At 69.9% G+C, this 57671-nt stretch carries 52 protein-coding genes and 1 tRNA gene (1 of these 53 running past the window's edge); 10 read left to right on the forward strand and 43 right to left on the reverse strand.

All coding sequences use genetic code 11. The features are described 5' to 3' along the window. Positions 1 to 120: 120 nt before the first annotated feature. Positions 121 to 1317, reverse strand: coding sequence for an ArsR/SmtB family transcription factor (locus ACWICD_RS13085; protein ID WP_454140422.1), 1197 nt, complete (start codon positions 1315 to 1317; stop codon positions 121 to 123). A 9-nt stretch (positions 1318 to 1326) separates the two neighbouring features. Between ACWICD_RS13085 and ACWICD_RS13090 the strand changes: the two genes are divergently transcribed. After that, the gene (locus ACWICD_RS13090; protein WP_454140450.1) at positions 1327 to 2211 is read left to right on the forward strand and encodes an isocitrate lyase/PEP mutase family protein; all 885 of its coding nucleotides are present in this window, start codon (positions 1327 to 1329) and stop codon (positions 2209 to 2211) included. 22 nt (positions 2212 to 2233) lie between these two features. Here the strand turns inward: ACWICD_RS13090 and era are convergent, their stop codons facing one another. The 11 genes from era to lepA form a co-directional block, all read right to left on the reverse strand. Next, the gene (gene era, locus ACWICD_RS13095) at positions 2234 to 3142 is read right to left on the reverse strand and encodes a GTPase Era (protein ID WP_376128888.1); all 909 of its coding nucleotides are present in this window, start codon (positions 3140 to 3142) and stop codon (positions 2234 to 2236) included. After that, the gene (locus tag ACWICD_RS13100; protein WP_454140423.1) at positions 3139 to 4512 is read right to left on the reverse strand and encodes a hemolysin family protein; all 1374 of its coding nucleotides are present in this window, start codon (positions 4510 to 4512) and stop codon (positions 3139 to 3141) included. The genes era and ACWICD_RS13100 overlap by 4 nt, the downstream gene beginning before the upstream one ends. Then, complete coding sequence (gene ybeY / locus ACWICD_RS13105; protein ID WP_376128892.1) at positions 4509 to 4976, reverse strand: rRNA maturation RNase YbeY; 468 nt, start codon at positions 4974 to 4976, stop codon at positions 4509 to 4511. The genes ACWICD_RS13100 and ybeY overlap by 4 nt, the downstream gene beginning before the upstream one ends. Next, positions 4973 to 6001, reverse strand: coding sequence for a PhoH family protein (locus tag ACWICD_RS13110; RefSeq protein WP_376128973.1), 1029 nt, complete (start codon positions 5999 to 6001; stop codon positions 4973 to 4975). Before ACWICD_RS13110 ends, ybeY begins: the two co-directional genes overlap by 4 nt. A gap of 52 nt (positions 6002 to 6053) precedes the next feature. Continuing rightward, positions 6054 to 6401: a histidine triad nucleotide-binding protein gene (locus ACWICD_RS13115; protein WP_376128894.1), complete on the reverse strand. Its 348-nt coding sequence runs from the start codon at positions 6399 to 6401 to the stop codon at positions 6054 to 6056. Positions 6402 to 6424: 23 nt separating this feature from the next. Next, complete coding sequence (locus ACWICD_RS13120; RefSeq protein WP_376128896.1) at positions 6425 to 7192, reverse strand: 16S rRNA (uracil(1498)-N(3))-methyltransferase; 768 nt, start codon at positions 7190 to 7192, stop codon at positions 6425 to 6427. Between the two features lie 3 nt (positions 7193 to 7195). Then, entirely contained in the window at positions 7196 to 8305 is a 1110-nt protein-coding gene (gene dnaJ, locus ACWICD_RS13125) for a molecular chaperone DnaJ (RefSeq protein ID WP_376128898.1), read from the reverse strand. A 53-nt stretch (positions 8306 to 8358) separates the two neighbouring features. After that, complete coding sequence (gene hrcA / locus ACWICD_RS13130) at positions 8359 to 9399, reverse strand: heat-inducible transcriptional repressor HrcA (RefSeq protein ID WP_376128899.1); 1041 nt, start codon at positions 9397 to 9399, stop codon at positions 8359 to 8361. A gap of 80 nt (positions 9400 to 9479) precedes the next feature. After that, positions 9480 to 10697 carry a radical SAM family heme chaperone HemW gene (hemW, locus tag ACWICD_RS13135; RefSeq protein ID WP_454140424.1) on the reverse strand — a complete coding sequence of 406 codons (1218 nt, stop codon included), beginning with the start codon at positions 10695 to 10697 and terminating at the stop codon, positions 9480 to 9482. 2 nt (positions 10698 to 10699) lie between these two features. Continuing rightward, entirely contained in the window at positions 10700 to 11350 is a 651-nt protein-coding gene (locus ACWICD_RS13140; protein ID WP_376128903.1) for a DUF1990 family protein, read from the reverse strand. 9 nt (positions 11351 to 11359) lie between these two features. Then, on the reverse strand, positions 11360 to 13225 hold the full coding sequence (gene lepA, locus ACWICD_RS13145; RefSeq protein WP_376128905.1) for a translation elongation factor 4: 1866 nt from the start codon (positions 13223 to 13225) through the stop codon (positions 11360 to 11362). 45 nt (positions 13226 to 13270) lie between these two features. Between lepA and ACWICD_RS13150 the strand changes: the two genes are divergently transcribed. Both ACWICD_RS13150 and rpsT read left to right on the forward strand, forming a co-directional pair. Further along, a complete protein-coding gene (locus ACWICD_RS13150) occupies positions 13271 to 14011 on the forward strand; it encodes an alpha/beta hydrolase (RefSeq protein ID WP_376128907.1) in 741 nt (246 codons plus the stop codon). 114 nt (positions 14012 to 14125) lie between these two features. Then, complete coding sequence (gene rpsT, locus ACWICD_RS13155; RefSeq protein WP_376128908.1) at positions 14126 to 14386, forward strand: 30S ribosomal protein S20; 261 nt, start codon at positions 14126 to 14128, stop codon at positions 14384 to 14386. 83 nt (positions 14387 to 14469) lie between these two features. On the opposite strand, the gene holA is transcribed toward rpsT, so the two are convergent. From holA to pabB, 6 genes are all read right to left on the reverse strand, one after another. Further along, positions 14470 to 15516, reverse strand: a complete 1047-nt coding sequence (gene holA / locus ACWICD_RS13160) for a DNA polymerase III subunit delta (RefSeq protein WP_376128910.1) — start codon at positions 15514 to 15516, stop codon at positions 14470 to 14472. A gap of 32 nt (positions 15517 to 15548) precedes the next feature. Beyond that, positions 15549 to 17903 (reverse strand): ComEC/Rec2 family competence protein, encoded by a 2355-nt coding sequence (locus tag ACWICD_RS13165; protein ID WP_454140425.1) that lies wholly within the window; start codon positions 17901 to 17903, stop codon positions 15549 to 15551. 96 nt (positions 17904 to 17999) lie between these two features. Beyond that, entirely contained in the window at positions 18000 to 18539 is a 540-nt protein-coding gene (locus tag ACWICD_RS13170; protein ID WP_376128913.1) for a YaeQ family protein, read from the reverse strand. Between the two features lie 18 nt (positions 18540 to 18557). Then, positions 18558 to 19151 carry a helix-hairpin-helix domain-containing protein gene (locus tag ACWICD_RS13175; RefSeq protein ID WP_376128915.1) on the reverse strand — a complete coding sequence of 198 codons (594 nt, stop codon included), beginning with the start codon at positions 19149 to 19151 and terminating at the stop codon, positions 18558 to 18560. 92 nt (positions 19152 to 19243) lie between these two features. Then, a complete protein-coding gene (gene leuS / locus ACWICD_RS13180; protein ID WP_454140426.1) occupies positions 19244 to 21823 on the reverse strand; it encodes a leucine--tRNA ligase in 2580 nt (859 codons plus the stop codon). A 71-nt stretch (positions 21824 to 21894) separates the two neighbouring features. Next, positions 21895 to 23196, reverse strand: coding sequence for an aminodeoxychorismate synthase component I (pabB, locus tag ACWICD_RS13185; protein ID WP_454140427.1), 1302 nt, complete (start codon positions 23194 to 23196; stop codon positions 21895 to 21897). 41 nt (positions 23197 to 23237) lie between these two features. Here pabB and ACWICD_RS13190 point away from each other — a divergent pair, with 41 nt between their 5' ends. The 4 genes from ACWICD_RS13190 to ACWICD_RS13205 are packed head-to-tail and all read left to right on the forward strand — an operon-like array spanning position 23238 to position 26618. Further along, positions 23238 to 23936 carry a DedA family protein gene (locus ACWICD_RS13190; protein ID WP_454140428.1) on the forward strand — a complete coding sequence of 233 codons (699 nt, stop codon included), beginning with the start codon at positions 23238 to 23240 and terminating at the stop codon, positions 23934 to 23936. A gap of 4 nt (positions 23937 to 23940) precedes the next feature. Then, on the forward strand, positions 23941 to 24990 hold the full coding sequence (locus ACWICD_RS13195) for an App1 family protein (protein ID WP_376128923.1): 1050 nt from the start codon (positions 23941 to 23943) through the stop codon (positions 24988 to 24990). A 9-nt stretch (positions 24991 to 24999) separates the two neighbouring features. After that, positions 25000 to 25719, forward strand: a complete 720-nt coding sequence (locus ACWICD_RS13200; RefSeq protein WP_376128924.1) for an SOS response-associated peptidase — start codon at positions 25000 to 25002, stop codon at positions 25717 to 25719. 23 nt (positions 25720 to 25742) lie between these two features. After that, positions 25743 to 26618, forward strand: coding sequence for a 3-methyladenine DNA glycosylase (locus tag ACWICD_RS13205; RefSeq protein ID WP_376128926.1), 876 nt, complete (start codon positions 25743 to 25745; stop codon positions 26616 to 26618). Here ACWICD_RS13205 and ACWICD_RS13210 read toward each other — a convergent pair whose 3' ends face one another. The 16 genes from ACWICD_RS13210 to rplU all read right to left on the reverse strand — a co-directional run bounded on the left by ACWICD_RS13210 (position 26619) and on the right by rplU (position 41980). Continuing rightward, complete coding sequence (locus ACWICD_RS13210) at positions 26619 to 27806, reverse strand: glycoside hydrolase family 3 N-terminal domain-containing protein (protein ID WP_454140429.1); 1188 nt, start codon at positions 27804 to 27806, stop codon at positions 26619 to 26621. A 42-nt stretch (positions 27807 to 27848) separates the two neighbouring features. Beyond that, entirely contained in the window at positions 27849 to 28970 is a 1122-nt protein-coding gene (locus ACWICD_RS13215; RefSeq protein ID WP_376128930.1) for a PQQ-dependent sugar dehydrogenase, read from the reverse strand. Positions 28971 to 29068: 98 nt separating this feature from the next. Further along, complete coding sequence (locus tag ACWICD_RS13220; RefSeq protein WP_454140430.1) at positions 29069 to 31390, reverse strand: Xaa-Pro dipeptidyl-peptidase; 2322 nt, start codon at positions 31388 to 31390, stop codon at positions 29069 to 29071. A 46-nt stretch (positions 31391 to 31436) separates the two neighbouring features. Further along, complete coding sequence (locus tag ACWICD_RS13225; protein ID WP_454140431.1) at positions 31437 to 32570, reverse strand: hypothetical protein; 1134 nt, start codon at positions 32568 to 32570, stop codon at positions 31437 to 31439. A gap of 216 nt (positions 32571 to 32786) precedes the next feature. Then, a complete protein-coding gene (locus ACWICD_RS13230; protein ID WP_376128936.1) occupies positions 32787 to 34004 on the reverse strand; it encodes a PucR family transcriptional regulator in 1218 nt (405 codons plus the stop codon). Between the two features lie 105 nt (positions 34005 to 34109). Continuing rightward, complete coding sequence (locus ACWICD_RS13235) at positions 34110 to 34952, reverse strand: universal stress protein (protein ID WP_454140432.1); 843 nt, start codon at positions 34950 to 34952, stop codon at positions 34110 to 34112. Positions 34953 to 35046: 94 nt separating this feature from the next. Further along, positions 35047 to 35119 (reverse strand) — tRNA-Ala (locus ACWICD_RS13240). Between the two features lie 69 nt (positions 35120 to 35188). After that, on the reverse strand, positions 35189 to 35566 hold the full coding sequence (gene rsfS / locus ACWICD_RS13245; RefSeq protein WP_376128953.1) for a ribosome silencing factor: 378 nt from the start codon (positions 35564 to 35566) through the stop codon (positions 35189 to 35191). After that, positions 35566 to 36792 (reverse strand): hypothetical protein, encoded by a 1227-nt coding sequence (locus ACWICD_RS13250; protein WP_454140433.1) that lies wholly within the window; start codon positions 36790 to 36792, stop codon positions 35566 to 35568. Before ACWICD_RS13250 ends, rsfS begins: the two co-directional genes overlap by 1 nt. Then, positions 36789 to 37385: a nicotinate-nucleotide adenylyltransferase gene (nadD, locus tag ACWICD_RS13255; protein WP_376128956.1), complete on the reverse strand. Its 597-nt coding sequence runs from the start codon at positions 37383 to 37385 to the stop codon at positions 36789 to 36791. The genes ACWICD_RS13250 and nadD overlap by 4 nt, the downstream gene beginning before the upstream one ends. A gap of 12 nt (positions 37386 to 37397) precedes the next feature. Then, complete coding sequence (locus tag ACWICD_RS13260; protein WP_376128958.1) at positions 37398 to 37625, reverse strand: hypothetical protein; 228 nt, start codon at positions 37623 to 37625, stop codon at positions 37398 to 37400. 61 nt (positions 37626 to 37686) lie between these two features. Beyond that, positions 37687 to 38946 carry a glutamate-5-semialdehyde dehydrogenase gene (locus ACWICD_RS13265; RefSeq protein ID WP_376128960.1) on the reverse strand — a complete coding sequence of 420 codons (1260 nt, stop codon included), beginning with the start codon at positions 38944 to 38946 and terminating at the stop codon, positions 37687 to 37689. Positions 38947 to 38950: 4 nt separating this feature from the next. Then, entirely contained in the window at positions 38951 to 39781 is an 831-nt protein-coding gene (proB, locus tag ACWICD_RS13270) for a glutamate 5-kinase (RefSeq protein WP_454140434.1), read from the reverse strand. After that, positions 39778 to 41286, reverse strand: coding sequence for a GTPase ObgE (gene obgE / locus ACWICD_RS13275; protein ID WP_454140435.1), 1509 nt, complete (start codon positions 41284 to 41286; stop codon positions 39778 to 39780). Before obgE ends, proB begins: the two co-directional genes overlap by 4 nt. A gap of 101 nt (positions 41287 to 41387) precedes the next feature. After that, positions 41388 to 41651 carry a 50S ribosomal protein L27 gene (rpmA, locus tag ACWICD_RS13280; RefSeq protein WP_376128966.1) on the reverse strand — a complete coding sequence of 88 codons (264 nt, stop codon included), beginning with the start codon at positions 41649 to 41651 and terminating at the stop codon, positions 41388 to 41390. Positions 41652 to 41671: 20 nt separating this feature from the next. Continuing rightward, positions 41672 to 41980, reverse strand: coding sequence for a 50S ribosomal protein L21 (rplU, locus tag ACWICD_RS13285; RefSeq protein ID WP_376128968.1), 309 nt, complete (start codon positions 41978 to 41980; stop codon positions 41672 to 41674). A 199-nt stretch (positions 41981 to 42179) separates the two neighbouring features. Between rplU and ACWICD_RS13290 the strand changes: the two genes are divergently transcribed. Further along, complete coding sequence (locus tag ACWICD_RS13290; RefSeq protein ID WP_454140436.1) at positions 42180 to 42452, forward strand: DUF4031 domain-containing protein; 273 nt, start codon at positions 42180 to 42182, stop codon at positions 42450 to 42452. Positions 42453 to 42460: 8 nt separating this feature from the next. Here ACWICD_RS13290 and ACWICD_RS13295 read toward each other — a convergent pair whose 3' ends face one another. Beyond that, positions 42461 to 44809 (reverse strand): Rne/Rng family ribonuclease, encoded by a 2349-nt coding sequence (locus tag ACWICD_RS13295; RefSeq protein WP_454140437.1) that lies wholly within the window; start codon positions 44807 to 44809, stop codon positions 42461 to 42463. A 287-nt stretch (positions 44810 to 45096) separates the two neighbouring features. On the opposite strand from ACWICD_RS13295, the gene ACWICD_RS13300 reads away from it, so the two are divergent. Continuing rightward, positions 45097 to 45717: a vitamin K epoxide reductase family protein gene (locus ACWICD_RS13300; RefSeq protein WP_376127476.1), complete on the forward strand. Its 621-nt coding sequence runs from the start codon at positions 45097 to 45099 to the stop codon at positions 45715 to 45717. Between the two features lie 236 nt (positions 45718 to 45953). Here the strand turns inward: ACWICD_RS13300 and ndk are convergent, their stop codons facing one another. From ndk to ACWICD_RS13340, 8 genes are all read right to left on the reverse strand, one after another. Next, positions 45954 to 46367: a nucleoside-diphosphate kinase gene (gene ndk, locus ACWICD_RS13305; RefSeq protein ID WP_376127478.1), complete on the reverse strand. Its 414-nt coding sequence runs from the start codon at positions 46365 to 46367 to the stop codon at positions 45954 to 45956. A gap of 20 nt (positions 46368 to 46387) precedes the next feature. Further along, complete coding sequence (locus ACWICD_RS13310; protein WP_454140438.1) at positions 46388 to 46789, reverse strand: DUF4233 domain-containing protein; 402 nt, start codon at positions 46787 to 46789, stop codon at positions 46388 to 46390. Continuing rightward, positions 46786 to 48138: a bifunctional folylpolyglutamate synthase/dihydrofolate synthase gene (locus ACWICD_RS13315; RefSeq protein ID WP_376127481.1), complete on the reverse strand. Its 1353-nt coding sequence runs from the start codon at positions 48136 to 48138 to the stop codon at positions 46786 to 46788. Before ACWICD_RS13315 ends, ACWICD_RS13310 begins: the two co-directional genes overlap by 4 nt. Then, on the reverse strand, positions 48135 to 51713 hold the full coding sequence (ileS, locus tag ACWICD_RS13320; protein WP_454140439.1) for an isoleucine--tRNA ligase: 3579 nt from the start codon (positions 51711 to 51713) through the stop codon (positions 48135 to 48137). Before ileS ends, ACWICD_RS13315 begins: the two co-directional genes overlap by 4 nt. Before the next feature lie 188 nt (positions 51714 to 51901). Then, complete coding sequence (locus ACWICD_RS13325) at positions 51902 to 53449, reverse strand: dipeptide ABC transporter ATP-binding protein (RefSeq protein WP_454140440.1); 1548 nt, start codon at positions 53447 to 53449, stop codon at positions 51902 to 51904. Further along, complete coding sequence (locus ACWICD_RS13330; protein WP_454140441.1) at positions 53446 to 54258, reverse strand: ABC transporter permease; 813 nt, start codon at positions 54256 to 54258, stop codon at positions 53446 to 53448. Before ACWICD_RS13330 ends, ACWICD_RS13325 begins: the two co-directional genes overlap by 4 nt. After that, positions 54255 to 55223, reverse strand: a complete 969-nt coding sequence (locus ACWICD_RS13335) for an ABC transporter permease (protein WP_454140442.1) — start codon at positions 55221 to 55223, stop codon at positions 54255 to 54257. The genes ACWICD_RS13330 and ACWICD_RS13335 overlap by 4 nt, the downstream gene beginning before the upstream one ends. Then, a complete protein-coding gene (locus ACWICD_RS13340) occupies positions 55220 to 56845 on the reverse strand; it encodes an ABC transporter substrate-binding protein (RefSeq protein ID WP_454140443.1) in 1626 nt (541 codons plus the stop codon). The genes ACWICD_RS13335 and ACWICD_RS13340 overlap by 4 nt, the downstream gene beginning before the upstream one ends. Before the next feature lie 163 nt (positions 56846 to 57008). On the opposite strand from ACWICD_RS13340, the gene valS reads away from it, so the two are divergent. Beyond that, on the forward strand, positions 57009 to 57671 hold the 5' end (the start) of the coding sequence (valS, locus tag ACWICD_RS13345; protein ID WP_454140444.1) for a valine--tRNA ligase. 1914 nt of this gene lie beyond the right edge of the window; the window shows 663 of its 2577 coding nt (coding positions 1–663); the start codon lies at positions 57009 to 57011; the stop codon falls past the right edge of the window.

Genomic DNA, 57671 nt, shown 5'->3' on the forward strand with positions numbered 1-57671 from the left:
CCCGATACGACAAGCACGCCATCGTCTACCGCGCCGCGGTCCTCATCCAAGCCGTCATCGCCTGGACCCGACAATTATCAGACACGCCCTAGGCGTGTCTCCCATCCGCGGGATACGCGCCTAAATGTTGTCGGCCGTCCTGCTGTTCACGCGTCGGAGAACGTCGTAGTCGATGTCGAGAAGTTGTTGGAGCGCGGCACCACCCGTGGGCGTGACCACGATCGCGCGGCTGGACTGCGACTTCCGTACCCAATGTCGCTCGAGAAAGACGCTGGCGATGTGTGCGCCGACAGCGCCGCCGAGGTGAACGCGACGCTCCGTCCAGTCCAGGCAGGCGCGAGTAGCCGTCCGCCGGGCCGGCTCGTAAGGGGCGTGCAGCGTGTCATGGAACCACGCCGCCCCGTGGGGGGTGAGGTCGAGCGATTCCTCGGTCAGAATCCCCCGTTCGACCATCCCGTCCGTGATCCCGATGCCCAGCGCCCCCGCCAGGTGGTCGTAGCAGGTGCGTGCGTGGGCGAGCGCAGCGTTGATGGATGCTTGTCGCAGGCTGCGTATCGGTTCGGGGGGCCGGTGGCCGAGTGCGGCGACGGCCTCCAACGCGCCAGCCACGTTCGCGCCCGCGAGCTGAACATAGCGATGCCGGCCTTGGCGGCGTTCGGCGAGAAGACCCGAGCCGACCAGACGGTTCAGATGCTCGGTCGCCGTCGAGGCGGCCACGGACGCCTGCTGCGCCAATTCGCGCGCGGTCCATGCTCTGCCGTCCATGAGCGCAACGAGCATGCGAGCGCGCGTCGTGTCGGCCATCGCGGCAGCGACGGACGCGAGATTCTCCGCGGTCACGTGGTCGAGTATGCACCGGTCATCGTGCGGCGTCCACCGAACTGATCTGCCTTCACAATGGCACGCATGGGAATTCTCGATGATCCGCGATACACCGTCCCTCGTGTCCCGCACGCATCCGCAGGGATCGCCTGGCTCCGCGCGCATGTCGCGCGCTTCTCTGAGGGCGCGGACCACGAACGAAGGCGCCAGCTGGCTGTCCGCCTCCTCGATGAGATCGATCCAGGTTCGCTCCGTCGGCCAGGTCATCCGGTGTCCACGCTCGCTGAGGCGCTGGGCCTCCCGCGAGAGGTCGCTGCTGATGTCGAGGTTGTAGCGGCCAGCTATCAGCCGCACGATGGCGAAACCCCAGGTGCCGATGCCGCGGTTGCCCGCCTCGTCGTGGCTGCCGGGGGTCAATGGGATGAGGAAACGGCGACGCGAATCGGTCTGCTGGTTCAAGCCTGCGGCGCGACGCGATCGCTGATCGCGGGCCACGAACCTCCTGTGCCTTCCACGCGCCGGATCTCGCCCTCCGGCGAGGAAGTCGTCGAGAGCCTCGACGGTCGGCCGTTCGGTGCCGGGCGACACTCATGCCCCGGCGAGGCTCATGCCGTCGCGATCGCGGAGGGGGCTTCGTCGTTTCGAGGGCTGCATCACGCGCGGGAGCCTCTCGTGCTCCCCAACGCGTGGGATTTCGCTTCGGCTGCGGCCCTTGTCGAACAGGGGTTCTCGGCAGTGGGGACGACGAGTCTGGGCGTCGCCGCGTCTCGCGGGCTTCCAGACGCCGCCGGTGCGACACTCGACGAAACGCTCGCGCTGGCGAGGTCGCTCGTTTGCCTGCGGGTGCCGATCACCGTCGACATCGAGGCGGGCTTCGGCGCGGATCCCACTGCGCTGGCCGCAGAGCTCACGACAATCGGCGTGGCCGGCGTCAACATCGAGGACGGTCGCGGCACAGGCCTGGAATCCGTCGAACGCCAGCGCGCACTCATCGCCGCGTTCAAGAGCGCAGCGCCGGAACTGTTCGTCAACGCCCGCACCGACACTTACTGGCTTGGAGCGCAGACAGAGGAGACGATCCGGAGGGCCCGCGAGTATGTCGACGCGGGCGCAGACGGGATCTTCGTGCCCGGGCTCAGGGATCCGCACGAAATCGAGAAGCTGGTCTCCGTGCTCGGCGATTCACCGCTCAATGTCTTGGCCGAGCTCCCCCTCCCGCAGCTTCACGAGCTCGGTGTTCGACGTATCAGCACCGGCTCCCGGCTGTTCCGCACCGCGATCACGCAGGCTGTCCGCTCTGCCGTGGCCTATCGCGATGGCCTCCCCGCGCCGGATGCGATGTCGTACGACGACGTCGAAGCAGCCCGCGTTCGAGCGGTGCGACGATGACCCGCGCGAACCCGGATGCTGCCTAGAACCCCAGTCGGCCGAGCTGCTTCGGGTCGCGCTGCCACTCCTTCGCGACCCTCACGTGCAGCTTGAGGAAGACGTTCGTGCCGACGAGCGGTTCGATCTGCGCGCGGGCACGCGCACCCACGTCGCGCAGGCGCGATCCTCGGTGACCGATGATGATCGCCTTCTGACTGTCGCGTTCGACGATGACGTTCGCGTGGATGTCGGTCATCGACCCGGTCTCGCGCTGCGACATCTCCTCGATCGTCACGGCGATGGAGTGCGGCAATTCGTCGCGGACGCCCTCGAGAGCGGCCTCGCGGATGATCTCCGCGACGCGGTCCTCGAGCGACTCGTCGGTCACGACATCGTCCGGATACAACGGCGGGCCTTCGGGCATGAGCGAGAGAAGCTCGCCGGTCAGCACATCGAGCTGTTCGTGCGTGAGCGCTGACAGCGGAATGACCGCCGCCCAGTCCTCGCGCAGCTGATCGACCTCGATGAGACGCGCTGTGATCTGCTCACGGGTCGCGGCATCCGTCTTGGTGACGATCGCGACCTTCTTCGCCCGCGCATAGCCTGACAGCGATTCGGCGATGCGCCGGTCACCGGGGCCGACCTTCTCGGTCGCCGGGACGCAGAATCCGATGACGTCGACGTCGCCGAGCACCGTCTCGACGAGGTCGTTGAGACGCTGCCCCAGAAGCGTGCGGGGCTTGTGGATGCCGGGGGTGTCGACGATCACGAGCTGGCCGTCGGGACGATTGAGGATGCCGCGGATCGCGCGGCGCGTCGTCTGGGGCTTGTCGCTCGTGATCGCGACCTTCTCGCCGACGAGGGCGTTGGTGAGCGTCGACTTGCCGACGTTCGGGCGGCCGACGAACGTCACGAACCCGGAACGGTGAACCGTGGTCTCGGGATCGGTCATGGTGTCTCCTCGTTCTGGGGTCTGCGGGGCTCACCCGTGCGCGCTGCCCGGACTTCGCCGGTCCGCGGCAGGCGAAGCTCTCCGGTCCGGGGGCTGCGGCCCGCGTCGACGGGCGTCTCACCGCGTTCGACGAAGACGGTCGAGATCCCCCGACCGCGGCCGCGCGAAGCGCCGCCGGTGAGCACGAGGCCGGCGTACTCCGCCGCCGCGCCGGGATGGGGAATGCGCCCGAGCGCTTTGCCGAGCAGTCCGCCGATCGAATCCACGTCCTCGTCTTCGAGTTCCATGCCGAACAGGTCGCCCACTTCGTCGAGACCGAGACGCGCGCTGACGCGGTAGCGCCCGGGTTCGATCTCGCTGACCTCGTCGGCGCGCGGGTCGTACTCGTCGGCGATGTCGCCCACGAGCTCCTCGATGAGGTCTTCGAGCGTCACGAGCCCGGACACGCCGCCGTATTCGTCGATCACGAGACAGGCATGCACGGCTTCGCGCTTCATCTGCTGCAGGAGCGACTCGGCCTTCATCGACTCGGGCACGAACACGGCCGGGCGTGCGACGCGCGTGACCGGCGCGTCCGCCCATGCAGCCTCGTCGCGGAACGCGAACTGCACGAGGTCCTTCAGATAGAGCATGCCGACGAGGTCGTCGGCTTCGTCATCGACGATCGGGATGCGCGAGATGCCCTTCTCGAGGAAGGTCCTCATGGCGTCGCGGGCCGTGGCCGCGGCATCCACCGTCACCATGTCGGTGCGCGGCACCATGACCGTTCGCACGATCGTGTCGGTGAAGTCGAAGACCGAGTGGATGAGCTCGCGGTCGTCTTCTTCGATGAGCTCGTTCTCGGTCGCTTCGTCGATGATGCTGAGCAGCTGCTCCTCGGACGCGAACGACGCACTGCGCCGGACTCCCGGGGTGACACGCGTGCCGAGCGCCACGAGACCGTGCGCGAGCGGACCGAGGATGAGCCGCACGCCGCGGATCACGGGAGCCGCCGAACGCAGCAGGCGCGTCGCGTGCTGCCGACCCCACGCGCGGGGACTCGCGCCCACCACGACGAACGAGATGCCGGTCATGAGCACGACGGCGGCGAGCATCGCCCACCAGATGTCCTCGAACAGGATCGTGAGGGCCACCGTGACGAGGACGGCAGCGCCCGTCTCGGCGAGGATGCGGATGAAGACCACGGCGGTCGCGTGGGCTTCGGGGTCGGTGGCGATCCGCTGCAGCGACGACGCATTGCGTCCGCCGACCTCACCCATCTCGGCGAGGTCCGCTCGCGATGTGACGGCGAGGGCCGCATCGATCGCAGCCATGAGGCTGCCGAATGCGATGAGCAGAACGGCAGCGAGAAGTAGCAGGCCGGCGATCATGCGCGTCGTCGGCGCTCGGCCGACTGGAAGCTGGTGATGAGCTCCTTCTGAAGGGTGAACATCTCACGCTCCTCGGCGGGCTCCGCGTGGTCGAAGCCGAGCAGATGCAGAAGTCCGTGGGTGGTCAGCATGACCAGTTCGTCCATCGTCGAGTGGCGCGCCGCCGCCGCCTGGGTCTCGGCCACCTGCGGGCACAGCACGATGTCGCCGAGCAGCCCCGGGGGCGTCGGGGCGTCATCCGTGCCGGGGCGCAGTTCGTCCATGGGAAAGCTCAGTACGTCGGTCGGCCCGGGCTCATCCATCCACTGCACGTGCAGCGACTCCATCGCGCCCTCATCGACGAGCAGGATGGCCACGTCGGCGTCGGGACTCACGTGCAGGTGAGCGAGGTTGTGCTCCATGAGCCGCAGCAGCACCGTCTCGTCGGCGGGCATGCCGGATTCGTTGCCGATCTCGATCGTCATGAGCGTCCTCGCTTGGGGAATCGGTCGCGGGGCCCCGTGGGGCGCTGTGCGGCGCGTCGCTCGGCGCGATTGGCCAGTTCGGACGCCTCGTCGCGTTCGCGACGGCCCGCCAGCCGCCGCTCGTCGTACTCGGTGTACGCGTCGACGATGCGCCCCACCAGCGTGTGGCGCACGACGTCGGCGCTGGTCAGCTGCGCGAAGTGGATGTCGTCGATGTCCCCCAGGACGCGCGTGACGAGGCGAAGCCCCGACGCGCCCTCGGGCAGGTCGATCTGGGTGATGTCGCCCGTGACGACCATGCGGGTTCCGAACCCCAGGCGCGTGAGGAACATCTTCATCTGCTCGGGGGTCGTGTTCTGCGCTTCGTCGAGGACGACGAACGAGTCGTTCAGGGTTCTGCCTCGCATGTAGGCGAGCGGCGCGACCTCGATCGTGCCGCTGGCCATGAGCTTGGGCACGAGCTCGGGATCCATCATCTCGTTGAGCGCGTCGTACAGCGGTCGCAGGTAGGGGTCGATCTTGTCGGTGAGCGTTCCGGGCAGGAAGCCGAGACGCTCCCCCGCTTCGATCGCCGGACGGCTCAGGATGATGCGGCTGACCTCTTTGCGCTGGAGCGCCTGGACGGCCTTGGCCATCGCGAGGTAGGTCTTTCCCGTACCGGCAGGGCCGATGCCGAACACGATCGTGTTCTCGTCCATCGCGTCGACATACGCCTTCTGCCCGAGCGTCTTGGGCCTGATGACCTTGCCGCGCGACGAGAGGATCGCTTCGCCGAGCACTTCGGACGGACGGGGTCCGCCCTCGGTGCGCAGGATGCGGCTCGACGACGAGACGTCAGCGGGTTCGAGACCTTGCCCTGCCCTGGTCATCTCGATCAGCTCGTCGACGAGCGCGCGCGCGGCCGTGACGACGTCGGGTGCTCCCGTGAGCGTGATCTCGTTCCCGCGCACGAGCACGTCGACGTCGGGGTGTTCGGCCTCGACGACGCGCAGGAGGCGGTCCTGCGGGCCGAGCAGCTGCACCATCGCGACGCCGTCGACGTACACGCGTTCGACGGTCGCGCCGTCGGGGATGTCGTCAACCACCGAGGCTCTTCTCCGACAGGCCGCCGCCGAGGACGTGCGCGTGCACGTGGAAGACCGTCTGTCCCGCATTCGGACCCGTGTTGAAGATGAGCCGGAAGTCGCCGTCGGCGTGCTCGGCGGCGAGGGAGTTGGCGAGACCGACGAGCTCGGCGAGCAGCTCGGGATCGCCCGCGGCGAGCTCGACGACGTTGCGGTACTCCTCGGTCTTTGGGATCACGAGAAGGTGCACCGGGGCCTGCGGCGCGATGTCACGGATCGCGAAGGCATTCTCGGTCTCGGCGATGATCTCGGAGGGGATCTCGCCGCGGAGGATCCGCGCGAAGATCGACGATTCGCTCATTCGGACAGTCTAAGCGGCACGCGTCACCAGCGGCCGAGGGCCGCACTCACGGCGGCGAGAGCCGCGGGGCCTGCCGTCGAGGTTCGCAGCACGGTGTTGCCGAGCCGCACGGCGCGCGCACCGGCCTCGCGCAGCGCGTCGAGCTCGTCGGGGGCGATACCGCCCTCCGGGCCCACGACGAGCAGCACGTCCGCACCGCCGTGCCACGGCTCGCCCGATGCATCCGCTCCCGTCGGCGGGCCGAGGATCTCGGTGAGGCGGTCCGTTGCGGACGGCTCGAGCACGAGCATGACGGATGCCGCGGCGCGGCCGGCAAGCTGCTTCGTGGTCGTGAGCGGCTCGATCTCGGGAACCCACGCACGATGCGCCTGCTTCGCCGCTTCGCGCACGATCGTGGCCCAGCGTGCGCGCCCCTTCTCGGCCTTTGCCTCCGCCCACCGGGACACGCTGCGCGCAGCCTGCCACGGCACGATGGCGTCGACGCCCAGCTCGGTCGCGGCCTGCACGGCGAGCTCGTCGCGGCCCCCCTTCGCGAGGGCCTGCACGAGCACGACGCGCGGCACGGGCGGCGGCATGTCGCGGCGCGCGTCCACGCGCATGACCACTTCGCGCGGCGTCACCGAGACGCACTCGCCGGTGAGCCACGCCCCGCGACCGTCGCCGACCGTGACCTCTTCGCCGACGCGCACGCGTCGCACGGTCGCGGCATGGTGGGCTTCCGCGCCGGTCAGGGCGACCTCGTCACCCGCCTGCGCGTCGGTGGCCTCGTCGAGCAGAAAGTGCAGCGGCATCCGTCATCCGTTCCGGAAACGGTCCCGCAGCTTCGAGAAGAGGCCCTGGTGGAACTCGGTGAGCTTGGGACCGGGCGCCTTCGTGCGCTTCGCGAAGTCCTCGATGAGCGCGCGCTCCTTGCCGTCCAGGCGCGTGGGGGTGACGACGTGCACGCCCACCCGCAGGTCACCGCGCTGCGTGCTGCGCAGCGGCGTGATCCCGCGGCCCTTGATCGTCAGCACATCGCCGGCCTGCACGCCCGGTCGGATCTCGAGCTCGACCGGACCGTCGAGCGACTCGATCGTCGTCGTGGTGCCGAGGATCGCGTCGGGCATCGACACGTCGAGCGTCGCGAGCAGATCGTCGCCGTCCCGGCTGAAGACGGCGTGCGGCGTGACGTTCACCTCGACGTACAGATCGCCGTTCGGGCCGCCGGCCGGTCCGACCTCGCCGGAACCGGGCAGCTGCAGGCGCAGTCCCGTCTCGACACCCGCCGGGATGTCGAGAGACACCGTCCGACGAGAGCGCACGCGACCCTGGCCCTGACACGTCGCGCAGGGGTAGGGAATCGTCGTGCCGTAGCCCTGGCACACGTTGCACGGCTGCATCGTGACGACGTTGCCGAGCAGACTCCGCACCTGTCGCTCCACGTTGCCCCTGCCATGGCAGATGTCGCAGGTGACGGGCGATGTCCCGGGCTGGCAGCACGAGCCCTCGCACGTCTCGCACAGGACGGCGGTGTCCACTTCGATGTCGCGGTGGACGCCGAAGACGACGTCCTGCAGGTCGAGCGTGACGCGCACGAGCGCGTCTTGACCGCGCTCCCGCCGGGAACGCGGTCGTCCGCTGCGCCCGCCGCCCGCCGCGCCGAAGAACGTCTCGAAGATGTCGCCGAACCCGCCGAAGCCGCCTGCGCCGCCGAGCGGGGAATCGCCGCCCATGTCGTAGCGCGCCCGCTGATCCGCATCGCTCAGCACGTCATAGGCGTGCGTCACCTCTTTGAAGCGCTCCGACGCGTCGTCCCCCGGATTGACATCGGGGTGCAGTTCGCGAGCGAGGCGGCGGTACGCCTTCTTGATCTCGTCGGGGGTCGCGTCGCGTCCGACGCCGAGGACCTCGTAGTGGTCAGCCACTGTCGCCTTCCGTCCGCGGATTCGCCGCGGGGTCGTGTCATGCCGTCACCGCGTCAGCGGGCGGCTTCGTCTTCTTCGAGCAGCCGCGTGAGGTAGCGGGCGACCGCCCGCACCGCGGCGAGGTTGTTGGAGTAGTCCATACGCGTCGGGCCGAGCAGCCCCACGCGCGCGCGCGAACCCGTCGCGTCGTAGTCGCTTGCGAGCACCGAGGCCTCGGTGAGGCCGAAGGCCTCGTTCTCGCGCCCGATGCTCGCCGCGAGGCCGTGCTCGTCGGCGACCATCTCGCTCATGAGGGTGAGCAGCGTCACCTGCTCTTCGATGGCCTGCAGCAGCGGATAGATGCTGCCGCGGAAGTCCGCCTCACGACGGGCGAGATTGGCCGAACCGGCCATCACGAGCCGATCCTGCCGGAACTCTTCGAGTTCTTCCGCGACGGTGCGGGCGATCGCACTGATCGCCACGTCGCGCGACGAGGTGCTCGCCGCGCGCACGGCGGCGTCATCGGCGATGCGCTGCAGCCCGTCGCGGACAGGACGCCCCACGACGAGGGTCGCGATCTCGGCGCGGATGCCGCCGAGCTCGGCCTCGTCGTAGTCGTCGCCCACGAACGCCAGACGCTGCGAGACGCGGCCGGTGTCGGTCACCACGACGACGAGCATGCGCCCGCCGCCGATCTGCACGAGCTCGACGTGCGTGAGCTTGGCTCGCGCGAACGACGGGTACTGCACGATCGCGACCTGGCCGGTCAGCTTCGTCAGCGCCCGCACCGTGCGGGAGAGCACGTCGTCGAGGTCGCCCGAGCCGTCGAGGAACGACGAGATCGCCGAGCGCTGCGCCGTGCTGAGCGGACGCAGCTCGGCGAGGTGGTCGACGAAGACGCGGTATCCCTTGTCGGTCGGCACACGGCCCGATGACGTGTGCGGAGCGGCGATGAGCTCTTCGTCTTCGAGCTGGGCCATGTCGTTGCGGATCGTCGCGGCCGACACGCCGAAGGCGTGCCGCTCGACGATCGACTTGCTGCCGACGGGCTCGTGGGTGTCGACGTAGTCCTGCACGATCGCCCGCAGCACCTGCAGACCTCGTTCGCTGACCACGGGCGGCTCCTTCGAAATATCGTTGCTGGCACTCACCGCAAGAGAGTGCCAATTCTAGCGGATGCCCGCACGACAGTCCGTCATGAGGTGAGGGCTCGCACGACCGCGTCGGCGAGAAGGCGACCGCGCAGGGTGAGCACGATCCGCCCCGCGATCGCGGCGGCACCCTCGACGAGTCCGTCGGCGATGAGACCGGCCACGGCGCCGCGCGTCGCAGGCGGAAGCTCGGCCGCCGGCATCCCCTCTCGGATGCGCGTGCGCAGCAGCACGCTCTCGAGCGCCCGGGCGGTGGCATCCGGTGTCTCGCGCCCGGCGGCGGGTGACTGACCCGACGCGAGCCGCTGCGCGTAGGCGGCGGGGTGCTTGACGTTCCAGAAGCGCGTCCCGGCGATGTGGCTGTGCGCTCCGGGACCGAAGCCCCACCAGTCGGTGCCCGTCCAGTAGGCGAGGTTGTGGCGCGACCGGTCGGCGACCGTGCGCGACCAGTTCGAGATCTCGTACCAGCCGAACCCGGCGTCGGCGAGCACGCGGTCCGCGAGCTCGTACATGTCGGCCTGCAGGTCGTCGTCGGGTGCCGGCACCTCGCCGCGCCGGATCTGCCGCGCGAGCTTCGTGCCGTCTTCGATGATGAGGGCATACGCCGAGACGTGGTCGGGCTCGAGGGCCGTCACCGCATCGAGCGAGCGCTGCCAGTCTTCGAGCGACTCCCCCGGTGCACCGTAGATGACATCGAGGCTCACCCCGAGTCCCGCGCGACGAGCCGCCGTCACGGCCGTCGCGACGTTGCGCGGTTCGTGCGTGCGATCCAGGGCCGCGAGCACGTGCGGCACGGCGGACTGCATGCCGATCGACAGACGCGTGACACCGGATGCCGCCAGATCGGCGGCCACCGCATCGGTGACGGTGTCGGGGTTGCCCTCGACGGTGACCTCGACGTCGTGCGCGAGGCCGAAGCCGTCGCGCACGCCGGACAGCATGCGTCCGAGGTCGCCGGGCGGCAGCAGCGTCGGTGTGCCCCCGCCGAAGAAGACCGTGGCGGCGGGACGGATGTCGCCCCGCTCGGCGAGCACTTCGCGGGCCAGGGCCACTTCGCGCAGCAGGGTGACGGCGTATTCGTCCTGTCGCGTGCCGCGCAGCTCGGTCGCCGTGTAGGTGTTGAAGTCGCAGTATCCGCAGCGCACGATGCAGAACGGCACATGCAGGTAGACCCCGAACGGGGTGACCGGATCGACCAGTACGCCGTCGGGAAGACGCCCGTCTGGCGGAGCAGGGTCGCCGAGCGGAAGTGCAGCGCCCATCGTCAGGCGGGCGTCGTGTACAGCGGCGAGATGGCACGCAGGTAGCGCGTGAACAGCTCGCGGCGGCGACGTCGAGTCAGGCCGGGCAGCAGGCGGTAGAGCAGCGCTGCGGGCGCGTCGAACGCGCGAACCGTGAACCAGACCTCGTCGTTGTCGCGCCAGTCGAGCATGAACGACTCCTCGCCGCTCACGACCGATCCGCCGACCGTGCCCAGCGCGAAGCCGATGCGGCGCGGCTCCTCGACGACGAAGATGACACGCAGCTCGGCATCGCCGTTCAGGCCCCCGGCACGCCCGTGCAGTCGCACGGTCGTGCCGCTGGAGACGTACGGCGTGCCGTCGGCGTCGAAGCGCTGCTCGGCATCGGTGCGGCTCGGCGCGACCGGGTTGCCGTCGGCGTCGAATCCGACGCCCGAGTACATCGGTCCGGCTGCCGGGCGCACGTCGGTCAGCGCGAAACCCGCGCCGCGCTGGGCGCCCCACGAGAGCAGCGCTTCGCCGGCGCTGCGAAAGCGCTCCTCACCGCTCCCGATCCGCCAGGACTCCTCGGCGGGGATGCTGCGCTCGGGCGGGTAGCCCATGAGGTCGGCGGCCTGCGTCGCCCCGACGGCGGCGTAGTCGACGGTTCCGTCTCGGAAGGTTCCGCGGCGCATGCAGGCCTCCTACTTCGAGCTCTTGCCGTCGGTGTCGCCGGAGAGCGCGGCGATGAACGCCTCCTGCGGGACTTCGACGCGGCCCACCATCTTCATGCGCTTCTTGCCTTCCTTCTGCTTCTCGAGCAGTTTGCGCTTGCGGCTGATATCACCGCCGTAGCACTTCGCCAGCACGTCCTTGCGGATCGCGCGGATGTTCTCACGCGCGATGATGCGTGCGCCGATGGCAGCCTGGATCGGCACTTCGAACTGCTGACGCGGGATCAGCTTGCGCAGCCGCTCCGTCATGAGCGTGCCGTACGCGTACGCCTTGTCGCGGTGCACGATCGAGCTGAACGCATCGACCTTCTCGCCCTGCAGCAGGATGTCGACTTTGACCAGATCGGCCGTCTGCGAGCCGGTCGGCTCGTAGTCGAGGCTCGCGTAGCCCTGCGTGCGGCTCTTGAGGTGGTCGAAGAAGTCGAAGACGATCTCGCCGAGCGGCATGTCGTAGCGCAGCTCGACGCGATCCTCGCTCAGGTAGTCCATGCCCAGGAGCGTGCCGCGGCGGCCCTGGCAGAGTTCCATCACAGTGCCGACGTAGTCCTTGGGCAGCAGGATGCCGACCTTGACGACGGGCTCGGTGACCTCGGCGACGCGTCCGTCGGGGTATTCGCTCGGGTTGGTGACGGTCACCGTCTCGCCGGTGTCGGTCGTGACCTCGTAGGTCACCGACGGCGCGGTCGTGATGAGGTCGAGGCCGAACTCGCGCGACAGCCGCTCGGTGATGATCTCGAGGTGCAGCAGTCCCAGGAAGCCGCAGCGGAAGCCGAAGCCCAGCGCGACCGAGGTCTCGGGCTCGTACTGCAGCGACGCGTCCGAGAGCTTGAGCTTGTCGAGCGCTTCGCGCAACTCGGCGTAGTCGCTGCCGTCGATCGGGTAGACGCCCGAGAAGACCATGGGCTTCGGGTCGGTGTAGCCCGGCAGCGCCTCGGCGGCGGGCTTGCGCAGGTTGGTGATCGTGTCGCCGACCTTGGACTGGCGCACGTCCTTCACACCCGTGATGAGGTAGCCGACCTCACCGACGCCGAGTCCCCTCGAGGGCACGGGCTCGGGGCTCGACACGCCGATCTCGAGCAGCTCGTGGGTCGCCCTCGTCGACATCATCTGGATGCGCTCGCGGGGCTCGAGCTTTCCGTCGACCATGCGGACGTAGGTCACGACGCCGCGGTAGGAGTCGTAGACCGAGTCGAAGATCATGGCGCGTGCCGGCGCGTCGGCGTCACCGCGCGGAGGCGGGATCTGCTCGACGATGCGGTCCAGCAGCGATTCGACGCCCAAGCCCGTCTTTCCGCTGACGCGCAGGACGTCTTCGGGGTCGCCGCCGATGAGGCCGGCGAGCTCGGCCGCGAACTTCTCGGGGTCGGCGGCGGGCAGGTCGATCTTGTTGAGGACGGGGATGATGTGCAGGTCGTTCTCGAGCGCGAGATAGAGGTTCGCGAGGGTCTGCGCCTCGATCCCCTGCGCGGCGTCGACGAGAAGGACAGCGCCTTCGCACGCCGCGAGACTGCGCGACACCTCGTAGGTGAAGTCGACGTGCCCGGGGGTGTCGATCATGTTGAGCGCGTACGTCGCGTCCGGTCCCTGCGCCTGTTGGAGCGCCCACGGCATGCGCACGGCCTGCGACTTGATCGTGATGCCGCGTTCGCGCTCGATGTCCATCCGGTCGAGGTACTGAGCGCGCATGTCACGGTCGGCGACGACGCCCGTGATCTGCAGCATCCGGTCGGCGAGGGTCGACTTGCCGTGGTCGATGTGAGCGATGATGCAGAAGTTCCGGATCATCTCGGGCGGAGTCGCGGACGGCTCGAGAGGCTTCAGGGCGCGCGGTGACATATCCTGTCGATCCTACCCGGCGGGCGCGGGGTTAGCCTTGTGGCCATGGCGGTCCAGGTCGTGTTCGTACACGGCATCCGCACGTCCGCCACGATGTGGCGTGCTCAGGTCGCCCATCTCGAAGAGCGCGGTCACGCCGCGACGGCGGTCGACCTGCCCGGTCACGGTGCGCGACGGACGGAGATCTTCGACCTCGACGAGGCCTTCGCCACGATCGACGCGGCCGTGACGGATGCCGCGACCCGGGGTCCCGTGCTGCTCGTGGGGCACTCGATGGGCGGCCTGCTGTCGACGGCCTACGTGGGCGCGGAGCAGCGCCCTGCGGTCGCGGGCTTCATCGCGGCATCCTGCACGGCGCTTCCGCGGGGTGTGGGACTCACCGCCTACCGGTTCCTCGCGCGGCGCTTCGATGCGCTGCCCGATCGCGGGATGTGGCTCAGCAATCGCTGGCTGGCCTCGACGCTTCCCGTCGAGACGCGTGCCGACTTCGGCGCCGGCGGCTACGCCTTCGATGCTCAGGACGTCGCGCTGCGCAGTCTGTCGGTGCTGGATCTGCTCGCCGCTCTCTCGCGCATCGACATGCCGCTGTGGTTCGTGAACGGTCAGTACGACCAGCTGCGGGTCAACGAACGGCTCTTCACGAGGATCGCCCCGCACGCCGAGCTCGTCGTCGTGCCGCGCACGTCGCACCTCGTGACGGCCATGCGCCCGCGCGTCTTCAACGCCGTGCTCGATCTCGCGATCGCGACACTCGACGTGCGGGATCAGGCAGTGCACGAGAACTGATAGAGTCGGTGATTGGCTTGCGTGTGGGTTCTGCCCTCACGACCGCCGACGCGACGGCCCTCTCCCGGCGCCCGGCACTTCCATCGAATTCACTCCGAACGAAAGACGTCGAACGTGGCGAACATCAAGTCGCAGATCAAGCGCAACAAGACCAACGAGAAGGCGCGCGAGCGCAACAAGACCGTCAAGAGCGAGCTGCGGACCGTCATCCGCAACACGCGCGATGCCGTCGCCACGGGCGACAAGGCCGCAGCCGAGACGGCGCTCAAGCAGGCGACGAAGAAGCTCGACAAGGCCGTCAGCAAGGGCGTCCTCCACGAGAACCAGGCCGCGAACCGCAAGTCGGCCATCGCGAAGCAGGTCGCCGCTCTCTGAGCCGCATGATCTACAGGCCCGTCCCTCCGGGGGCGGGCCTTTCGTGTTGCCGGGGATGCCGCGGGGCAGGGCGGGACCGCTGGTCAGGCGCCGAAGGGCGCGCGCGTGGCGATGACCGTGATGAGCCGCTCGAGGGCGAACACCGGGTCGCGCGAGCCGCCCTTGACCTCGAGATCAGCCCGCGCGGCCGCCTGGATCGCCATGCCCAGCGTCGTTTCGTTCCACCCCGTGAGGTCGCGGCGCGCGCGATCGACCTGCCAGTCCTTCAGGCCCAGGCGCGCCGCCATCGCCGACGACGACTCGCGGTGGCCCGCGACCCGCGCCATGGTGCGCAGCTTCGACGCGATGGCCGCGACGAGCGGCACGGGATCGGCGCCGGATGCGAGGGCGTGGCGCAGTGCGACGAGCGCGTCGCCGTAGCGGCCGGCGATCGCCGTGTCGGCGACGGCGAACGCCGAGGTCTCGACGCGACCGCCGTAATAGCGCTCGACGACCTGGTCCGTGATGTCGCCGGGCACATCGGAGATCAGCTGCTGGCAGGCGGCGGCGAGCTCGGTCACATCGTCGGCGAAGGCCGACACGAGGGTGCGCAGCGCGGTCGGAGCGATGCGCTTGCGGACGGCGGCGAACTCGCCGGCCGCGAAGTCGAACCGATCCGAGTCGCGCTTGATCGCGGGGCAGGCGATCTCGATGCCGCCGCCGGTGCCGGCGCGGATCGCGTCGAGCAGCTTCTTGCCGCGCACGCTCGCGCCGGTGTGCCGCAGCACGACCGTCGCACCATCCTGCGGGCCGGCGAGGTAGGCGATGGCTTCGGTCAGGAAGGCGTCGGAGCATTTCTCGACCCCCGACACCCGCACGAGACGCGGCTCGCCGAAGAGCGAGGGCGAGGTCATGCCCAGCAGCGAGCCGGACGTGTAGTCGTCGGCGCGGAGGTCGGACACCTCGAGGCTCGGATCCTCGGCCCGGAGGAACTCGCGGACCCCCGCGATGGCCCGCTCGGCGCACACCTCTTCGGGGCCCGAGACGAGCACGATCGGCGCGGGTTGCGGTGCGCGCCACGACACCTGCGGGATGACCGACTTCGATGCTCGACCCGACGACGCGGAGGATCGTCGGGGTGCGGCAGCCATGACTTCAGCCTACCGACCGGCACCGACAGGCTTCAGCCGCGCTCGCGCCAGATCCGCAGGGATCCCTCGCGCACGGACAGCGCGATCATGCCGTGCGTGTCGGTGCGCGCGATCGACCCGCCCAACACCGTGAGGGCGTCGAGGATCTCCCGCCGCGGATGGCCGTACCGGTTCTCTGCCCCGACGGTCACGAGTGCCACGGCGGGGTCGGCGCGGGCGTAGAGAGCGACGTGCTGGTCGGCGCTGCCGTGATGCGCGACCTTGACGAGCGCGTACGGCGGATCGAGCTGTCCGGATGCCGCGAGGCCGGTCTGCGCCCCCGCGGAGAGGTCGCCCAGCAGCAGGGTCCGTGGCACGTCTCCCCCGCCGATGTCGAGCACGACGCTCGCATCGTTCCCGTGCGGGAACGCCGGGCTGTGCGCACGCGGCCACAGCACGCGCCATCGCGCCGCGCCGAGCATCCCCTGCATGCCCGCCGTCGCGAAGACGCTGTCGGCACCGTGCTGCGCCAGTCCGGCGAGAAGTCGCTCGTCGTCGGCGGTCGCGGGAGGCCCGTGCAGCACCGCGTCGACGCGTCCGCGCACGGCGGCGACACCGCCGACGTGGTCGAGATCGAAGTGCGTCAGCACGAGCAGATCGATGTGCGAGACGCCGACGCGGGCGAGACAGGCCTCGAGTCGTTCGGGTTCGGGGCCGGTGTCGATGAGCGCGATCGCGGCGCCCGACCGTACGAGCACCGCGTCGCCCTGGCCCACGTCGCACACCAGCACGCGCCAGTCCCCGGGCAGAGTCCAGCTGCCCGCGACGGTGCCCGCCGCGGCGTTTCCCGTCGCGACCCCGATCACGATCGCGACCAGTGCGCCGCATGCCGCCCGCACTGCCCGCCTGCGGCCTCTGCCCGGGCGCAGCCCGATGAGGATGCCCAGCGCCGCGCCCACCGCGCCGAGCAGAACGGCCCCTGCCGGCCCCTCGACCCACGGCAGAAGATCGCCCGGCAGCGCGGTCGCGGTGTGCGCGGTCGCCGCGACCCACGCCGCCGGCAGCCACGCGACAGCCGCCAGCCCCTGCTGCACCCACGGCAGGGGCGCGGCGAGGCACGCTGCGAGCCCGACGACGGTTCCCGCCGGCGCCGCGGGCGCCGCGAGCAGATTGGCGAGCACGCCGTACAGCGGCACGCTCGGCTCGATGAGCACGAGGAGAGGTCCGCACGCCAGCTGGGCCGCGAGCGGCACGGCGAGCATGAGCGCCAGTGCGCGCGGCAGTCGTCGCGCCAGCCCGTCAGCGAGTGGACGTGCGAAGACGAGCAGCGAGCCCGTCGCCGCCGCCGACAGTGCGAAGCCGAGCGAATGCGCGAGCCACGGATCGGCGATCAGCAGGACGGTGACGGCGAGGCTCAGCACGCTGACGCCCACGCCGGTGCGCCCCAGGAGGAGCCCGACCATCGCGATCGCCGCCATCGTCGCGGCGCGCACGACGCTCGGCTCGGGCGTCACGAGGACCACGAAGCCCGCGAGTGCGCTCAGACCCGCGACGACGCGCGCCGAACGTCGCGCGCCGAGCGCGGCGGCCGCGAAGAAGGCGATCCCCACGACGAGTGCGCAGTTCGCCCCGGACACCGCCGTCAAGTGGGACAGCGCGGAACGCTTCATCGCGGCGTCGAGCTCGACGGACACGGCGGAGGTGTCCCCGACGGACAGCCCGGGAACGAGCCCTGCCCCCGGCTCGGGCAGTCCGGCGACGGCACGCACGAGCCCGTGCCGCAGACCCGCGGACACGGCGAGGATGCCCTGCGGCGGCGTGAGGACCGTCAGCCCCTGCCCGGCCCGCAGCTCGAGCACGGCACGCTCGCCCGCATCGCCGGGTCTCGCGGTTCCGCGGGCCGCCACGACGGCTCCCACATCGAGGTCGTCGCGGTCTCCTTCGATATCGCCGGGAGCGACGCGCACGACGATCTCGCCCGTCACGGAGTGCTCGACGGACCCGATGCGCACGGCGCTCGCCCGGGCATCGAAGGCGAGCGTGCCGTCGACGCGGCGCTCGACCTTGCCGATGACGTTCGCCCGCACCTCGATGAAGCGGCCGCCGTCGACGGCGAGTGTCGCGAGCTCGGCGCGCGCGCCGTGCGCGAGGGCGACATGGGATGCCGCGGCACCACCGGCTGCGAGCGCCACGACGAGCACGACCGCCACGCCTCGGAACGTGTCCCGCCGCCCCGCTCGTGGACGGACGGACAGCACGAGCACGAGGGTCAGCGCCGTCGCCCACAGACCGCCCGCGACCTCGGTCGCCCTGTCGGGGGCGGCGGTCGTGAAGGCCGCCGTCGCCCACGCGACACCGGCGGCGGGAAGCAGCCGCAGGCGCCGTCTGAGCCGACCGTCATCCGCCACGGCCTGACGCTAGTGACGCGCCTCGGGGCCGCGGCGGCCACGCCGGTCATCCGTGCAGAAGTGCGGTGACTGCGCGGGTGGGGAGGAGCTGGAGTGTCAGGGGATCGCGTGCTCGTGGATCGTCGAGGTGAACGACTGCCCGTTGAGCTCGAGGTACACATGGCCCTCGGTCACCGAGAGGGTCGCGGTGTTGCGGCGTTCGATCGCCGGCGTGACCGAATCGATGAAGCCCGAATCGAAGCTGCGCACGGGAATCTCGGCCGATCGGTGGATGCGCTTGCCCGACCACGTCGCGATGACCTTCGCGGGATCGCGGTGCGTATATACGACGGTGCGGTCGGCGAGCTTGCTGCCGTGATGCAGTCGCGCCGCGTCGGGCGAGCCGACCTCGATCCATGCCGTCACGCGGTTCGTGAGGTCTCGCACGAGCACCGCCGGCTCGTCCGTCGCCGAGACGCCCTCGCTGAAGGAGATGCCCTCTTCATGCTCGAGGCAGAAGGCGAGCACGCGCGTCATCATGAAGGCGTCGGTCTCGGACGGATGCCGCGCGACACGGAGCATGAGGTCCTCGTAGACTCCGCGGTCGACGTCGGCGAGCTGCACATCGAACGTGTGGATCGTCGCACCGAGGGCCATGAATCCGAGCCTACGCGCTCAGACCGTCACCAGATCGCGCAGCGACTCGAGCATCTTGTCACCGATCCCGGCCACCGCGAGCAGGTCGTCGACACTCGTGAACCGCCCGTGCTGCTCGCGCCACTCGATGATGCGCTGCGCAATGGCCGGCCCGACGCGCGGCAGCGTCTCGAGCGTCGTCGCGTCGGCCACGTTGAGATTGACACGGCCGTCGGTCACCGGTGCGATGTCGGCAGATGCCGGTTCATCCCCTTCTTTCGGGACGACCACCTGTTCGCCGTCGCTGAGTGGACGCGCGAGATTGACGGCGTCGCGCGCCGCTCCGTCGACGAACCCACCCGCTGCCGCGATGGCGTCGACGACCCGGGCGCCGGGGTGCAGCACGTAGAGCCCGGGTGCGACGACGGCCCCCGAAACGTGCGCGTAGAGGTCGGGGGCCCGCTCCCGGGGTGCATCCGTCACCTCATCGAACGCGACGGACTCGACCGGCGCGACGGCACCGCGCACGATGCCGATCCCGACGGTCACGGCGAGCGTCGCGATGACGAGGACGACGGCGGCGCCCACGCCGAGCCGGCGGCGTGTCGCGGGCGGATCCTCGGCCGTGGTCACGCCGCCACGCTAGGGCGGGCGAGGCCGCTCGTGACGACGGGCATTCCGATCCGTGTGCTGCCGCGGGCCGTACCCGCCTGGGGAGGAGCCGGTCAGCGCGTGCTGAAGCTCACGACCTTCGGTGCGCGCACGATCGCGCGCACGATCTCGCGATCGCCGAGCGAGCGCAGCACCCGCTCGTCTCCCCGGGCGAGCGCCTCGAGGTCGTCGCCGGAGATACGCGCGGGCACGTCGAGCGTCGCGCGCACCTTGCCGTCGATCTGCACGATGGCGGTGACGGACTCCTCGACGAGCAGCGCCGGGTCGGCCTGACGCCACGGCACGACGCCGACGAACGAATCGTTGCCGAGCATCTCCCACATCTCTTCGGCCGTGTGCGGCGCGAACAGGTCGAGGATCATGGCCGTCGCCTCGGCGGCCTCCCGCACAGCGGGGTCGGCGGCGCCGGCGCCCGAATCGATCGTCTTGCGCGTCGCGTTGACGAGCTCCATGAGCCGCGCGACGACGACGTTGAACTTCGTCTGCTCGATGAGCCCCGGCGCATCCGACAGCAGCCGGTGGGTGACGCGGCGAAGCGCCGCGTCGCCGTCGGCCCACACGGCATCCGGTGCGCTCGTGACGTCGTGCGCGACGCGCCACGCGCGCGCCAGGAACTTCGCCGCTCCCGTCGTCGAGACGTCGTCCCAGTCCTTGTCGTCTTCGACGGGTCCCGCGAAGGCGAGTGCGACGCGCAAGGCATCGGCGCCGTGCGCCTCGAGCTCGTCCGAGAACAGCACGAGGTTGCCCTTGCTCTTGGACATCTTCGCGCCGCCCAGGATCACCATGCCCTGGTTGATGAGCGACGAGAACGGCTCGGTGAAGTCGACATAGCCGAAGTCGAAGAGCACCTTCGTGATGAACCGGGCGTACAGCAGGTGCAGGATCGCGTGCTCGACGCCGCCGATGTAGAAGTCCACCGGTGCCCAGCGGTCCGCCTGGTCGCGCGAGAACGCCTGATCGGGGTCGCCGGGGTTGAGGAAGCGCAGGAAGTACCACGAGCTGTCGACGAACGTGTCCATCGTGTCCGGGTCGCGCAGCGCCGGCTCGCCCGTCACGGGGTCGACGGTCTGCATCCACTCGGTCGCGCCGCCGAGGGGGGACGTGCCTTTCGGGGACAGATCCAGGCCGTGCGCGTCGGGCAGGACGAGCGGCAGCTGGTCGGCGGGAACCGGCTCGATGCGACCGTCGGCCGTGTGGACCATCGGGATCGGGGTGCCCCAGAACCGCTGACGCGAGATGAGCCAGTCACGAAGACGGTAGGACTTCGTGGCGCGGCCGAGACCCTTCGCCTCGAGTTCTTCCGTGACGCGCGCGATGGCGTTGCGCTTGGACATGCCGTCGAGCGAGCCGGAGTTGATGAGGCGGCCCTCACCCGTCAGGGCGACCCCGGTCTGCGCCGGATCCTCGAGGGATGCCGCATCCGTGCCGGGATCGATCGGGACACCCTCGTCATCGAGTTCGATGACCGGGATCGACCCCGTGACGGGGGCCGTCGTGTCGACGACGACGCGCACCGGCAGGTCGAAGGCGCGGGCGAAATCGAGATCGCGCTGGTCGTGCGCGGGCACGGCCATGACCGCGCCGTGACCGTAATCGGCCAGGACGTAGTCCGCGGCCCAGATCGGCAGTCGCTCGCCGTTGATGGGGTTGATCGCGTGGCGCCCGAGGAAGACGCCGGTCTTGGGGCGGTCCGTGCTCTGCCGCTCGATGTCGGTCTGCTTCTGCACCGTGGCGAGGTAGTCCTGGAAGCGCGACCGCACGTCGGCATCGGCGTCGGCGACGAGCTCGGCGGCCAGGTCGCTGTCGGGGGCGACGACGAAGAAGGTCGCGCCGTGCAGCGTGTCGGGGCGCGTCGTGAAGACCGTGACGCGCTCGTCGCGCCCCTCGATCTCGAACTCGATGTCGGTGCCCACCGAGCGGCCGATCCAGTTGCGCTGCATCTGCAGCACCTTGTGCGGCCAGAATCCTTCGAGCTGGTTCAGGTCATCGAGCAGGCGGTCGGCGTAGTCGGTGATCTTGAAGTACCACTGCGTCAGCTTCTTCTTGACCACCTCGGCGCCGCAGCGCTCGCACCGGCCGTCGACGACCTGCTCGTTCGCGAGCACGGTCTGGTCGTTGGGGCACCAGTTGACGGGGCTCTGCTTGCGGTACGCGAGGCCCTTCTCGTGCAGCAGCTGGAACAGCCACTGGTTCCAGCGGTAGTAGTCGGGATCGCTCGTGTGCAGCACGCGATTCCAGTCGAACGACACCCCGTAGGCGTGGAACCCGGCCCGCTGCTGCGCGATGTTGGCGTACGTCCACTCACGCGGGTCGGCGCCGCGCTTGATGGCGGCGTTCTCGGCGGGCAGACCGAACGAGTCCCACCCGATGGGGTTGAGCACGTTGTAGCCGCGGTGACGCCACGAGCGGGCGACGATGTCGGAGTAGAGATAGTTCTCGGCGTGCCCCATGTGCAGATCGCCCGACGGGTAGGGGAACATCGCGAGCACGTACTTGCGCGGCCGGGTGTCCTCTTCACCGCCCGCGCGGAACGGATCCTGCTCTTCCCACCGTGCCTGCCACTTGCGCTGGACGGCGTGCGGGTCGTAGGCGCCGCTGTCGGCCGTGGTGTCGGGGGGCAGGGTCTGACTCACGGAGAAACACCAATCATGGGATGCCGGGCGAAGCGCAGGAGCGCCACCCTCCAGATTAGCCGACCCCTGCTTCACCAGCCGTGCGGCAGATGCGCCCCGAGGGCGGCAAGCGGACCGCGGGCTTTGATGCCCACCTCGGCGACCTCGTCGGCGGCATCCGACCGCCACGTGATGCCCCCGCCGGCCCCGACGTACGCTCCGCCGGGATGCACGACGACCGACCGGATGACCATCGCGAGGTCGAGGGCCCCGTCGTCGCCGACCCAGCCGAAGGCGCCCGAGAAGACCCCGCGCGGCGCGCCCTCGAGCCCGTGCAGGATCGTCATGGCCGACAGCTTCGGCGCACCGGTCATGCTGCCGGCGGGAAAGGTCGCCGCGAGCAGCTCTCCCACGGTCGAGTCCTCGCGCAGTCGCCCCGACACGGCGCTGACGAGCTGGTGCACGGCGGGGTACGACTCCACCTCGAGGAGACCGTCCACGCCCACCGAACCCGGTTCGCAGACGCGAGACAGGTCGTTTCGCATGAGGTCGACGATCATGACGTTCTCGGCTCGCTCCTTCTCGCTTTCACGAAGCTCGCGTGCGAGAGCCGCGTCGGTGGCGGCGTCGAGGCCGCGGGGGCGCGTGCCCTTGATGGGCCGCGTACGCACGCGGCCCCCGCTCACCTCGAGGAAGCGTTCAGGGCTCGCGCTCGCGAGAGCGTGCCCACCGGTGAGCACGAGGCCGCCGTGGTGTGCGGGCGTCGCGTCGCGCAGTCGCCGGAACACCATGCCGGGATCGACGGATGCTGCGACATCGAACCGCGTCGTGAGGCAGAGCTGGTAGGCGTCCCCCGCCCGGATCGCATCACGGCAGCGCTGGATCAGGCGCGCGTACTCACGCGGGCTGTGACGGACGCGTGCCGGCCCCAGGTCGGGCGCCGCGGCAGGGGACGGGGCGGGCGCGGCGCCGAGGAGACCCGCGACGAGCGCGTCACGCTCCCCCGCGTGCGAGAACACCCACGCGCGGCGCGCGGTGTGATCGAACGCGACGAAGCGACGCACGCGCAGCCACGCCTCGGGCGGAGTCGTGCCGTCATCGGCCGAGACGGGCGCGCCGGCCCGGCCCGCGGCATCCTCGTAGCCGAGCCAGCCGACCCAGCCCCCCTGGAACGGACCGCCCACCGGCGGTTCGGCCGGCCCGCCGCACCGGACCGCACGCACGCGCTCCACGTCCGTCTCACGGTCGCCGACGCCGACCCAGCTCCATCCCGAATCCGCGGTGGGACCGGCGTCGAGCCAGAACACGTCGGTATGGCGCCGCGCGAAGTACGCGAACGCCGTCGACGGGTCCATCCAGCGCGGCAGGGCGACCGGCGGGAGAGACTGCGTCATGTTCCCAGGCTAGGACGATGCGTGCGCTTTAGGCTCGTGGGGTGAACGAGATCCTGACGTGGCTGCTGGACACTGTTCAGAGCGTGGATCCCGTCGTGCGTGCCGTCATCGCCGGCATCGCGATCATGCTCGAGACGAGCGTGCTGGTGGGCCTCGTGGTCCCCGGGGACACCATCGTGATCGTCGCCGGCACCGCGGTGGGTGGTTTCGCCGAGGGCGCCGTCCTCGTCGTCGTCGTCGTGATCGGAGCGCTCATCGGCGAGAGCATCGGGTTCTGGCTCGGGCGGCTGCTGGGACCGAAGATCCGCGACTCGCGCGTGGGCCGGTGGATCGGCCGGGACAACTGGGATCGTTCCGAGCGCTATCTACAGCGCCGCGGCGGTCCGGCGATCTTCCTTTCGCGATTCCTCCCCGTCCTGCACTCGCTCGTGCCGCTCACCGTCGGCATGAGCGAGTACTCGTATCGCCGCTTCCTCGCCTGGACGACCCCCGCCTGCATCATCTGGTCGACCGCCTACATCTCGGTTTCGGCCGCCGCCGCCGGAGGCTACCGGGCTCTCGCGGACCAGCTGCACTTCGCCGCATACATCTTCGTCGGCATCATCGTGCTCTTCCTGCTCGCCGTCGTGCTCGTCAAGAGGATCATCGTGCGCTCCGAACGACGCCACCTGACGCCGTCGGTCGACAGCGACGCCGACGCCGAGCCGTCCAGGATCGACACGGACGACGTGAAAGACTGAGGGGATGCCCGAGAACTCCGAGGCCCCGGCGCCCACGAAGGTGCTGTGGCTGGCCCGACTCGAGCACCGTCTGCACACGTGGCGCGAACGCCGTGTGCGCGCACGCGGCCTCACGCCGACCGTCACGCCGTTCCCCGGGTACGGCGGCGTCGGCTGGATCCGCGTACTCGGTCGGGTCCTCATCGTCCCCCCCGTCAAGCCGCGCAACCCCGGCGAGTACGCCGGTGTGCGGGGTTGGCGCAGCTTCGCCGCCGTGCCCGTGGGCTACGCGCAGGTGAGCGTCACGATCGCCGGTGTGACCCACGAGGTCGTCGCCGATCGCGGCGGAGTCATCGACACCCGGCTGCCCGCGACGCTCGAGCCGGGATGGCAGACCTTCACGATGTCGGTCGAGGGCAGCGAGCCCATCGAGACGCGCGTGTTCATCGTGGGACCCGACGTGCGCTTCGGCGTCGTCTCCGACGTCGACGACACCGTCATGGTGACGGCGCTGCCGCGCCCCCTGGTGGCGGCGTGGAACTCGTTCGTCGTCAACGAGCACGCCCGCCAGCCGGTTCCCGGCATGGCGGTGCTGCTGGAGCGGGTCGTGCGCGATCACCCCGGCGCGCCGGTCGTGTACCTGTCGACGGGGGCATGGAACATCGCACCGACCCTGATCCGGTTCCTGCGGCGCCATGTCTTCCCGCCCGGGGCGATGCTGCTCACCGACTGGGGCCCCACGCACGACCGGTGGTTCCGCAGCGGCAGGGCGCACAAAGAGACGAACCTGCGCCGGCTCGCGCAGGAGTTCCCCCAGGTGCGGTGGCTCCTCATCGGCGATGACGGCCAGCACGACGATGACCTGTATACGACGTTCACGAGCGAGCACCCCGGCAACGTCGTCGCTGTCGCCATCCGGCGGCTCACCCCCGCGGAAGCGGTTCTCGCGGGCGGTCGCACCGCCGTCAACGACCACTCCGCGGCCGGGATCCCCTGGGTCGCAGACAACGACGGCGCGGGACTGCTCGAGAGACTCGAAGAAGTCGGCGTCATCGACGTCTGCCCCCCGACGTAGGCTGGCGCCATGTGCGGACGATTCGTCGTGGCCAGTGCCGGTTCGGAGCTCGTGGGCGTCCTGCGCGTCGACGTCGCGGGCGATGACCTGCCGCCGCCGTCCTACAACATCGCTCCGACGAGCACGGTCGGGATCGTGCTGGACTCCAGCAAGACCGACCCGCCGACGCGCCGGCTCGAGCCCGCCCGCTGGGGACTCGTGCCGGGGTGGGCGAAGGATCCGAAGATCGGCTCCCGCGCGTTCAACGCACGTGCCGAAGAGCTCGAAGACAAACCCATGTTCCGCACGGCGCTGCAGCGACGACGAGCCGTCGTGCCGGCATCCGGCTATTTCGAGTGGAAGAGCGCCGACGGCGCGAAGGTCCCGCACTACATCCACCCCGCCGACGGTTCGCCGCTCTTCTTCGCGGGTCTGTACGAGTGGTGGAAGGACCCCGCGAAGGCCGACGACGACCCGAGCCGGTGGCTCCTGAGCTTCACGATCCTGACGCGCGACTCGATCGGGCGGCTCGGGTCGATCCACGACCGCATGCCGCTGTTCGTCGACGCCGACCACGCCGACGCCTGGCTCGACACCGACACCGACAACGTCCGCGATGTGCTCGACGCCGCGATCGACGCCGCACCGGCCGTCGCAGAGACGCTCGACGACCACGTCGTGTCGACCGCTGTGGGCAACGTGCGCAACGACTCCCCCGCGCTCATCGAGCCGGTCGACGAGGCATCCTGAGCCGCGGCGCCTATCCTCGAACGGTGTCCACGCTCGCCGCATCCCGCACCGTCCTCGACGTCGACGCGTGGCGTGCGGCCCAGACGCGGCACGAAGAGCGCGCCGACGCGCTGACGGCGGCGCACCGGCAGCGCGCGCGCCGCGGTGAGCGGCATCCCGTCGAGGACTTCCTCTTCACGTACTACTCGTACAAGCCGGCCGTGCTGCGGCGGTGGCACCCCGGAGCGGGGATCGAGCTGGCGGATGCCGCGGCTGAGCCGCGCGCGACGTGGCGCTGGTACGCCGCGGGCGGCGACCCGGGATCGCTGACGGTCGATTCGGCCGCGTTCCGCGCCGACCGGGGGTCGCTCCTGGCCGGCATCGCCGCGATTCTCGGCGCGACCGCGGCTCGCCCCGCGGGCTTCGGCTGCTTCGGATTGCACGAGTGGGCGATGGTCTACCGCCAGGGCGAGCACCGCCACCCCGAACCTCTGCGGCTCGGGCAGGCCGAGACCGACGCCGTCGTCGAGGCGGCCGAGCTGCGGTGCACGCACGCCGACGCGTTCCGCTTCTTCACGCCCGCGGCGGTACCGCTCAACCGCGAGCAGCCGACGCGCGCGACGCAGGCGGCCCTCGAGCAGCCCGGCTGCCTGCACGCCGGCATGGACCTCTACAAGTGGGCCGTGAAGCTGGGGCCGCTCGTGCCCGGTGATCTGCTGCTCGACGCGTTCGAGCTCGCCCGCGACATCCGCACGCTCGACATGCGGGCTTCACCGTACGACCTCGCGGCGTGGGGGTATTCGCCCGTTCCGATCGAAACGGCGGAGGGCAAGGCGACCTACGTGCGTGCGCAGCGTGCGTTCGCCGCGCGCGGGCAGGCACTGCGCGCCCGCCTGCTCGACGTCGTCGAGCCCGGCTGATCACTCGGCCGGTGCGCACTCCGTGCACGGCAGCAGGCCCCGCCCGTCTGCCGCGAGCTGCAACCGCAGCTCGAGCACGCGGGCGGCAGCGTCGTCCAGCCGCGAGGCGGGCAGCGCCCCCGACTCCACCGCCGTCACAATGCCGTCGATGATGAGGGTCGCCGAATCGGCCGTCGAGAACATGACGGCGAGCACCATGTCGTTCCCGGCGGCGAGAGCAGCCACCGCGTTCGCGACGGGATCGGCGTAGGCGGGGTCTCCCGAGGCCTGCAGCATGCCGAGGTCGTCGGTGACGATGACGCCGTCGAACCCGAGATCCTCGCGGGCGATGCGATGCCACTCGGGCGACAGGGTCGCCGGTGCAGCGTCGACGGCCGTGTAGGCGAGGTGGCCGAACATGAGCAGCTCGGCGCCCGTGTCGATTCCCGCGGCGAACGGCTCCCCCGCCGTCGCGCGCCACAGGTCGGCGGGCATGTCGGTCGAGGGGATGCCGGCGTGCGAATCGCCGGGCGCCGCCCCGTGCCCCGGGAAGTGCTTGAGCGTGGAGAGCACGGTGCCGTGCTCGCCCTCGACCGCCGCGGCGACGCGCTCCGCGCCCGCGGCAGACGTCGTGCCGAGCGCCCGTCGGTGGATGAACATCCCCGGGTCGCTCGTGACATCGGCGACGATCCCGAAGTTGACCGCGATGCCCGCACGCTGCACGAGTGCGGCGCGGCCCGCGAAGGCGTCCCGCGCCTCGTCGACGGGACGGTCCTTAAGCACGATGGCCGAGGCGAAGTCATCCCACGGCAGGCGTGTGACGTCTCCGCCCTCCTGATCGATCGCGAGCAGGGGCGGCAGCGCCGGATCGACGGTCATCGCCGCCGTCAGACTCTGCAGCTCGGCCTCGGTGGCCGGAATGTTCGAGCCCATCAGGATGAAGCCGCCGACGCCCGTCGACGCGACGTACGCGCTCACCGCCGCGGCATCCGTCGTCGGGATATGTCCCATCACGACCGTCGCAGCCCGCTCACGCAGCGACAGCGAATCCCGCAGGGCAGCCGCACGCGCCGCGTCGTCTTCGGGCGTCGCCGCGCGTACGACGACCAGCGGCTTCTCAGCGCCCGTGTCTGCCACCGCCGGAGCAGACGGCGCCACGAGTGCACCGAGGCACAGCAGCGCGGCCAGGAGCGGGCGATGGCGAGTCATCCGGCCAGCATAAGCGCGCCGGCTCATCCGCCCAGACGGCCTCTATCTCTCGACCAGCGTGAGACGCAGCAGCCGATCGTCGCCGGCGTCGGGCTGACCGCGGCCGTCGGTGTTGTTCGTGAGCACCCACAGGGTGCCGTCGGGCGCGGCGACGACGTCGCGCAGGCGGCCCTGGCCGGTCAGTGCGACGCCCGTCTCGCCCGTCGTCGCATCGTGGAAGAGCAGCCGCGCGCCGCGCAGTCCCGCGATGAACACCGTCTCGCCGACGACGGCGATGCCACTCGGACTCGCGTCGGCGGTGGCCCAGACGGCGACCGGGGCGATGAACTCCGCGTCGGTGCTGTCGCCCTCGACGAGTGGCCACCCGTAATTGCCTCCGGGTTCGATGCGGTTGAGTTCGTCCCAGGTGTTCTGACCGAACTCGCTCGCCCACATCGTGCCGTCCGGGGCCCACGCGATGCCCTGCACGTTGCGGTGCCCGGAAGACCAGACGACCGAGTCGAACGGATTGCCGGGCGCGGCCCGTCCGTCCGGCGTCACCCGCAGGATCTTGCCGCCGAGATAGTCCGGGTCCTGGGCGCCGTCGCCGTACTGCGCGTCACCCGTCGTGACGTAGAGGTAACCGTCCGGGCCGAAGGCCAGGCGTCCCCCGTTGTGCGTCGTCGCGCGCGGGATGCCGCTGAGGATCACCTCGCCCGCGCCGAGCTCGAGTGCTCCTTCGGGGCCGAGCAGTGGCATCCGGATCACGCGGTTGTCGGCGTCGGTGCCGTGGTAGGCGTACAGCCACGTCGCGTCGTCGGCCTCGAGCAGGGCGAGCCCGTGGAGGCCGGATTCGACGTCGGCGACGACCCCCGGCACCTGTCCCGCCTCGCGCAGATCGCCCGTCGGCGTGAGCTCGAGGATCGTGCCCGAATCGCGTTCCGAGATGAGAGCGCCGCCCCCGGGGAGCGGCGCGACGGACCAGGGCGCCGAAAGGCCCTCCGTGAGCGTTTCGGGTTCATCGGCAACGCGCCAGGCCCCGGCCGGCGCCATCGTTGCCTCCGGAGTCGGCGTGTCCGCAGGGGCGGATGTCGGACGCGGCGAGGGGCTGTCGGCGGTGCACCCGGATGCGGCCAGAGCCAGCGCGATCACCGCGACGAGCACGGCGGATCGGCGGTGAGGCATATGTCCAGGCTCATGCAGACGCGCCGCCGACGCAAGGTCCGGAAACACGAACGGGTGGTGCGGGCGGACTCGCCGCCGCGCACCACCCGTCCGATGGCTCAGATGAGCGTCAGCGTCAGAACGCCCGAGTACGTGCCGACCCGGGTCGAGCCCGGCACGCCGAGCACGAGGTCAGCACCGCACGTGAACGAACCCGCGCTGTGTCCTGCGGCGGAGGCGCAGAGCGTCGCCGAGTCGCCGATGCCGGTTCCCGGAGCAGCCGGTGCACCCGGGGTGACGACCGAGTTCTGCGAGCCGTCGGTGGGCAGGTCGCTGTCCGCCGCACGCGCGTTCGGGGTCCATCCGAGGTTCTCACCCAGGATGCTGCCGGTTCCGCTCGTGAAGTCGGACATCTGCGCCGTCAGGTCCCAGCCCGCGGCGGTGCCGCGCGCATCGAGGACGTCGACGGGGTGCAGCGCGCCGGTCGTGGTCTGGTCGATACCCGTGAGGGCTACCGACTCGAGCACGACGGGCTCGTCACTGGTGACGGTGAGCGAGAGCGTGCCCTGCTCGACCTCGGTCGTGATGACCTGGTGGTCGGTGCCGGGTCCGCTGGCGCCGAGGCGGGCGAGCAGCTCCTGCGCACCGCCGACGACCGGCAGCGTGAGCGACGAACCCGAGGGGTCGACGGTCAGCTTCGTGCCGGGCGCGGGGCGCACGGTGAACTCGTTGTCCGACGACGTCACGACGACGCCGATCTTCGATCCGGCCGGGAACACGTAGTCGTGCGGCTCGAACGCGAAGGTGAACTGGTTGAACTCACCGGGCACGATCGCGTCGGTGCGCGCAGCGGACTCGCGGTTCTGCACGTCCATCCAACCGCGCGTGATGATCTTCGGTGCACCGTTCGCCGGGTACTCCACGAGAGCGGCGGAGAGGTTCGCCTTCTCGCGGTCCACCGCCATGTCGAGCGACACGCGGGGCGTGCCCGAGAAACGGACCGAGTCCGTCAGAGCGTTCGTCTGGTAGACGAGGCGGTTCGGCGACTCAGCGGCTGCAGCCAGCGCCTGCGTGCGCAGCGATGCGTCGTCGATGATCGTCTCGGTGACGGCGTCGCGCTCCGTGCCGAAGGCCAGCGTTCCCACACCGTTCGCGACATCGGCCGCGTGGAAGTTCAGCGTCACGTCGGCCGCGGCCACGTCGGGCCAGTTGGCGTACGGCGTGTTGACGCGATCCTCGCGCTGCACCGTCGCCTTCGGCATGCTCTCGACGCCGTTCTCGTGCTTGAACAGATAGCGGGTGAACCAGCGGTTCACGATGTCCGCGGGCAGGGTGCTGGTGTGACCACCCTGGTGCAGGTAGATCTGGTGCGGCGTGCTGGTCTTCTTGAGCGCCGTGTACAGGTCGGACGCGTTCGTCATCATGACGTTGCGGTCGTTCAGACCGTGCGTCACGAGCGTCGCCGCCTTGATCTTGTCGACGTCGTTCAGGTAGTTCCGCTCGTCCCAGAACTCGTTGTAGTCACCCGTGACGCGGTCCTGTTCGGCGCGGATCTGGTCGATGACGGGCTGGCAGGTGGCCTGGTCGGGACGCGTGTGCACGTAGTCGGCGAGCACGTCGGCGTCTTCACCCTGGTAGCCGCCGGGAGCGCGCACGGCGCCGTCCGAGCGGTAGTACTCGTACCAGTTCGAGATCGCCGCGATCGGGACGATCGCGTCGAGGCCTTCGACACCGGTCGTGGCGACGGCGGTCGGGAGCGTTCCGTTGTACGAGGTGCCCATCATGCCGACGCTGCCGGTGGTCCAGTCAGCGGTGACCTGCTGCGAGCGGTCCATGCTCGTGTAGCCCTTCGCCCGGCCGTTCAGCCAGTCGACGACGGCCTTGCCGGCGAGCGTCTCGTTGACACCGCCCGTCGTGGGGCAGCCTTCCGAGAAGCCGGAGCCCATGCCCTCGGCGTGCACGACGGCGAAGCCGCGCGGAACCCAGGTCGCCTCGTGGCTCGAGGAGATCTTCGGGCTGGTGCGGGGTTCCCGCGGCGCGGGGAAGCCCGGCTTCGAGGTCGGAGGAGCGCCGAGCTCGTGGTCGACGGACCAGTTCTCGACGGCGCCGCCGCCGGCGTAGTACGGGCTGATCTCGAAGACGACGGGAACCTTGAGGCCATTGGCGGTCTCGGGAACGCGCGTCACGTCGATGTGGATGAGGTCGAGCTTGCCGTCTCCGTCGGAGTCGATCTCGCTCTCGACCCACGCTTCTTCGCGGATCCAGGCGTTGCGGTCGGTCGTGAAGACCGCCTGTGCCATCCCGTCGACGAACGTGGGCGTCGTCGCGGTGTCGGCGTTCGCGGGGTTGGCCGCCAACACCAGGCTGCAGGCGACCGCGGGAACCGCGATCCCTACGGCCAGAGCGCGACGTCGCGCCGTGGCCTTGGTGGAATGTTGCATGTTACTGCTTCTCCTTTTCATCGGGTGAGAGGCGGGTGTGCTCGCGTCAGCTGGAGCGAGCAGGTTCATCGGACTCGGGGAGGTCGCGCTCGAGCGCGACCTCCGTCGGACCGGCGGCGGTGCCGCTCGGCTCGGTCACGGATTCGCGCGCAGCGGATGCCGCCGTGGCTTCGGCTGCGGCCGCTTCTGCCGCAGCGAGGCGCTGGCGCAGACGACGGCCGCGCAGCCAGACGAGCACGATGATCGCGATGACGATCACGAGCGCGACGATGAGCAGCCACGGCACGGCCCAGGCCATCCCGGTCGCCGAATGCTCGCCATCGACGTCGGCTGCCGCGCCGGACATCATGGGCTCGAGGGTGACCGTCGCGAAGAGCAGGAGTGCGGGCGGCACATCCTCCAGCTCGGCGCTGAGGGTCACGGTCGCGCCCGGCAGAATCTCGGGCACCTCGATCTCGTGGACCGCATCGAGCGACAGCCCGAAGGGGCCGGTGATCTCGATCGTGGCAGGGCCCCCCACGCGCATGTTGCCGTCGTTGGTCACGTCGAACGAGACCGTCGCCGGGCCCGACGCGAAGATGGGCGACGCCGAGTAGGCGATCGAGACGTTCGACACGTCCACCGCCGGAAGCTGATCGCCCGGGACGTTGACGTAGACGCGTGCGCCGACGCGGCGATCGACCGCGACCTGCTGCTCGCCGTCGCCGCCGCCGGCGAGTTCGACGACCGACGCGACGATCCCGCCCGCGTGATCTCCGGGCGATGCCGTGGGTGACACCGTCAGGCGGAAGGGCACGTCGATGCGCGTCCCCGGCTCGACGGTGAAGACGCCGTCGCCGTTGAACCCGACCCAGGTGCCGACATCGGTCGAGGGGGTGTCCGCGGGCGGCAGCGTGAAGGCGCCGTCGGCCGTCATGGCGGCATCCATCGCGTAGACCCGCAGGTTGAGGGGTGTCGTCCCCAGGTTCGAGACGCCGATGTAGTCGGTCACCGTCTCGCCGGGAGAGAGCGTGTAGACGAAGGCGTCGCGTCCGTCCGGCCCCTCGGCGGACGAGGGCTGGACCGCCCAAGTCGTGACGTCGTCCGCCGCGGTGGCGGCCGGCGCTGACACGGCCGCAAGGCCCAGGCCGAGCACGAGCGTACTGACGATCGCCCCGAGCCGGGCGGCGACGTTTCTCACGTGGGTACTCCTGCATCCGCTGGCGCGCGCGACAACGGCGCCCAGTCTTCGGTAATGGTAGGTGGTGACGGTCTCGACCTCATCATGCGGCCGTCCGAAGATGACCCTACTCCGCGCGACAAATGTCGCCCCAGACCGCGAGACCGCATCGGGGCGCCGAAACCGTGGGTAGACCCCGCAGTCTCGGCCCGCCGTTGCAGTCTCGCGGGAGATGGGTCAGAGCGGCGAGGACTCCAGCCGCAGAAGCAGCAGCGACGCGTGCAGGTTGAGCCGCTGCGCGCCGTCCTGCAGGTCGGTGCGCAGCACCTTCTCGATGCGGGCGAGCCGGTGGTAGAGCGAGCTGCGATGCAGGTTCAGTCTCGCGGCGGCCTCTTGGACCTGGCCGCCCGTCGTGAGGTAGCAGTCCAGGGTCTCCAGCAACACGGCGCCGTCGCGCTGCGTGCGCAGTTCGTCGAGTCGGGGCTGCAGTCCCTCGGCGCGCAGACCGTTCTGTGCGCTCGTGTGCAGCACCCGGTAGATCCCGAGCTTCGGCCACGCGAGCACCCGCTCCTGCAACCCGAACGCCGCTCCGAGCTCGATGGCGTGCCGCGCTTCGCGGTAGCTCGCGCGCGCGTGCACGAGCGTCTCGACGGGCGTGCCCGTGCCGACGACGACCTGACCCGCTCCGGGAACATCCGGCAGGCGCGATTCGGCGATCGTGAGGAATCTCTCGGCGGCTTCCTGGACGGCGTCGTCGTCGGCCCCGGCCCCTCCGGTCAGGATGACGATCCCCTGCTGCCCGATCGATCCGTGCAGCCCAGCGCCGCCGACCGCGCGAAGCGCGCCGAGCGCGGAGGCCCGCAGTTCTCTGCGCAGCGCCTCGGAGGGTTCCGCCTTGCGCTCGGTTCCCTGCAGCGCCAGCACGAGGACGCGCACGCTCCCCTGATTCCAGGTGTGCCCACGGCCGACGATCTCGCGGGCCGTGCGGGTGCGCATCTTCGTCGAGCCGGTGAGCAGCCGCATCGAGCGGTCCGCCCGCTCTGCAGAGCCGTCCTGCATCGCCGTCTCCGCCTGCCGCCACGCGCGACCGATGCGAGTCGCGAATTCGGATGCCACGGACACCTGGTCCGCCGTCAGCTGGTCGGGCGCCTCGATGAACCACAAGTGCCCGAGACGTTCGCCGTCGGAGCGCACCGGCACGAGCAGTCTCGGCAGCATCTCCAGGTCACCGTTCGCGGGCACGTGCACGGCGCGATCGGTCTTGAAGGCCCCTACGCGACGCAGCCAATCGCTGACGTCGGAGCCTGCTTGCTGTCGCAGGATCGTCGCTTCGCGCACCGGGTCGATCCGGTCATCCTGCGGGCTGAAGGCGATCATGCGCTGGCGCGTGTCTTCGAGCACCGCCGGACGCCTGAGCACGTGCGCGACTTGGTTGACGAGGTCGGGAACGATCATGTGGACTCCGCTCGGGTCGGGCAGGGAGTGCCGTTGCTGGTGAGGTCGCATCCACGCGACCACATGAGCACATTCTCATGTCCTGGCGGGAAAGTGCAACTGCCGTCAGCGAGCGACGATGGTCACCGTCGCCAGACGCTGCAGAACCTCGTGGCTGATCGAGCCGAGCAGGAAGCGGCGCAGGGCGCCTCTGCCGCGGGAACCGACGACGGCGATCTGCGCATCGGCGGCCAGGTCGTTGATGACGTCGGAGGGGAAACCCTGTGCCACGCGCGCGTCGATCTCGAGTCCCGGGTACTGCCCGCGCAGACCCGCGAGGGCGAGCGCGAGCCGCTCGCGCGCGAGCTGCTCCATGCTCGCGCGGTACTCCTCGGGCAGCACCATGAGGGCGTTGCGCGGCGACGCGAGGGGCGTCCAAGCGCAGACGGCGATGAGCGGCTCGCCCAGCCGGTCGGCCTCTGCAGCCGCGAATGCGACGGCTGACTCGGAGACGGGCGACCCGTCGATGCCGACCACGACGCCGCGCCGCTCTGCGGGATCGATGTCGGGCACGACCGCGACGGGGCACGCGGATCCCGCGACGACACGGATTCCGTGCACGCCGCGTGCGGGTCCGTCACCCGGACCGCGGTAGTCGCTGCCGATCACGAGCAGATCGGCCCCTGCCGTCGCCTCGACGAGGGTCGCAACGGGATCGCCGACCTCGATGCGGGTCGAGACATCGACACCGGATGCCGCCACCCGCGCCTTTTCAGCCTCGAGCAGTTCGCGGGTCGCGGCAGTGGCCGCGTCGAGCACAGCGCCCTCGCCCACTGCGCCGACCGCACCGCCGACGACGCCGAGGAGCTCGACACGCTGCTGACGCGCTGCCGCCCGGGCGACCGCCCAATCGACGGCTCGTCGAGCGGCCGGAGCCCCCGTGACACCCACCACGATCGTGCTGCTCATGTCGTCTCCTTCGCGTGCGCTTCAGTCCTCACTGTAGTGGCGCGATACTGCCGTAAACGACGAAGGCACCCCGTTCGGGGTGCCTTCATTTCGGTGGACCTGAGGGGACTCGAACCCCTGACCCCCTGCATGCCATGCAGGTGCGCTACCAGCTGCGCCACAGGCCCTGACACTGCCTCGATCGCTCCAGGCAACTCGACAATGCTACTACACGGCGGAGGTGTCTTCTGACCGCGTCACTCGCCCGTTTGGGGCTTCGGCAGCGCGACGGGAACGACCGGGCAGTCCTTCCACAGACGTTCCAGACCGTAGAACACGCGCTCCTGCTCGTGGAAGACGTGCACCACGAGATCACCGAAGTCCAGCAGCACCCAGCGGGACTCCTGGCGGCCCTCGCGGCGCAGCCGCTTGTGACCGGCCTCGAGCAGCTTGTCCTCGATCTCGTCGGCGATCGCAGCGACGTTCCGCTCGTTGCGTCCGGTCACGAGGAGGAAGACATCGACGAGCGGGAGCGGCTGCGACACATCGATCGCGACGAGGTCCTCGCCTCCCTTCGCATCGGCCGCAGCAGCGGCGACCGCGAGCATCTCGTGCGACTGCGCACCCGCGGCCATCACAGGAGCCCCGTCAGGACGGCGACGATGAGGAGCCCGGCGACGGCGGCGAAGAGCACGCCCGCCGTGATCGCGAGCCACATCATGAGGCGGCTGCCCTTCTCGGGTACGGGCGGCCGGATGACTTCGCCGGCAGGCTTGATGGTGCTGACGGCCGCGCTCGCGGCGATCGGCGTCGGCGACGAGTGCGCCGGCAATTCGCCGTCGAGAAGGACGGCGTCGAGCTCTTTGCCGTCGGTCGTGCCGCGCGCATGCCCCGTCGAGCCGAGGCCCTCGGGGAGTGTGAAGGTGCCCGTGACGAGCACGTCACCCGTCGCGGTGACGGGCGCGACCATGGGCAGCTCCCCCGTCGTCTGCGACAGGATCAGGGCGTTGGGTGTGCCCACGGCGCCGGTCGCTCCGCGCGCGAGAAGCTGATCGAACGACGGGGGAAGATCGAGCTGCACGGGTTCGCCGGCGATCACACCCGCGCCGAGTGCAGGATTGACGATGCGCTCGGCGGTCGTGTCCTCACGCGAGCTGGCTTCGGCCTGCGCGCCCTCGACATCGGCTTCGGGCTCGGCTTCGACGTCGGTCTCGGCGACGTCAGCGGGTGCGACTTCGTCGATCTGGTCGTCGATCTCCACCGAGTCGTCGGTGAGATCGCCGCTGTCGTCCACCTCGGACGCGACGAGGTCGGATGCGACGTCGTCAGCGGTGCCATCGCCGGGCTCGGCCTCGACGACATCCTCCGATTCGGCCTCGACGACGTCCTCCGATTCGGCCTCGACGACCACCTCTGACTCGGCCTCGACGACGTCGTCCGGCTCGTGCTCGTCGGCGGGCGCGAACATGCTGCGCAGCGCGTCGACGTCGTCATCTGCGCGCTCGTCGCTCTGCGGCACGGTCGAGATGGGTGCAACGGCAGCGATGGATGCCGCGTGGGCGGCCGCGAGCTCGGGCGTGATGACGGGCACCGAAGCCGTGCGGATCCGCTCCTGCTGGCGCGCCTGGCGCCGGGTCAGCGGTACGGCGTCGAGGTCGACCGACGAATCGTCGACGGGCGGCGCGGGCACCGCGACCGGCTCCGCGGGCCGCGGAAGCGGTGCGGGTGCGACCGGAATCGATTCGGCGGGCTCCGCTGGTGCAGCATCCGTCGTCACGATGGGCGTCGCCCCCGTGTTGCGCATTTCGCGCAGCTGCTTGCGGGTCAGCGGAGGGGTGTTCGGCTGCTCGGGTGTGCTCATGCCTCGCTCCGGTACAGGTGGTGCTTTGCAATGTATTGAACGACCCCGTCGGGAACGAGGTACCACACGGGATTCCCGCTCCGCACGCGTTCCCGGCAGTCCGTCGACGAGATCGAGAGGGCCGGGATCTCGAGCTGACTGACGCCGTCGGTCGGGAGTCCGTCGGTGGTCAGGACGTGGCCGGGGCGGGAGACCGCGACGAAGTGGGCGAGATCCCACAGTTCATCATGGTCCCTCCAACTGAGAATCTGCGCTATGGCGTCGGCGCCGGTGATGAAGAAGAGCTCGGCTCCGGGACGCTCGGCCTGCAGCTCCCGCAGCGTGTCGATCGTGTAGGTCGGTCCGTCGCGGTCGATGTCGACGCGGCTCACGGTGAAGCGCGGATTCGACGCCGTCGCGATGACGGTCATCAGATAGCGGTCCTCGCCGTGCGTGACGCCTTCCTTCTGCCACGGGTGTCCCGTGGGAACGAAGACGACCTCATCAAGATCGAATGACTGCGCGACCTCGCTCGCGGCGACGAGGTGTCCGTGGTGGATGGGATCGAACGTCCCGCCCATGACCCCGATCCGCGGGGGGCGCGCAACCGTCATGCGGTTTCGGCCTCAGTGGCCGTGTCCGTGCCCTGCGTGCTGGACGTCGTCGGCGTGCGCCTTCGCGTACGCGGCGGCCTTGGCGGAGTGACGGTTCGCCACGTTGCGGTACGAGAGGGTCACCAGACCGAGCGAGGCGAAGACGACGATCGAGACGATGCCGTACCCGACGGTCTCGAGGGCCACGTTCCCGTGGTCCGCCTCTTCGGCGGCAAAGGCGAGCAGCGTGGCGATGGTCATTCCGGCTCCGTTTCGAGGGTGTCTCCGCGCCTGTGGCACAGCGCGGCTCCAGTTTAGGCGGTCAGGCGCGTACTTGTCCTGAGCCGCGCGCGAGCCACTTCGAGCTCGTCAGTTCTGCGAGGCCCATGGGGCCGCGTGCGTGGAGTTTCTGCGTCGAGATGCCGACCTCGGCGCCGAAGCCGAATTCGCCCCCGTCGGTGAACCGCGTCGAGGCGTTGGCCATGACGACGGCGGAGTCGACCTCGGCGAGGAAGCGCTCCGCGTTGGCCTCGTCGGTCGTGATGATCGACTCGGTGTGATGCGTCGAATACTGCCGGATGTGCGCGAGCGCGGCGTCGAGGTCGTCGACGATCCGCATCGAGACGTCGAGACTCAGGTACTCCGTCGACCAGTCCTCGTCCGCCGCCGGAACGACATCGGATGCCCGTGCGCCGACCTCCTCGTCACCGTGCACGACGACGCCGTGCTCGCGCAGGGCGGCGACGAGAGGTGCCACGACGCGGTCGGCGGCGGCGCGGTGCACGAGCACCGTCTCGACCGCGTTGCACACGCTCGGCCGCTGCACCTTGGCGTTCACGACGATGTCGCGCGCCCAATCCAGGGGCGCCGAGGCATCGAGCACGATGTGGACGACGCCGGCTCCTGTCTCGATGACGGGCACGGTCGATTCGGTCACGACGGTCTCGATGAGCTGAGCGCTGCCGCGCGGCACGAGCACGTCGACGAGGCCGCGCGCCTGCATGAGGTCGCGGGCGCCGTCCCGGCCGAACTCGTCGACGGTCTGGATGGCCTCGGGGTCGAGCCCCTGCTCGCCGAGCGCGGCGCGCATGACCCGCACGAGTTCGGCGTTCGTGCGCTCAGCGGCGGTGCCGCCGCGCAGGACGACGGCGTTGCCCGAGCGCAGGGCGAGCGCGGCGATGTCCACCGTGACGTTGGGGCGCGCCTCGTAGATGGCGCCCACGACGCCGAACGGCACCGTCACCTTCGTCAGCGCGACGCCGTTGGCCAGCGTGCGCTCGTCGAGGATCCTGCCCACCGGGTCGGGCAGCTCCGCGATCTCGCGCACCGCGTCCGCGAGCGCCGAGACGCGGGCTTGATCGAGCGTGAGGCGGTCCTGCAGTGCCGTCGACAGTCCCCCGGCGCGTCCGCGCTCGATGTCCTGCGCGTTGGCGGCGATGACGGTGGATGCCGCGGAGTCGATGCCGTCGGCGATCGCAAGCAGCGCCGCGCGCTTGCTCTCATCGCTCAGCAGCGCGATGGAGCGTGAGGCGTCTTTGGCGCGCAGCATCCGATCGCGCGCCGTCGCGGCGGTGGTCGTCATCCGCTCAGCCTATCGACGTGCGGACGGGGCCCGTGGCGACGGGCGCGACGGGGTCGGGGTTGGGGTCGAACCAGGTGCCGACCGCATCGCCCGCGAGGGCGCGGTCGACGAGATCGGTGCGGGTCACGAGGACGCCGATCCCGGATGCCGCGGCCCGGCGTGCCGCCGAGACCTTGGTCGCCGCACCGCCCGTTCCGACGCTGTTGACGACGGTGGAGCCGAACTCGAAGCCGCCGAGGTCCTCGCCGAAGGCGACACGGTCGATCGGGCGGGCGCCGGGCTCGTCGGGCGGGCGCGTATACAGGCATTCGATGTCGCTGAGCAGCACCAGCGCATCGGCTCCGATGAGGTCGGCGACCAGGGCCGCGAGCCGGTCGTTATCGCCGAAGCGGATCTCCTGCGTGGCGACCGTGTCGTTCTCGTTGACGACGGGCAGGATGCGCAGGCCGAGCAGTCGTTCCATGGCTCGGCGCGCATTCGAACGCGGCGTGGGGTTCTCGAGGTCTCCCGCCGTGAGCAGCACCTGTCCCGCGACGATGCCGAACGGGTGCAGCGCCTGCTGATAGCGATAGATCAGCACGTTCTGGCCGACCGCGGCCGCCGCCTGCTGCGTCGCGAGGTCACTCGGACGTTCCTCGATCGAGAGGAACGGCATGCCGGTCGCGATCGCACCCGACGAGACGAGGACGACCTCGGTGCCGCGGCCGTGCGCTTTCGCGAGAGCGGCGACGAGGGGTTGGATGCGTGACGCGTGCGCGCCGCTGATCGACGACGAGCCGACCTTGACGATGACACGTCGTGCACCGGGGATGTCCGCGCGATCGCGTGCGGTCATTCGGCTTCTCCGGTGTCACGCTGCCGATCTGCGATCCGTTCCGCGTCGAGCTCGGCCCGGGCGGCCGCCTTCGCGTCCATGCGCTCGTGGTAGCGCTCGCGACGCTGAGCGGTCGTGCGCCGAGCGTTGTCGTCGAGGCGCGGATCCATGCCGCGGGGGGCAGTCATGAGCTCGGCGGCCGAACTGAGCGACGGCTGCCAGTCGAAGACGACGCCGTCGCCCTCGCCGATCACGACCGTCGCACCGGGTGTCGCACCCGCGCGGAAGAGCTCGTCTTCGACACCGAGTCGATCGAGTCGGTCGGCGAGATAGCCGACGGCCTCTTCGTTCTGGAAGTCGGTCTGCTGCACCCACTTGACGGGCTTCTCTCCCAGGATGCGGTAGACGTTGCCGTACGTGCCGCCTTCGACGCGGACGACGAACTCCTTGACGGCGCCCTTGGGGCGGATCACGATGCGCTCGGGGACGGGCACGGCGGCCAGTTCGGCGCGGTGCTGCGCGATGATCTCGCCGAGCGCGAAGGTGAGCGGCCGCAGGCCCTCGTGGCTGACGGTCGAGATGTCGAAGACGCGGAAGCCGCGCTCTTCGAGCTCGGGCCGCACGAGCGCTGCCAGATCCCTGGCCTCGGGCACGTCGATCTTGTTCAGAGCGACGAGCTGAGGCCGATCGAGCAACGGAGTCTGCCCGTCGGGCACGGGATACGCGGCGAGTTCTTCGAGGATCACGTCGAGGTCGCTGAGCGGGTCACGACCGGGGTCGAGCGTCGCGCAGTCCAGCACGTGCACGAGCGCCGTGCAGCGCTCGACGTGGCGCAGGAACTCCAGGCCCAGGCCCTTGCCCTCGCTCGCCCCCTCGATGAGACCGGGCACGTCGGCGACGGTGTAGCGCATGTCGCCCGCCTGCACGACACCGAGATTGGGATGCAGCGTCGTGAACGGGTAGTCCGCGATCTTGGGCCGCGCTGCCGATACCGCGGCGATCAGGCTCGACTTGCCCGCCGACGGGAAGCCGACGAGCGCCACATCGGCGACCGTCTTGAGCTCGAGCTGGACATCGCCCTCCCAGCCGGGGGTGCCCAGCAGCGCGAAACCGGGGGCCTTTCGCTTGGGCGAGGCCAGTGCCGCATTGCCGAGGCCGCCGAGCCCACCAGGGGCCACGACGAAGCGCATGCCCGGCTCGATCATGTCGACGAGCGGCTCGCCCGTGGCATCCTTCACGACCGTGCCGACCGGGACCAGCAGCTCGACGGGTTCGCCGGCGGCACCGGAGCGGTTGTCGCCCATGCCGAAGCCGCCGTTGCCACCGGAACGGTGCGGCGAGTGGTGGTACGACAGCAGCGTCGTGACTTGCGGGTCGGCGACGAGGACGATGTCTCCGCCCTGACCGCCGTTGCCGCCGTCGGGTCCGGCCAGTGGCTTGAACTTCTCGCGACGTACCGAGACGCAGCCGTTGCCGCCTTTGCCGGCGCGCAGGTGCAGCGTCACTCGATCCACGAACGTGACCATCTGCGTCTCCTATCTGTCTGAGGTATGCGAAAAGGGGCGAGCCAGAGCCCGCCCCTTTTCGCTGAAGGTCTACTACCGTCGGTAGCCGAAACCTGCCGAGGTCACTCCGCCGCTGCGGCGGCGACGATGTTGACGACCTTGCGGCCGCCCTTCTGACCGAACTGGACCGCGCCTGCCTCGAGGGCGAACAGCGTGTCGTCACCACCGCGACCGACGCCTGCGCCGGGGTGGAAGTGCGTGCCGCGCTGGCGGACGAGGATCTCGCCGGCGTTGACGGTCTGGCCGCCGAAGCGCTTCACGCCGAGGCGCTGTGCGTTGGAGTCACGACCGTTGCGGGTGGAGCTTGCGCCCTTTTTGTGTGCCATCTCTGCGTCTCTTCCTGGACTTACTTGATGCCGGTGATCTTGACGCGCGTGAGGTCCTGACGGTGGCCCTGGCGCTTCTTGTAGCCGGTCTTGTTCTTGAACTTCTGGATGACGATCTTCGGTCCGCGAAGCTCACCGAGAACCTCGGCCGTGACCGTGACCTTGGCGAGCTTGTCGGCGTCGCTCGTCACGGCATCGCCGTCGACGAGGAGGACGGCCGGAAGTTCGATCTTGTCGCCGATCGAGGCAGCCTGACGGTCGAGGACGACGATCGTGCCGACCTCCACCTTCTCCTGCCGGCCACCGGCTCGCACAACTGCGTAAACCACTTCACACCTGATTTCGTCTGGGAGCACGATGCTCCGATTGAGACTGGAAAGTCTTGGTGCGGACTGCTGAGCCGCGGCCGAGCTGTCGAAGCACGCCGGGAGGCGTGCGACATGGGACGCACCAAAGGGATACTTTACCGGATGCCGCGATCTGCCGCAAAAGCGCGGCCTCTCGGCCTGTCGCGCTTAGGCTCTCGTCGTGGCGATCCTCCTCGATGACCCGGTCTGGCCCGCTCACGGGAGGCTGTGGGCGCATCTGGTGAGCGACGCCGATCTGACGGAACTGCACGAGTTCGCCGCGGCGAACGGCATCCCGCGCCGCGGATTCGACCTCGACCACTACGACGTGCCCGCCGAAAGCCATGCCCGGCTCGTCGCCGCCGGTGCCGAGCACGTCGGCGGTCGCGAACTGGTGCGGCGCCTGATCGCGTCGGGCCTGCGTGTCACAGCCCGCGAGCGGCGCGGGCTGTGACACACGGCTCAGTCCTCTGACGCGGGCTTCGCGGGCGCTGTCGTCGGCGCGACGGGAGTCCCCGTCAGCGCAGCCGTCGTGACACGACGGCGTGACCGTCCCTGTCCCGGAGCCTTGGGCTCGGGAAGCGCACTCAGAACCGAATCGAGAAGAAGGTCCTTCTCGGTCTTGGACGCGTTGGCGTTCTTTGCGGGGCCCGCGTTCTTGGCGGCGGAGTCCTGCCGCTTCTTGCGCTGCTTCTTCGGCCGCTCGACGGGAGCCTCCGCGATCGGCGCCTGTTCGGCCGGCTCGTCGGGGTGATGGATCGTCGACGCCGCGATCTGCGCGAGCGCGGACTTCGCGCCTTCCGTGATGACATGCGTGCCGTTCGAGCCGGCCGGCGGGTTCGAGCCGCCGCGCGAGCGACGTCCGCCCGATGCGCCGCCTGTCGTGCCGCGGTGCTTGACGACGGGGTCGTGGTGCACGATGACGCCGCGACCGGCGCACACATCGCACGCCTCGCTGAAAGTCTCCAGCAGTCCGAGGCCCAGCTTCTTGCGCGTCATCTGCACGAGGCCGAGCGACGTGACCTCGGCCACCTGGTGCTTCGTGCGGTCGCGACTCAGGCACTCGACGAGACGGCGCAGGACGAGGTCGCGGTTGGATTCGAGCACCATGTCGATGAAGTCGATCACGATGATGCCGCCGATGTCGCGCAAGCGCAGCTGACGGACGATCTCTTCGGCGGCTTCGAGGTTGTTCTTCGTGACGGTCTCTTCGAGGTTGCCGCCCGAGCCGACGAACTTTCCGGTGTTGACGTCGACGACCGTCATCGCCTCGGTGCGGTCGATGACGAGAGATCCGCCCGACGGCAGCCAGACCTTGCGATCGAGAGCCTTCTCGATCTGCTCGGTGATGCGGTGCGCGTCGAACGGGTCGACATCGTCTTCGTACGCCTCGACACGGTCGAGCAGGTCGGGCGCGACCGACTCGAGGTACTTCGTGATCGTCGCGTACGCCTCATCCCCCTGGATGAGCATGCGCGTGAAGTCCTCGTTGAAGACGTCGCGGACGATCTTCACCAGCAGATCGGGCTCCGAATGCAGCAGGGCCGGCGCCTGGATCGAATCGATCTGCCGTGAGACGTGCTCCCACTGGTTCGTGAGGCGCTGCACGTCGCGGGTGAGCTGCTCTTCGGTCGCGCCCTCGGCCGCCGTGCGCACGATCACGCCCGAGGACTCCGGCAGGACTTCCTTGAGGATCTTCTTCAGGCGGGCCCGCTCGGTGTCGGGCAGCTTGCGCGAGATGCCGTTCATCGCGCCGCCGGGAACGTACACGAGGTAGCGGCCGGGCAGCGAGATCTGGCTCGTGAGGCGTGCACCCTTGTGGCCCACGGGGTCCTTCGTGACCTGCACGAGAACCTTGTCGCCGCTCTTGAGCGCGAGCTCGATACGGCGCGGCTGGTTGCCGGTCTCGACGGCATCCCAGTCGACCTCGCCCGAGTACAGCACGGCGTTGCGTCCGCGACCGATGTCGACGAATGCCGCTTCCATGCTCGGCAGCACGTTCTGCACGCGACCGAGGTAGACGTTGCCGATGAGGGATGCGTCCTGGTTGCGCGCGACATAGTGCTCGACGAGCACGTTGTCCTCGAGCACCGCGATCTGCACGCGGCCGTTCTTCGATCGCACGATCATCTCGCGGTCGACCGCCTCGCGGCGGGCGAGGAACTCGGCCTCGGTCACGACCGCGCGGCGGCGACCCGCTTCGCGGCCGTCACGACGACGCTGCTTCTTCGCTTCGAGACGGGTGGAACCCTTGATGCGCTGAGGCTCGGTGATGAGCTCGACGGCACGCTGACGGTGCGGCGCGGGGTGTTCGGCCTGCTCGTCGTCGCGCGGGTCTCCCCCGCGGCGACGCCCACGCCGACGGGAGCTCGACGACGACTGGTCGTCGTGGTGCGGACGCTCGTCCGGCAGGGCCGGCAGAGGCACGATCTCGGGCGCGTAGAAGTGCAGCGCCGTCGACACCGCGGAGACGAAGGTCTCGGGCAGCAGGCCGAGCGAGACGGCCGTGACGGGGCCGGACTGCTCCGGCTCGTCCGCGACCGCGCCGCCGGTCTCCGGCGAATCCGACCCGTCGTCGGACTCGTCCGACGCGGGTGCGCCGGCGTCGCCGGTGGGCGCCTCGCTGGCGGGGTCCGCGTCGTCACCGGCCGCAACGACGGCGGGCGGCGGCTCGGCATCGGTCGGCACGTCGATGTCGGGCCCCTCGAGTGCGACCGGAAGGCCGGTCACGTCAGGCGGAGCGGTCTCCGTCGTCGTCGGGGCGCTCGATTCGTCGCCGTCGGGGTGTTCTGAGGTGCTGTCATCAGCCATCACTGGCGTACTCCCTGCGGGGCGACACCGCGCGTCGCCCGGCGAAATCTCGTGCGGTGCCGCACCTGCGGTGCCGCGAACTCACTCGGTCTGCAGCCGGCTGTGCGCCCAGGCTGCGAAGGGCTGTCATCGCCCTGAAGTCTTCGATGATGCGGTGGCGGCGCGGCCGCGGCGCATCCGCATCATTATCGCACTTTCCCGGACCGAATGCTCACACATCGACGTGTGAAGACTTTCATGGCCCGCCCACGCCTCACCCATAGGCCATCTTTGCGATAATCCGAGGCATGCCCCCGTCTCAGACCCACACGCGCCCGACCGTCCTCGCGGTGTGGCTCATCATCGCCGGCGCGATCGGGTGGTGGGCAGCCTTTTCGCTCACCCTCGCGAAGCTCGACGGCCTCGCCAATCCCGGTGCAGCCGCCGCCTGCGACATCTCGGTGCTCGTGCAGTGCAGCGCCAACCTCGACGCGTGGCAGGGCAGGATCTTCGGCTTTCCGAACCCGTTGCTGGGGCTCGCCTGCTGGGTGGCACCGATCGCCGTCGGCGTCGCGATCCTCGCCCGCGCACGCTTCGCGCGATGGTTCTGGCTGCTGTTCTGGGCCGGCACCGCGTTCGCCTTCGGCTTCGTCATCTGGCTCATCGGCCAGAGCATCTACGCGCCGAACCTGCACACCCTGTGCCCGTGGTGCATGGTCACGTGGGCCGTCACGATCCCGACGTTCTATGTTGTGACGCTGCATGTGCTGCGCTCGGGAGTGCTCGCCGTGCCGGCCGGCGTGCGCCGGACCGCGGACAAGCTCATGGCGTGGGTGCCGCTCGCGACGATCCTCAGCTATGCGCTCGTGCTTCTGCTCGCGCAGATCGAGATGAATGCCGTCGTGAGCATCGTGAACTCGCTGTTCTGATCCGCGAACCCCCGGTCATCGAGTAGCGCGAAGCGCGAAACCCCCGGTCATCGAGTGGCGCGGACCGCAAACCCCCGGTCATCGAGTAGCGCGGACCGCAAACCCCCGGTCATCGAGTAGCGCGAAGCCCCCGACCGGTCATCGAGTAGCGCGAAGCGCGTATCGAGATGCGCGCTGCTACTCGATCTTGATACGAGCCGCATCAATGCTGCTGCGCAGCATTGATCCGTCTCGTATCAAAACCAGATGCTGAGTTCCCTCGCGGCGGAGTCGGGGCTGTCCGAGCCGTGCACGAGGTTCTGCTGCACCTTGAGGCCCCAGTCGCGGCCGAAGTCGCCGCGGACGGTTCCCGGGGCTGCCGTCGTCGGGTCGGTCGTGCCGGCGAGCGAGCGGAAGCCCTCGATGACGCGGTTGCCGGCGACACGGATCGCGACCGACGGACCCGACATCATGAAGTCCAGGAGCGGCTCGTAGAAGGGCTTGCCCTCGTGCTCGGCGTAGTGCCGCTCGAGACGGGCGCGGTCGGGCTCGACGAGGCGGATGTCGACGAGGGCGTAGCCCTTCGCCTCGATGCGGGCGAGGATCGCCCCGGTGAGCCCGCGGGCAACGCCGTCCGGCTTGATGAGGACGAGGGTCTCTTCCGTGGTCATGCGTGTTTCCATTCCGTTTGTCAGGCCTGGTCGGGCTGCTGCGCCTCGATCGCGGCGTTGCGCCGGTCGAGAGCTGCTCCCTTGATGGTGGCATAGCCGTACATGCCGCCGAAAATGAGCGCGACGATGATGAGCACGGGCTCGAGGAGCGCCCCGAGGGCGACGACGAGCTGAAGCATCCAGCCGATCGCGATCCCCCACCGGTAGCGCACGAGACGGCCCGTCAGGATCATGAGAACGGCCAGGGTCGTTCCCGCCACGACGCCCCACCACCGTTCGATGCCGTCGGGCAGCGTGTCCAGGCCGAAGATGACGAGCCCGCCGAGGAAGGCGATGACCGACTCGAAGGCGAGCACGATCGACGCGAGAGATTCCGCGGCGCCGCGGCGGCGGCGCGGCTGGGGTGTCTGCGTTCCCGTCATGATGTCCAACCCGACTTCCAGTCCTCGATCTCGGCGAGCGTGAGCGCTTCGCCGGCCAGCACGACCGAGCCCGTCACGACGACGGCACGACGATCGGATGCTGCGGCCCACTCTCGTGCCGCCTCCACTGCCGCGCTGAGGTCGTCATGGACCGTCACGGACAGTCCCGCCGCCTCGGCGACGTCGGCGATCGCGTCGGGTTCGGACGCACGTTCCGAGGCCGGCGCGGTCGCGAAGACATGGGTCGCGACATCCGAGAGCGCGGTGACGATTCCGCCCGCGTCCTTGTCGTCGAGCACGCCCAGCACGACGCCCCAGTCGTCGAAGTCGAACGATTCGCGCAGAGCCGTCGCGAGGGCCTGTGCACCGTGCGGATTGTGCGCCGCGTCGACCAGGACCGTCGGATGCGTGCCGGCGAGGTGCAGGCGTCCGGGTGAGGTCGTCTGACCGAAGGCCTCGGCGAGCACGTCGCTCGAGATCGCACGGGTGGCACCGCCCAGGAGCGACTCGACGGCGGCGATCGCGAGAGATGCGTTGAAGCCCTGGTGCGAGCCGTACAGCGGCAGGTACTCGTCTTCGTAGACGCCCGCGAGGCCGCGCACCGAGATGAGCTGCCCGCCCACCGCGAGACGCTGCGAAACGAGCGCGAAGTCGTCTCCCTCGAACGAGATCGTGGCGCCCCGTGCCTCGGCCACGGCCTTGAGCACGGCTTCGACGGCGGGCTGCTGGCGTGCCGAGACGACCGCCGCGCTGTCCTTGATGATCCCCGCCTTGACGGTCGCGATCTCGGTGATGGTCTCGCCCAGACGATCGGCGTGATCGATGGCGATGGGGGTGAACACGGCGACGTCGCCGTCGGCCGTGTTGGTCGAGTCCCACGCGCCGCCCATGCCCACTTCGAGCACGAGCACGTCGATCGGCGCGTCCGAGAAGGCGACGAAGGCGAGCACGGTGAGCAGTTCGAAGAAGGTCAGCGCCGCGTCGCCGGCGGCGGCGAGTTCGGCGTCGACGATATCCACGAACGGCTCGATCTCGTCCCACGCGTCGGCGATCGCGGCATCCGAGATCGGCTCGCCGTCGATCGTGATCCGCTCGGTGAACCGCTCGAGGTGCGGACTCGTGAACAGGCCGGTGCGCAGGCCGTGCGCGCGCAGCAGGCTCTCGATGACGCGCGCCGTCGAGGTCTTTCCGTTCGTGCCGCTGATGTGCACGACCCGGTAGGTCTTTTGCGGATCGTCGAGCAGCTCGAGGACGCGAGCCGTGCGCTCGACGCGCGGCTGCACCCACTGCTCCCCCTGTCGCTGCAGCAGCGACTCGTAGACGGCGTCGGCGCGGTTACGGTCGTTCACTCGGCTGCCTCGATCCTCGTCACGGCGACCCAGAAGCCGCCAGCGTTCGCATACTGACCGGTGCGCACGTATGCGACATGCTCCGGCGCGGCGCCGAACGCGTCCGCCTGCCATACCTCGATCGCGGCATCGGCCGGCACGTGCGCGTCCTCGCCCTCGAGCAGCAGCGCGTGGTCGAGGGCGAGCGTCTCCCCCGCGATGTCGGCGACGTCGAACGCTCCCGCGACGGCGTCTGCGTCTGCGGCGTCCTGGAAGAGCATCTGTAGACGGATGCGATCGCTGACATCGAATCCGGCGGCCTTGCGTGTGTCCTGCACGGCGCGGATGACGTCGCGCGCGAGACCCTCGGCCTCGAGCTCGGGCGTCGTCGTCGTGTCGAGGATGACGAACCCGCTTCCCTCCTGCAACTGAAGGATGCCGAGGGCCTCACCTTCGGGCCGTCCCGATGCGTCGGTGTCCGTCGCCGCCTCGCTCGAAAGCAGGTCGATCTCGCCGTCCGCCGTAATGACGACGAACCCGCGTCCGTCGACCCAGCGCCAGTTGCCCGCGTTCGCGGCCTGGATGACCTGCTGCACGCGCTTGCCGAGTCGCGGCCCGGCCGCGCGTGCGTTGATCTTGAGGCGCTCCTTGACACCGAACTCCTCGTACGAGCCAGGGCGGAACTCCACAAGCTCCACGGCCTTCACATTGAGCTCTTCACGGATGATCCCTTCGAACTGCGCGAGGGCCGAGGCATCCTGCACCACGACCGTCAGCATCGGCAGCGGTAGCCGAACGCGCTTGCCCTCGCGCTTGCGGAGGGCGTTCGCGACGCTGGAGACCTCGCGCACCGCATCCATCGCGCTGCGGATGTCGGCGGCCTGAGGGAACAGGCCCGCATCGGGCCAGTCCTGCAGGTGGACGCTGCGTCCGCCGGTCAGCCCTTGCCACACTTGCTCGGCCACGAGCGGGATGAGCGGAGCCGCGACGCGGGTGAGCGTCTCGAGCACCGTGTAGAGCGTGTCGAACGCCTCGGTCCCTGAGCTTGCACCCGCGGTCCCTGAGCCTGCACCCGCGGTCCCTGAGCTTGCACCCTCGGTCCCTGAGCTTGCACCCGCGGTCCCTGAGCTTGCACCCGCGGTCCCTGAGCCTGTCGAAGGGTCGACCCCCACCCAGAAACGGTCGCGCGAGCGGCGGATGTACCAGTTCGTCAGCGCCTCGGCGAAGTCGCGCAGCTTCGCCGCCGCCGACGTCGAATCGAGACCCTCGAGATCAGCCGCGACTCCGCGCACGAGATCGCCCGTGAGAGCCAGGATGTACCGGTCGAGCACGTTCGTCGAGTCGGTGCGCCAGGTGGCTTCGTATCCGCCCGGCGCCGCCGCGTTGGCGTAGGTCGCGAAGAAGTACCACGTGCTCCACAGCGGCAGCATGAACTCCCGCACGGCGGCGCGGATGCCCTCCTCGGTGACGACGAGGTTTCCGCCGCGCAGCACGGAGCTGGACATGAGGAACCAGCGCATCGCGTCGGAGCCGTCGCGGTCGAAGACCTCGGACACGTCAGGGTAGTTCTTGAGCGACTTCGACATCTTGTACCCGTCGCTGCCCAGCACGATGCCGTGGCACGACACCCCCGTGAACGCGGGGCGGTCGAACAGTGCCGTCGACAGGACGTGCATGACGTAGAACCAGCCGCGCGTCTGGCCGATGTATTCGACGATGAAGTCCGCCGGGGCGTGCGAGTCGAACCACTCGCGGTTGTCGAACGGGTAGTGCACCTGCGCGTAGGGCATCGATCCGGAGTCGAACCACACGTCGAAGACGTCTTCGATGCGGCGCATCGTCGACCGCCCTGTCGGGTCGTCGGGGTTCGGGCGGGTCAGGTCGTCGATGTACGGCCGGTGCAGATCCACGTTGCCCTCGGGGTCACGAGGGAGCCGGCCGAAGTCGCGCTCCATGTCATCGAGGCTGCCGTACACGTCGACGCGCGGGTACGCCGCATCGTCGCTCTTCCACACCGGAATGGGTGAGCCCCAGTACCGGTTGCGGCTGATCGACCAGTCGCGCGCACCCTCGAGCCACTTGCCGAACTGACCGTGCTTGACGTTCTCGGGCACCCACGTGATCTGCTCGTTGTTCGCGAGCATGCGGTCCTTGATGTCGGTCACGCGCACGAACCAGCTCGACACGGCACGGTAGATGAGAGGGTTGCGGCAGCGCCAGCAGTGCGGATACGAGTGCTCGTAGCTCGCGAGGCGCAGCAGCCGCCCGTTCTGACGCAGCAGGCGCACGAGCGGCGTGTTCGCGTCCATCCAGAGCTCGCCGGCGACATCCGTCGCATGCGGGAGGAAGCGCCCGCCGTCGTCGAGGCTCATGATGAGCGGGATGCCGGCGGCCTCGGTCACCCGCTGGTCATCCTCACCGAAGGCCGGTGCCTGGTGCACGATGCCCGTGCCGTCCGAGGTCGTGACGTAGTCGTCCACGAGGATCCGCCAGGCGCGCTCGGTGCCCCAGGTGGCGGCATCCGCGTAGTAGTCGAAGAGCCGGTCGTAGGCGACGTCCTCGAGCTCGGCGCCCAGGACGCTCTGCACGACGGCGTCCTGCGCCGCCTCAGCGGAGTCGTAGCCGAGGTCCTTCGCGTAACCGGCGAGAAGCGGCTCGGCCAGCAGATAGCGGTGCGCCGTCGCCTCGAGCGGCTCGTCACCGGGCTGCACGTCGGCGGCGCCCGCGGGACCGCCGGGCACGACGACGTAGCGGATGTCGGGGCCGACCACGAGCGCGAGGTTCGTCGGCAGGGTCCAGGGGGTCGTCGTCCACGCGAGCGCCCGCACGCCCGTGAGGCCCAGGGCTTCGGCCTTCGCGCCGACGAGCGGGAAGGTCACGGTGACCGACGGGTCCTGGCGCATCTGGTAGACGTCGTCGTCCATGCGCAGCTCGTGCGCCGACAGCGGGGTCTCGTCGCGCCAGCAGTACGGCAGCACGCGGTGCCCCTCATAGGCGAGTCCCTTGTCGTGCAGCGTCTTGAAGGCCCAGAGCACGGACTCCATGTACGAGGGGTTGAGCGTCTTGTATCCGCGCTCGAAATCGACCCAGCGGGCCTGACGCGTGACGTAGTCCTCCCAGTCACGCGTGTAGGCGAGCACCGATGACCGCGCCTTGTCGTTGAAGACGTCGATGCCCATGGCCTCGATCTCGGCCTTCTCGGTGATGCCGAGCTGCTTCATCGCCTCGAGCTCGGCCGGCAGGCCGTGCGTGTCCCAGCCGAAGACGCGATCGACCTTCTTGCCCCGCATCGTCTGGAAGCGCGGGAAGAGGTCCTTGGCATAGCCGGTCAGCAGGTGGCCGTAGTGCGGCAGGCCGTTGGCGAACGGCGGCCCGTCGTAGAAGACCCACTCGTCGGCGCCCTCACGGTTCTCGATCGACGCGCGGAAGGTGTCGTCGTCCTTCCAGAAGGCGAGCACGTCGCGCTCGATCTCGGGAAAGCGCGGGCTGGGCACGACCGCTGCGGGTCCGAAGGCACTCCCGCCGGTCCCTGAGCTTGTCGCGGTCCCTGAGCTCGTCGAAGGGTCGGAGCTTGCCGAAGGGCGGGGGTAGGTCATGGGTCTCTCGCAGGTGTCGTGGTCGCCGGTTCCTGCGAGGACGACCCTTCGGAAAGGACCGCGGTACCACCCCGCGTTGCCGTTGCCGGCCACTCTCACTGCGGCTGTCACGGGCCTGACCCGCTCGGTTCTACCGGGCTCGCGCCGTTCTTCCGAGAGCTCCCCGGTGATGGCCGGATCGATGCTGCTCAGGTGATTCTATCCGACCGCGCCGACGCCGCGACGAGCTCGATCGTGAAGGGATGCTGCGGCCGGTCGAAGACGTCGGTCGTCACCCCCCGCTCCACGACGCGGCCGTCCTTCATCACGAGGACATCGTCGGCCAGCCCTCGCACGACGGCGAGGTCGTGCGAGATGAGCACCGTCGTCAGCCTCAGCTCGCGCCGCAACCGCGCCAGCAGCTCGAGGACGCGCCGCTGCACCGAGACACCCAGCGCCGAGACGGGTTCGTCGAGCACGAGCACATCGGGCTGGGTCGCGAGGGCTCGGGCGATCGCCGCCCGCTGCCGCTGACCGCCCGAGAGCTGCCCCGGACGGCGCCCTGCCAGCTCGGGATCGAGTTCGACCAGCTGCAGCAGATCGGCCGTCCGTGCAGCGTGTCGGTGCGCGGGAACACTGCCCGCCGCGAGCGCTTCGCGCAGTGATCTGCCGATCGTCCAGCGCGGATCGAAGGCGGCGCGCGTGTCCTGATGCACGAGCTGGATGCGGGGGCGACGAGGCCTGCGGTGCTGCTCACGGGCCGGGTTCCATGGCGCGTCGTCGAAGCGCACCGTGCCGCGGTCGGGCGTCTCGACGCCGAGTAGCAGCCGCGCGACGGTGGTCTTGCCGGCGCCCGACTCGCCGACGATGCCGAGGGAGCGCCCGGCACGCACCGTGAAGGTCACATCGTCGACGGCGGTCGAGCCGCGAAAGCTCTTGTGCAGTCCGTCGGCCGCTAGCACGACAGGGCCCCCCGCGGGCGATTCGGCCGGCGGGACGGTCGTGCCGTCGACGAGTTCGCGCGTGTAGGGATGCTGGGGGGCACGCAGCACCCGTGCTGCCGGACCCGTCTCGACGACCCGCCCGTTTCGCATGACGATGATCCGATCCGCGACGCGCGCGACGGCCGAGAGATCGTGACTGATCAGGAGCAGCCCGACGCCCTCGTCGACCAGCGAACGCAGCAGGCCCAGCACGCGCGCCTGCACGGTCGCGTCGAGTGCCGTCGTCGGCTCGTCCGCCACGAGCACGCGCGGCGCAGCGGCGAGGGCGGAGGCGATGAGTGCACGCTGACGCAGACCGCCGGAGAGCTCACGCGGGCGCTGGCGCACACGGCGATCGGGATGCGGCATCCCGACCCGCAGCAGCAGCTCGTGCACGCGCTGCGCGCGCTGGCGACGGTCGAGGCGCGTGTGGATCTCGAGCGGCTCCGCGACCTCCGCGCCGATGCGGGCGAGCGGGTCGAGCGAGACGAGCGCGTCCTGCGAGACGAGCGCGATGCGGTCGCCGCGCACCTCGCGCCACGCGCGCTCACCCGCCCGGCGCAGGTCGACGCCGTCGATCTCGAGACGGTCGGCGCCCACACGGGCACCGGGCGGTGTCAACCCGAGCAGGGCGAGCGCCGTGAGCGACTTACCGGCGCCGGACTCGCCGACCACGGCGACGCACTCCCCGGGCTCCACGGTCAGGTCGATGCCGTCGACCACCGTGCTCGGGCCGAACGAGATCCGCAGATTCCGCAGGTCGAGGGCGCTCATGCGGTGCGTCCTTCCGCCGCGGCGCGCAGCGTGCGTCCGACGATCGTCGCCGAGATCACCGTGAGGGTGATCGCGAGCCCCGGGAAGACGGCGATCCACCAGGCTTGAGCGAGCACGTTGCGCCCTCCCGAGAGCATGAGCCCCCACTCCGGCGTGGGCTCGAGCGGCCCGAGGCCGAGGAAGCTCAGCCCCGCCGCCGCGAGGATACTCGTGCCGAACCCGATCGTCGCGATCACGCTGAGCGCGCCGAGCACGCCGGGCACGACGTGACGGAAGATGGCGACCGGGCGCCGCACACCGAGCAGCGCGGCGGCTTCGACGTGATCGGCCGCGAGGAGCGTACGCGTCTGTACGCGGGCCAGCCGGACGTAGACGGGGATGACGGCGATCGTGACGCCGATGGCGACGTTGACGGGACCGGGCCCGAGGACCGCGACGACGACGAGCGCGATCAGGAACTCGGGAAAGGCGAGGACGACGTCGAGCGCGCGTACGGCAACGGCATCGACGACGCGCGGTGCCGCACCGATCGCCGTGCCGACCACGAGGCCGACGATGAGCGCGACGCCCACGGCGATCGCGCCGATCGAGAGAGACGAGCGCGCGCCGTAGACGACTCTCGCGAAGATGTCCCGTCCGCTCTGGTCGGTGCCGAAGACGTGGTCCGGGCTCGGCGGCAGGAGGGCGGCGCGCACATCGGTCTGCAGCGGGTCGAACGGCGTGAACAGCGACGGCGCGATCGCCATCGCGATGAAGACGGCGAGCACGGCGCCCGCGGCGGTGAGTGCCACGACCTGACGACGGCTCACGGCATACCGCCCCTCGCGTGATCGGCGATGGCCGGTCGGCGCAGCCGCGGGTCGATGACCGCCGCCGTCAGCTCGACGACGATGTTGATCACGACGAACACGAGCGCGCTGAGCAGGATGATGCCGCCGATGACGGGCAGGTCGCGATCCGTGATCGCCACGAGGGTGACCCGGCCCAGCCCCGGCCGGCCGAACACCGTCTCGACCAGAACCGCACCGCCGAGCAGCGTGCCGACGAGATAGGCGGCGAGCGTGAGGGCGCCCGTGGCACCGTGCCGCAGCGTGTGCCGCAGCAGGAGTCTGCTCGGGCTCGCACCGCGTGCGCGCACCGTGACGGCGAACGGCTGCCGCTCGGCAGCCTCGATTCCGTCGCGCAGCACCTGTCCGAGCAGCGCGGCCGTGGGCAGCGCGAGCGTGACGGCGGGCAGGACGAGGGATGCCGCGTTCCTCGACCCCGTGACGGGGAACCAGCCCAGCGTGAAGGCGAACACCGTGAGCAGGACCAGTCCGATCCAGAACACGGGAGAGGACAGGATGACCAGTTCGACACCGGCCACGACGATGCGCGCGGCGCGGCGACGCACCGTGATGGCGACCACGAGCGCGAGGACGAGTGCGATCAGGAGCGCGAGACCGGTGAGTTGCAGGGTGGGCAGCAGCTGCCTGCCGATGACATCGGCCACCGGCATCCGCAGTTGATAGGACTCCCCGAGGTCTCCGCGCAGCAGCCGGCCCATGTACTGGGCGTACTGCTGTGCGAGGGGCTGGTCCAGACCGAGCTCTCGACGGATGCCGTCCTTGACGGCATCAGAGATCTGGGCCTGCGGACCCAGCATGACGTCGACCGGATCCCCGGGGATGAGCCGCATCGCGACGAACGCCAGGGTCGCAGCGCCCCACAGGACGACGATCAGCCCCGCGAGCAGACCGCCGATCCGCGCGAGGACGCGCCCCGCCGGTCTCATTCCAGCGCGACGTCGTAGAACAGGGGCCGGCCGTAGAGGTCGTATGCGATTCCGCTGATCGCCGGCGAGACGGCCGTGATGGACGACGGCACGTACAGCGGCACGATCGCGGTGTACTCGGCGTTCCAGCGCTGCAGCTCGCGGTAGATCTCGGCGCGCTCGTCGACGTCACTCGTCGCGACGCCGCGGTCCAGGAGCGCATCGATGGCGGGATCGGACACCTGGGAGGCGTTCTGGAAGCCGTCGGTGTGCAGATGGCTGCGCAGCAGATCGGGGTCGACTCCCGAGAAACCCCAGTCGGTGAGGTCGAAGGTCTTCGGGCCGTACTGCTCGTTGTAGGCGCCCGGCTCCAGCACGTCGCGGACGAGCTCGAACCCGATCTCACGCAGGTCGGACTGGATCGCGTTCGCCAGCGCCGCGCGGTCGTCGGGCACGGGTGTCCAGGCGATCCAGCGGGCCGAAAGCCGCACGTCGTCCTTCGTCCGGTAGCCGTCGGCGTCGCGTCCGGTCCAGCCGGCCGCGTCGAGCAGCTCGGCGGCCGCATCGGGATCGAACGCCCACGTCCCCTCGACGGCAGGCTCGTACCCCGGGGTCGTCGAGGCGAGGATGCTCCACGCGCGCGGATACTGCCCGAAGAAGACCTGTTCGACCGCGGGCTCGATGTCGATGCCCAGCGCGAACGCCTGGCGGACGCGCTCGTCGGCGAACACGCCGTACTGCTCGTTGAGGTAGAGCGAATACGGCAGGCCCGGCAGCTCGACGGAGTCGATCGTGAGCTCGTCGGGGAGATCGGCGATGACGCTCGGCGGCAGCTGGCTCGCGAGGTCGACCTCGCCGCTGCCGATGACACCCGCGCGCACGGCCGGCTCGGGCATGATGCTCACCCGCAGCGTCTCGATCTGCGGTGCGCCCTGCCCGTGGGGGCCCCACGCGTAGTCGGCATTGCGCGCGTAGACGATCTCCTGATCGGGCGTGTAGTCGGTGAGCACGAAGGGGCCCGTCCCGATCGTGACGTCGGGCCCGCCGGCCGCGAGCCGCTCCGCGTCGGCAGCGAGCGCGGCCGGCGAGTAGAACCCGAGCTGTGCCGTGCTGGCGGCCTGGAGGAAGGGTGCATACGGCTGTGTGAACGAAACCCGCACGGTGTGGTCGTCGACGATCTCGGTGCCGGCATAGAAATCCGCGCCGAGCATGGCCGCGGCTTGCGCGGACGCGGTGTCGGGGTCGACGATGCGATCGAAGTTGGCCTTGACCGCCGCCGCGTCGAAGGGCTCGCCATCGTGGAAGACGACATCGTCGCGCAGGTCGAAGGTGTACTGCAGCCCGTCGTCCGAAATCTCCCAGTCCGCGGCGAGCCACGGTGAGAAGGAGCCGTCCGCGTTCTGGAAGACGAGCGAGTCCAGCACGACGCGCTGCACCATCGCCGAGACGTCGAGCTGGCTGGTCTGCGGGTCCATGTGTCCTGCGGACAGGTTCGCGCCCTCGATGGCCCAGACGACCTCACCGCCGGCGTCTTCGGTGTCTGCCTCGTCGCCCGATGCGCATGCGCTGAGAACGAGTGCAGCCGCGGCGGTGAGCGCGGCCGCACGCAGCAGGCGGGAGGCGGATGAGCGGTGGGTGAGCATGCGGAAACCTCGCTGGTGTCGGGACGTGAATACGCTAACGCACTTCTTGGACCCGGTTCACTATGCGGTGTCCGCCCGCGAGCGTGCGCTCGATAGAATCATCGGGCATCCCACACTCAGGCACGCTCACACGGTGCCGCACATACGGCGAGGAGACCTTCACATGTCCACGATCCCCGACAAGCCCGCTCTCGAAGGTCTCGAGTCGAAATGGGATGCCGCGTGGCAGGAGCGGGGCACGTACCTGTTCGACCGTGCCCGTGCCGCTGAGCGGGGCCGCGACGGCGTGTACTCGGTCGACACCCCTCCCCCGACGGCATCCGGATCGCTGCACATCGGTCACGTCTTCAGCTACACCCACACCGACGTCAAGGTGCGCTTCGAGCGCATGCGCGGCAAGACGGTGTTCTACCCGATGGGGTGGGACGACAACGGCCTGCCCACCGAGCGTCGCGTGCAGAACTATTACGGCGTGCGCTGCGACCCGTCGCTGCCCTACGACCACGAATTCACGCCCCCGTTCCAGGGCGGCACCAACAAGAGCACGAAGGCCGCCGACCAGGTGCCGATCAGCCGCCGCAACTTCATCGAGCTGTGCGAGAGCCTCACGCTCGAAGATGAGAAGCAGTTCGAGGCGCTGTTCCGCCAGCTCGGCCTCAGCGTCGACTGGACCCAGACCTACCGCACGATCTCGGATGACACGATCCGCACGAGCCAGCTCGCCTTCCTGCGCAACATCGAGCGGGGCGAGGCGTACCAGGCTCTCGCGCCGACGCTGTGGGACATCGACTTCCGCTCCGCGATCGCACAGGCCGAGCTCGAAGAC

This window comes from Microbacterium sp. NPDC055357 (assembly GCF_053644835.1).

Bases quoted from the DNA above. Each gene is read 5' to 3' on its own strand.
- ybeY (WP_376128892.1), bottom strand. From the start codon at position 4,976: ATGACGATCGAGATCGGCAACGAATCCGGCATGCCCGCCGACGAGACG.
- ndk (WP_376127478.1), bottom strand. From the start codon at position 46,367: ATGACCACGGAAGAGACCCTCGTCCTCATCAAGCCGGACGGCGTTGCC.
- rpmA (WP_376128966.1), bottom strand. From the start codon at position 41,651: ATGGCACACAAAAAGGGCGCAAGCTCCACCCGCAACGGTCGTGACTCC.
- rsfS (WP_376128953.1), bottom strand. From the start codon at position 35,566: ATGGCCGCGGGTGCGCAGTCGCACGAGATGCTCGCGGTCGCCGCTGCT.
- ACWICD_RS13220 (WP_454140430.1), bottom strand. From the start codon at position 31,390: ATGCAACATTCCACCAAGGCCACGGCGCGACGTCGCGCTCTGGCCGTA.
- ACWICD_RS13210 (WP_454140429.1), bottom strand. From the start codon at position 27,806: ATGACTCGCCATCGCCCGCTCCTGGCCGCGCTGCTGTGCCTCGGTGCA.
- era (WP_376128888.1), bottom strand. From the start codon at position 3,142: ATGACCGATCCCGAGACCACGGTTCACCGTTCCGGGTTCGTGACGTTC.
- ACWICD_RS13115 (WP_376128894.1), bottom strand. From the start codon at position 6,401: ATGAGCGAATCGTCGATCTTCGCGCGGATCCTCCGCGGCGAGATCCCC.
- ACWICD_RS13200 (WP_376128924.1), top strand. From the start codon at position 25,000: ATGTGCGGACGATTCGTCGTGGCCAGTGCCGGTTCGGAGCTCGTGGGC.
- ACWICD_RS13340 (WP_454140443.1), bottom strand. From the start codon at position 56,845: ATGCTCACCCACCGCTCATCCGCCTCCCGCCTGCTGCGTGCGGCCGCG.
- ACWICD_RS13295 (WP_454140437.1), bottom strand. From the start codon at position 44,809: ATGGCTGATGACAGCACCTCAGAACACCCCGACGGCGACGAATCGAGC.
- obgE (WP_454140435.1), bottom strand. From the start codon at position 41,286: ATGGTCACGTTCGTGGATCGAGTGACGCTGCACCTGCGCGCCGGCAAA.
- ACWICD_RS13325 (WP_454140440.1), bottom strand. From the start codon at position 53,449: ATGAGCGCCCTCGACCTGCGGAATCTGCGGATCTCGTTCGGCCCGAGC.
- ACWICD_RS13235 (WP_454140432.1), bottom strand. From the start codon at position 34,952: ATGAGCAGCACGATCGTGGTGGGTGTCACGGGGGCTCCGGCCGCTCGA.
- lepA (WP_376128905.1), bottom strand. From the start codon at position 13,225: ATGTCACCGCGCGCCCTGAAGCCTCTCGAGCCGTCCGCGACTCCGCCC.
- ACWICD_RS13120 (WP_376128896.1), bottom strand. From the start codon at position 7,192: ATGCCGCTGCACTTTCTGCTCGACGAGGCCACCGACGCGCAGGCGGGT.
- ACWICD_RS13230 (WP_376128936.1), bottom strand. From the start codon at position 34,004: ATGATCGTTCCCGACCTCGTCAACCAAGTCGCGCACGTGCTCAGGCGT.
- ACWICD_RS13310 (WP_454140438.1), bottom strand. From the start codon at position 46,789: ATGACGGGAACGCAGACACCCCAGCCGCGCCGCCGCCGCGGCGCCGCG.
- holA (WP_376128910.1), bottom strand. From the start codon at position 15,516: ATGGCTGCCGCACCCCGACGATCCTCCGCGTCGTCGGGTCGAGCATCG.
- ACWICD_RS13100 (WP_454140423.1), bottom strand. From the start codon at position 4,512: ATGATCGCCGGCCTGCTACTTCTCGCTGCCGTTCTGCTCATCGCATTC.
- nadD (WP_376128956.1), bottom strand. From the start codon at position 37,385: ATGACGGTTGCGCGCCCCCCGCGGATCGGGGTCATGGGCGGGACGTTC.
- proB (WP_454140434.1), bottom strand. From the start codon at position 39,781: ATGACCGCACGCGATCGCGCGGACATCCCCGGTGCACGACGTGTCATC.
- ACWICD_RS13150 (WP_376128907.1), top strand. From the start codon at position 13,271: ATGGCGGTCCAGGTCGTGTTCGTACACGGCATCCGCACGTCCGCCACG.
- ACWICD_RS13250 (WP_454140433.1), bottom strand. From the start codon at position 36,792: ATGAGCACACCCGAGCAGCCGAACACCCCTCCGCTGACCCGCAAGCAG.
- ACWICD_RS13195 (WP_376128923.1), top strand. From the start codon at position 23,941: ATGCCCGAGAACTCCGAGGCCCCGGCGCCCACGAAGGTGCTGTGGCTG.
- ACWICD_RS13260 (WP_376128958.1), bottom strand. From the start codon at position 37,625: ATGACCATCGCCACGCTGCTCGCCTTTGCCGCCGAAGAGGCGGACCAC.
- ACWICD_RS13110 (WP_376128973.1), bottom strand. From the start codon at position 6,001: ATGGTGCAGCTGCTCGGCCCGCAGGACCGCCTCCTGCGCGTCGTCGAG.
- ACWICD_RS13215 (WP_376128930.1), bottom strand. From the start codon at position 28,970: ATGCCTCACCGCCGATCCGCCGTGCTCGTCGCGGTGATCGCGCTGGCT.
- ileS (WP_454140439.1), bottom strand. From the start codon at position 51,713: ATGACCTACCCCCGCCCTTCGGCAAGCTCCGACCCTTCGACGAGCTCA.
- ACWICD_RS13335 (WP_454140442.1), bottom strand. From the start codon at position 55,223: ATGAGACCGGCGGGGCGCGTCCTCGCGCGGATCGGCGGTCTGCTCGCG.
- ACWICD_RS13170 (WP_376128913.1), bottom strand. From the start codon at position 18,539: ATGGCCCTCGGTGCGACGATCCACACGTTCGATGTGCAGCTCGCCGAC.
- hemW (WP_454140424.1), bottom strand. From the start codon at position 10,697: ATGGGCGCTGCACTTCCGCTCGGCGACCCTGCTCCGCCAGACGGGCGT.
- ACWICD_RS13140 (WP_376128903.1), bottom strand. From the start codon at position 11,350: ATGCGCCGCGGAACCTTCCGAGACGGAACCGTCGACTACGCCGCCGTC.
- ACWICD_RS13300 (WP_376127476.1), top strand. From the start codon at position 45,097: ATGCCCCCGTCTCAGACCCACACGCGCCCGACCGTCCTCGCGGTGTGG.
- pabB (WP_454140427.1), bottom strand. From the start codon at position 23,196: ATGACGCAGTCTCTCCCGCCGGTCGCCCTGCCGCGCTGGATGGACCCG.
- ACWICD_RS13265 (WP_376128960.1), bottom strand. From the start codon at position 38,946: ATGACGACCACCGCCGCGACGGCGCGCGATCGGATGCTGCGCGCCAAA.